Raw genomic sequence first — 57,671 nt, forward strand, 5'->3', positions numbered from 1 at the left:
AACATAAACATAAACATAAACATAAACATAAACATAAACATAAACATAAACATAAACATAAACATAAACATAAACATAAACATTAGTGCAGGACATGTGAGGTATAGCTATGTATTTAGAATGGAATGTCGCGGTGGATGAGGAGAATCTGATGCTGCGTACTTTTTTGCGAGGGAAATTTGTTTCGAAATTGTTGCTTACTTCGGTGAAATTTTCGGAGGATGGTAAGATTGAAGTGAACGGGAATGAGGAGAATGTGCTTTATCGTGTGAAAGCGGGGGATCGTGTTCGGATTACTTTTCCGAAAGAGCAGGAAAATGAGCGGTTGATTGCGGAATTTGGCGAGTTGCCGATTGTTTTTGAGGATGATTTTATTTTGGTGCTGGATAAGCCGGCGGGGATGACGAGTATTCCGTCGCAGTATCATCCGAGTGGGTCGGTCGCGAATCATTTGAAGGGTCACTATTTGCGGAATAATATTGATTCGGCGATTCATATTGTGACGCGATTGGATAAGGAGACGTCGGGCTTGATGTTGATTGCCAAGACGCGTTATGCGCACGGTCGGCTCAGTACGCTGCATCAGACGGGGCATGTGACGCGTAAATATCAGGCGCTTGTTTCGGGTAATATGGAGACGAGGTCGGGAAGTATTGTGGCGCCAATTGGTCGGAATCCGAATAGCCTCATTGAACGCGCAGTTGTTGCGGACGGAAAATATGCGAAGACAAACTATGACGTTTTGGCGAGCTATCCGACATTCGATCATGTGAAAATTCAACTGGAAACTGGTCGTACGCATCAAATTCGTGTTCATTTTGCGCACGTTGGGCATCCGCTGATTGGCGATAGCATGTATGGCGGTCCGACAGAATTGGTGCAGCGACATGCCCTACATTCCTGTCATCTCGAGTTAATCCACCCATTCACCGAAGAAAAGATGGCTTGGGATAGTGAACTGGCATCAGATTTGGCGGCAATTTTGATAGAGAATAAATAATAACGGTTTTAAAATGGCAAGCATTCGTGTAAAATGAAAATAAGCGCGTAATTTTAAGGAGGAAATGAACAGATGAATTTATCTTTAGAGGGAAAAAACTATGTCGTGATGGGCGTAGCAAATAAAAGAAGTATTGCATGGGCGATTGCTCGTTCATTGAATGAAGCAGGGGCTAATCTGATTTTTACATACGCAGATGATCGTTCGAAGCGTAGTATCGAGGAGCTTGTTGGTTCTTTGAATGAAAACAATCAAAATCCGCTTATCATTGAATGTGACGTGAATAAGGAAGAGGCGATTGTGGCGACTTTTGAAACGATTAAAGCAAAAGTTGGACAAATTTCTGGGATTGCGCATTGTATCGCGTTTGCTAATAAAGACTTTTTGGCGGGCGATTACTTGGAAGTGAACCGTGAAAGTTTCTTGCAAGCGCATGAAGTTAGCGCATACTCATTCACAGCAATTGCGCGTACGGCGAAACATTTGGAGATGTTAACGGACGATGCGAGTTTAGTAACATTGACATACCTTGGCGGCGAGCGTGTTGTGAAAAATTACAACATCATGGGCGTTGCAAAAGCAGCACTGGACGCAAGCGTGAAATATTTAGCGATGGATCTTGGGAAGCACGGCGTTCGTGTTAACGCGATTTCAGCGGGCCCAATCCGCACTGTTTCCGCGCGCGGCGTTGGAAGCTTCAGTGAATCGTTAGCGGTGGTAGAAGAAAAAGCACCATTAAAACGCGCAACACAAGCCGAAGAAGTTGGCGACACAGCCTTATTCCTATTCAGTGGTTTATCTCGTGGCGTGACTGGCGAAATGATTCATGTGGACAGTGGCTATCACATCATCGGATTCTAAAAAAAGATAGAGTTTTGGCCAGATAAATCGGCGACAAGCGTTCGCATTGTTGGGGCTGTTCGAAATGAAATGAGTTACAGCCCCAATATGCATGAGAGCAGAGCGAGCATGTAATCCTTCCCGGCTGTTCGAAATGAAATGAGTTACAGCCCCAATATGCATGAGAGCAGAGCGAGCATGTAATCCTTCCCGACTGTTCGAAATGAAATGAGTTACAGCCCCAATATGCCTATGAGCATCGCGAATAAGGCGGTCATTAAGAAACGACAACAGAAAAAAGCGCCCTGAAAAAATTTTCAAGGCGCTTTTTATTATGCTTTAGCTTGGACAGAAATAGTGTCGTCTTCCAGAATCGCAACGAGTGCCTTTGCTTCTGGTTGTTCAATCATAAAGTCAGCAATCGCGTCCTCTAGTTGCGCTTGAATCGTTCTGCGTAATGGTCTTGCTCCAAAATTAGGATCATAGCCAATCTCGGCAAGTTTTTCTTTCACCGCGGTATCTACTGTCAAATCGATTTCTTGTGGTGCTAGCATGTTGTTTAAATCAGCGAGCATCAAGTCCACGATAACAAGCAGATGTTCTTTATCCAAGCTTTGGAACGTCACGATTGCGTCTAACCGATTCAGAAACTCCGGTTTGAAGTAATCGCCCAGTTTATCAAGGATTTTGGATTCTTTTTTCACCGCTTCGGCAGCAGTTGTTGCAAACCCTACGGAAGCCTCAGATAGCGTCGCACCAGCATTACTTGTCATAATAATCACGGTATCTTTGAAACTCACCGTACGACCTTGACTATCCGTTAAGCGTCCATCCTCTAAAATTTGCAGAAACATGTGCTGCACATCAGGGTGGGCTTTTTCCATTTCGTCGAGTAAAATAATGCTGTACGGATTGCGGCGAACTTTTTCTGTTAATTGGCCAGCTTCTTCATGGCCAACGTAGCCAGGAGGGGAACCAATGAGTTTGGAAACGCTGTGTTTTTCCATGTATTCACTCATATCTAGGCGAATCATCGCATCTTCTGAGCCAAACATTTCAGAGGCAAGTGTCCGACCGAGTTCTGTTTTGCCGACGCCTGTTGGACCGACGAACAGGAAGGAACCGATAGGACGATCTTTTTGCTTCAATCCAACACGGCTACGACGAATCGCTTTCGCTACTTTGGTAACAGCCTCTTCTTGACCGATAACCTTGGATTTCAAATTCGCTTCGAGGTTCTTCATCTTAGATTGCTCATCTTCTTGTAAACGACCAACTGGGATACCAGTTTTTTCTTCGATCAGGGCTTGAATATCAGCCGCATGAATGGTTGGTATATCGGACGGAGTACCTTCTGCTTTGCGTTCTTTCAGCTTCGTAATCTCATCTCGAACCGACGCAGCTTCTTCATAATTTTCATTGCGAAGTGCGGCATCTTTTTGCTCTTCTAATTTAATAATGCGCTCATTAATCGTATTCGGATCGATGTGTTCCAATGTTAAATTATATTTAGAACCAATTTCGTCCATTAAATCGATCGCTTTGTCTGGCAAATGACGATCTTGAATATAGCGATCACTTAGTTTCGCCGCCGCCTCTATCGCATCTTGTGCATAGTGAACGTGATGGAATTCCTCATATTTTGATTGTAAACCAGCTAGAATCGTAAGCGTTTCTTCAATCGTTGGCTCATCGACTAGAACTGGCTGGAACCGACGCTCTAAAGCCGCATCTTTTTCGATTTTGCGGTATTCTTTTAGCGTTGTAGCGCCAATCATTTGAAGTTCTCCACGAGCAAGCGCTGGTTTCAAAATATTTCCGGCGTCCATCGAACCTTCCGCAGAGCCAGCTCCAACAATCGTATGCACTTCATCGATAAACAAAATCGTGTTTTCATCGGCTTGCAATTCGCTAATCAGTTGTTTCATACGCTCTTCGAATTGTCCGCGAATCCCAGTATTGGAAACGAGGGAAGCAACGTCAAGTAAAATTACTTCCTTGTTTTGGAGTTTTGCTGGAACATTTCCAGCGACAATCGCATTGGCTAAACCTTCGACGACCGCCGTTTTACCAACACCAGGTTCCCCGATAAGGACCGGATTATTTTTATTACGCCGATTTAAAATTTCAATCATGCGCTGAATTTCTTCATCACGGCCGATAACAGGATCTAGTTTTGCGTCCCGAGCCATTGCTGTTAAATTCGTACCATATTCATCTAGTAAACCACCACGTCCACCGCCAGCAGTTTGTGTTTTCACGGCCGTTTTGCGCTCAGGCTGTGCATCTTGTTGTCCACCAGCGATATTCGCAAAGAAATTATCCATTTGCGAGTAAAAATCATTTTGGCCGCGAGGTGTTCCGGCAGATGCTCTGAACTGCGCATAACAATCGGGACACAACGGCATCTCCATTTTCTGGCCATTCATGCTCATATATAGTTGAATTGTAGCTTCGTTTTGATTACAATTTTGACATTTCATTTGAAAACCTCCCATAAGTTTTGAGATTAGGTCTGACCTTGACTTTATTTGACCTTATGTCATTATTATACTCTGACCAATATTGACTTTCAAGAAAAATGCTCAAAAAAAGAATTCCGGTTATGGAATTCTCATGATTACTATATTAGTTTCTTCTGCATATCCTTATGCTCGATTCCTGCATCCATGAAGATGTCAGAACACACTTCGTAGCCTAGCTTTTCGTAGAAGGGAATGGCTGTTGTTTGCGCGCCAAGCTTCAATAGAGTGACATTTTGGATGCGTGCTTCTTGCTCGATAGCTTCAATAATACGGCGGCCGCTGCCTATTTTACGAGCAATTTTACGGGCGCAGATGCGTTCTACTTTTCCGTATGCTGGCAATGCGCGGAATCGTCCAGTCGCGAGAGCCGTACCGTCCTCGTCATAATCAACGAACATCACGGTAGAATCCAACGCGTCGAATTCGTCCCATTCTAACGCTGGGTCTACTTTCTGTTCGAGGACAAAAACCTCATTTCGAATGTCAAACGCATCTTGTTTCCCTTTTTTATCTGTTACTTGCTTTACTGCCATGCTTCTTAATCCTCCTTAAACGGTCATATCCTCTGTTTCAAATTGCTCTTTATCTAACATAAATTGTAGCGCTTCTTTGACGAATGGTTGCCAGTACTTCCAGCGATGTTTTCCTTCAAATTCTTGGAAATAATACTCAAAACCGCGCGCTTCTAAAATGCGATGAAGTGCCAAATTGGGCTCTAAGAAATTCGCTACATCATCATCGGTCGTAGGAACTTCTGTCTCTTCACTACCAATCACGTGGAAAATTTTAGTGAGTGCGGGATTAGCTTTATTCGCAAGCTCCATCAACTCGTCCGTCACAAGCGGGGAATGCAAAATCGCGTTGCCGAATGTATGTGGATATTTCAGAGCGGCTTTTAAGGATACGCTGGCACCAAGGGAATCGCCCATTAAGAAACGACTTGCTCCCATATGATATGTCGGGAAATTAGCCTCGATATAAGGCACGAGTTCATGCGCCAAAAAACGAATATAAGCCTCATTTTGCGCTCCATTAGGATGGTACTTCGCCCGCCGATCTTCCACCGATCTGTAAGGAATCCCCACAAAAATAGCTTCTTGAATCTGCTTGTTTTCCGCTAATTCATCAGCGAAACGCGCTAACTTACCAAATTGAAAATAGTCTTTGCCATCTTGTACTAAGAAAAAAGGGTACTTCGAAAGTGGCGAAAACGTTGGCGGTAAATAAATTAATAAGTCCAATTCCTCGTTTAAAACATTACTCCAAATCTTCTGTTCCAACATTTTTGCGTCTGCCATATGTGTAATCCCCCTTCTTTATTCATTGACCGAATTATTAGATAATAACTTGTGAATAAGACAATGCGGTCATATTTCGATAACGTATTTATATTCTACCACAAAATGAAATCAATAGGGAAGCTTTTGCTTAAATAATCAGTTTTTTTTCAAAAGGTTGCGTGTCTTTTTTCAAATAGCACAGAGTTATGATATAATGAACAAATCAAATAATAGAAGAAAAAGGGTGGGAATCGCATGAGTAGTAAGGATATTGATTGGAGCACACTTGGTTTTGAATATATTAAAACGGATTTGCGCTATGTATCTATTTGGGAAAATGGCAAGTGGGATGAAGGGACATTAACAGAAGATAATGTCGTTCATATCGCAGAGGGCTCCACGGCGATTCACTACGGACAACAGTGTTTTGAAGGCTTAAAGGCATACCGCTGTAAGGATGGTTCAATCAATTTATTCCGTCCAGATCAGAATGCGAAACGGATGAAGCGTAGTTGTGATCGTTTATTGATGCCAGAATTTCCTGAGGATCGCTTTATTGAGGCGTGTAAACAGGTTATTGCGGCAAACGAAGACTATATGCCACCATACGGTTCAGGCGGCACGATGTATTTACGCCCTTATTTAATTGGAATTGGCGATAATTTAGGCGTTCGGACGGCACCTAAGTTCATGTTCTCTGTATTTTGTTGCCCAGTTGGACCATATTTCAAAGGTGGTTTAAATCCAACAAACTTCATTATCTCTGAGTACGACCGCGCGGCGCCAAACGGTACCGGAGCTGCAAAAGTTGGTGGTAACTACGCAGCCAGTCTTTACCCAGGAAAAATAGCGAAAGATCGCGAGTTCAGCGATTGTATTTACCTTGATCCTGCGACACACAAAAAAATTGAAGAAGTAGGAGCGGCGAATTTCTTCGGTATTACAAAGGATAATCGCTTTGTGACACCATTCTCGCCATCTATTTTGCCAAGTATTACGAAATATTCATTGCTTTATTTGGCAGAACATCGCTTAGGTATGAAAGCGGAAGAAAGTGATGTCTACATTGATAAATTGGATGAATTTGCAGAGGCTGGGGCATGTGGAACAGCAGCAGTTATTTCTCCGATTGGTGGTATTCAAAACGGGGACGACTTCCATGTGTTCTATAGCGAGACGGAAGTCGGACCGGTGACGAAGAAATTATATGATGAACTTTGTGGTATTCAGTTTGGCGATGTGGAAGCGCCTGAAGGTTGGATTTATAAGGTGAAGTAAGTTAAAAAAGCGATATAAAATCTAACATAAGATTTTGTATCGCTTTTTTTTGATCAGTTTCCTGAAATATGTTTTTTTGGTAAGATGAAGTGAATCGCGTAGCTGAGTAGGCAGCAGGCGAACATGGCCCAGAATACCATGTGGAGACCGCTGTATAGGACATCTCGTAGTGGTTCAATTAGTGATGCGTCCACGTTTCCTGAGGTTTGTGGACTGATAAGTTGATTTAGATTGTCACGATTTACACCCGTTGTAGCGTTCTTAAATCCATTCGCCAAAACCGAGTTAAAAATGGTTCCAAATACCGCGACACCAATCGTTTGGCCGACTGTTCGGAATAGCGTGTTGGAAGCTGTCGCAATTCCGGTTTGATCTTTTCGCACGGCGTCTTGAACGGTAACCGTTGTGGTTGTGAAAATAATTCCAAACCCAAAGCCCATCAAGGCGCTGTCGAGATAGAAATAAAGATCTGGCGTCGTGCTTGGAAATAGCGCCAAGAAAAGTCCGCTGACTGTTGCGATAATAACGCCAAGCCCGACCGTGTGGCGATTCCCAAGCGACATTAGTAGCCGCCCGCCAATAAATGAACCGATAATCCAGCTTACCGATAGCGGCGCAATCATCAGACCGGCAATCATGGCTCCGTGCCCCATCATACCTTGTGCCCACATCGGAATGTACACGTTGATACCAATCAAGAACGCGCTCACGAGAAAGCCAATTAGGTTTCCAATCAGCACAACTGGATTTTTAAAAAGGACGAAAGGCATAATTGGGTCTTGCGCTCGTTTTTCGGCGTAGTAAAAACCGACAAATAATGCAATCGACACGATGAGTAATACGACAACGAGCGGTTCCAGCCAATTCAGTGTTTCGCCTGCGCTTTGCAAAGCGAATAATAGGCTCAAAAGTGCGACGGTGAATAGCGTTGTTCCTAAGTAATCGATTGGCAGTTTGACTCGAACAAGGTGTTCCTTCAAATACATCGAAATCAGGATAATCGTCGCGATTCCAACAGGCACATTGATGAAGAAAATCCAATGCCATGATAGTTGATCGACTAAAAAACCACCAAGTAATGGTCCGAAAACGCCAGCTATTCCCCATGCGGCCCCCATAAAACCAAGCACTTTTGCGCGTTTTTCGAAAGGATAAACATCGGCGATAATCGTCATCGTTGTTGGTAAAATTCCGCCAGCCCCGATACCCTGGATTGCTCTAAAGATAATTAACTGCTCCATCGTTTGCGCAAAACCACAAAGTGAGGAACCGATAATGAAAATAATGGTCGCGATGATAAATATTTTTTTGCGGCCGAATAAATCGGATAACTTTCCGTAAATGGGGACAGTAACGGCCGAAGTAAGCAAATAAATCGAGAAAATCCAGTTCATGAGCTCAATGCCCTCTAAGGCGCTGACAATCGTAGGCATTGCCGTACTAACTATCGTTCCCTCGATCGCAGCCATAAAAGTAGCCACAAAAACAGCAATCGTGACGGCTGTTCTTTTTGTATTCGTTGTTTCCATTTTGATAAAAACTCCTTTCGCACATCGTTAAAATTATAACATAACTCGAAATGAAAAAGCAGGATAGCCGTCATTATTTTGAAAAAGGGGTATAATGGAACGTGAGAAGAGAGTGTGAGGAGGAATAGAAGCATGGCGTTTGAACCAAATACGTTAGAGACGATGGCATTAATCAAGGAATTGACATCGATACCGAGCCCAACTGGGAACACAGAGCAGGTACTGGCCTTCGTCGGAAATTACTTAAAAGAGGCGGGAATTGCGAGCACGCGAAATAATAAAGGGGCGTTACTTGTTAGCATCCCCGGAAAAGATGACACGAAACAGCGGATGTTGACAGCGCACGTGGATACGCTCGGTGCAATGATTAAAGAGGTGAAGTCAGACGGTCGTTTGGCAATTAACCTCATTGGCGGGTACCGTTTTAACGCGATTGAAGGCGAGTATTGTACGATTGAAACGAGCGCCGGCAAGCGTTATACGGGGACTATTTTGATGCACCAGACGTCGGTTCATGTGTATCAAGATGCTGGAACGGCGGCACGTGACGCGAAAAATATCGAAATTCGCTTGGATGCTAAAGTGTTTAACCGTGAAGATGTAGCCCAACTTGGAATCGGTGTTGGCGATTTTGTTTCGCTTGATCCGCGCGTGGAAATTATCAACGAAGAGTTCATTAAATCGCGTCATCTGGACGACAAGGCGAGCGTGGCAATTTTGTTAACGCTTTTGAAAAAATTACAAGAAGACGGCGCAGAGTTACCATATACGACTAATTTCTTGATTTCAAATAACGAAGAAATAGGCTATGGCGGGAATTCGAATATCCCACCAGAAACCATCGAATACCTAGCAATCGACATGGGCGCGCTTGGAGATGGTCAAGCATCCGATGAGTACACCGTTTCAATTTGTGCCAAAGACGGTAGCGGTCCGTACCATTATGGCTTACGCAAAAATTTAATCAAGCTTTGCGAGGAGAATGGCATCGATTATAAAGTCGATATTTATCCATTTTACAGTTCCGACGCAAGCGCTGCAATCAAAGCCGGTTTTGATATCGTGCATGGCTTAATTGGACCAGGAATCGATGCCAGCCATGCCTACGAGCGGACACACCGAGATTCTTTATATCACACAGAGAAATTAGTGTACGCGTATTTATTTTCTGAAATGGTAAAATAGGAGGAGAAGGATATGTCAATTTTTGAATTAGAACAAGAAACACTTCACGGTGAAAAAGTATCATTGGATAAGTATAAAGGCGAGGTTGTCGTTGTCGTTAATACGGCGAGCAAATGTGGCTTTACCCCGCAATACGAGGAATTGGAAAAACTCTATCAAGAATACAAGGATAAAGGATTCACAGTATTAGGATTCCCATCGGACAGCTTTATGAACCAAGAACTCAATACATCCGGTGAAATCGAGGAATTTTGCAAAATTAATTACGGCGTGACCTTCCCACTTTTTGCAAAATCAAAAGTACGTGGCTCCGATATAAACCCCGTATTTGAAATCCTAACGAAGCAGAAAAAAGGCTTACTAGGCGGCGGAATCAAATGGAATTTCACGAAGTTCCTCCTAGACCGCGATGGCAACATAGTAGAACGCTACGCCCCAAAAGCCAGCCCACTTGAAATGAAAGAAAAAATCGAAGCACTTTTATAGTAAATTCCGAGTCGAATCTTCCATGGTTCGGCTTTTTTAGTTGTTTTTTTCTACTGGTTTATTTGTAAAGTGCTCCAAACTTAGCTTGTGATGGTGATTTATATTTGGTAAGATAGTAATGAGGCTATAGTTCTCGTATTGGAATGGAGGTATGATGATGACACTATTTGGATATCCAATCGAGACGGTGTATTTCACAGTGCTGGTGGTTGTCGGGATTATTATTTTAATCGATGTTTTGACAGCGCTTATATTTTCTGTTGGAATAATCAGTTTTGTGTTGGATTTACTACCGATTCCAGGTTCTGTTTTACTTTATTTTCTAGGATTTGCAGCGGCGACGGGATATTGTGGCGAAAGATACACGTCTTTTTCCAGCCTGAGCATTCTGATTGTGGCGGTTGTGGTGGGGATTGCTTTCTCATCAATTCTGTATTTCGGAATTCTTTTGCCACTTTCTAAAAAGAGCGATTCGATTGCGTATGAGACGAAGGATTTAGAAGGTAAAGTTGCAAAAGTGATTACACCTGTTCCAAAAGACGGTTTTGGCGAAGTGATTGTCGAAATGAATGCCGGCAATATTTCCAAAGCTGCCAAGAGTGATGAAAATGAGCCAATCGGACGGGATGAAACGGTGTTGATTATCGATGCCACGGATTCTTTCGTAACGGTTGTGCCGTATGAGCCATTTTTGAAGTAGAGAGAGCCTAGTTTTAAAAACAGAGACGACAAGGAGGAATTACTAAAAATGGATTTACTTACGAGTGGTGTGACAATGATCGTCATTATTGCGGTCGCGATTCTGGTATTGTTTTTGATTGTATTTATTACGAAATACAAGACAGTTGGGCCAGATGAGGCGTTGATTGTTTCAGGGAGTTATTTGGGAAGAAGGAACGTTTTTACAGATGAGGGCGGCAAACGGGTGAAAATTGTGCGTGGTGGCGGTACGTTTGTTATGCCGGTTTTTCAGCAGTCTTCCCCATTAAGTTTACTCTCGAGCAAGCTGGAAGTGCGGACGCCAGAAATCTATACAGAGCAAGGGGTTCCGGTAACGGCAGATGGAACGGCTATCATCAAAATTGGTGGTTCGATTTCGGAAATTGCGACAGCAGCCGAACAATTTCTAGGAAAAACAACGCAGGAGCGCGAAAACGAAGCGATTGAGGTTGTGGAAGGGCATCTGCGTGCGATTCTAGGTTCGATGACCGTGGAAGAAATATATAAAAACCGGGACAAATTTTCCCAAGAGGTGCAGGGCGTTGCGACGCAAGATTTGTCGAAAATGGGACTTATTATCGTCTCGTTTACGTTGAAAGAAGTGCGTGATAACAATGGTTATTTGGACGCATTAGGGAAACCGCGGATTGCGCAAGTGAAGCGTGACGCGGATGTTGCCGAAGCCGAAGCGACAAAAGAAACGCGGATGAAACGTGCGGAGGCGGAGAAAGAAGCGACGCGTGCGGAACTGGAGCGTAAGACAGAAATCGCGGAAGCCGAGAAGCAAAACCAATTGAAAGTTGCGGAATATCGTAGCGAACAAGAAACGGCGAAAGCGATTGCCGATCAGGCGTATGACTTGGAATCGGCACGTTCGAAACAAGAGGTTATCGAGCAACAAATGCAAGTTCAAATCATCGAGCGTGAGAAACAAATTGAGCTAGAAGACCGCGAAATTAAGCGTCGGGAACGTCAATATGACGCCGAAGTGAAGAAAAAAGCAGATGCGGATCGTTACTCGATTGAACAAGCCGCGGCTGCCCGTAAGAGTCAAGAGTACGCAGAGGCAGAGGCAAATCAATACAGAATCGAAACGCTGGCAAAAGCCGAAGCCGAGCAAGTACGTGTACAAGGTATTGCAAAAGCTGATTCAGAACGTGCGCAAGGTACAGCGGCGGCCGAAGTCATTAAACTGCAAGGTCTTGCCGAAGCCGAAGCGAAACGCAAAGTTGCGGAAGCGTATGAGTTGTACGGCCAAGCAGCGATGCTCGACATGATTGTGAGCATGCTTCCTGAGTACGCGAAACAAGTGGCAGCTCCGATGGGGAATATCGATTCGATTACAGTTGTGGACACTGGTAGCAGTGAAAGTGGCGGTGGCGCGAATAAAGTCAGCGGGTATGCAACGAACTTGATGGCGACAGCGCAAGAAAGTTTGAAAGCAACAACTGGCCTTGATATCCGCGAATTGTTGGAGAATTTCTCTGGCAAAGGGAACGTGAAAAGCAGTATTGAAGATTTGACAGATGCTGTGAAGTCGCAGAAACCTGTGGAAGTTGTTGAGGTGGAAACGACGAAGAAGAAGGTAGAAGAAGTTTAGGAAAGATAATGACCAGATGTGGGGATCAAATGGATCTCTGTGTCTGGTTTTTTTGGTACACAAAACGAGTTTTTGTTTAAAATTGAATTCTCATTGTGTTTATGATAGATTTAGAGTATCATGCATAAGAGAGGAACAATATGTTCAGGCTAAAAACATTTGTCATATCTATACTTATCATTATTTTACTGGGTCAAGTTATTTTTTCTAATGAAAGTTTTGCAACGGTTCACTCCAATAAAGAAATAAATCAATTAGACGAAGCTGGAAGTGTGAGTAAATATCACACAGAAGGTATTATGGGAAAAGGAATCAAAATTGCCATTTTAGATACGGGTGTCGATTTAAAGAATGAGGATATTACGTTTAAAAAAGGAATTAATTTCACATCGGGTGAAGCGACTGATTTTGCTGATAGAAATGGGCATGGAACGAAGATTGCGGGGATTATTGGCGCGCGTAAAAATGGTGAGGGACTTATTGGAATCGCGCCGGAATCGGACCTTTATATTTGTAAGGTCGCCAATGATAGTGGAAAAGTTAGCTTTGATGGGCTCATGAAAGGATTAGACTGGGCAGTGGAGCAAGAAGTGGATATTATCAATATTAGCTTGGAGTTTGGAGATGGGGATAAGGCATTAAAGAAGGCGATAGATAAAGCAATGAATCAGCATATTATCGTCATCGCATCGTCTGGAAATATTCGAGCGGAAGGTGATACGTTTAAAGCTTATCCGGGTGCATATCCTGAGGTGATTTCTGTTGGAATGCTGAATCTGCAGGGGGAAATATACGCGGCTGAATTTAAGGAAAAGAAAGTGGATATGTATGCGCCAGGGGAGGATTTGACTAGTACTTACTTCCATAATAAGTTGACGCTCGATACAGGTGTTTCCTATGCTACGGCTTATGCTTCTGGTTTTGCCGCATTGGTTATGGAAGGAAAGCGAGCGGATGGAGATGTGGTTAATCGGGATAGTATTATTAAAACGATGAAAGCGGATTTAAATCAAGGAATTGATGGTGCGCCATGGTATATTTATACTGGTCTTGTTCTTAATATAGCTACGTTCGTCGGACTAATTTTACTAGGAATTTATAGTGTGATTTATTATCGTAAAACGTTACCGAGAGGGTGGCCAGTACGAATGATTTGGTCTATTTTGATTATCATCCTATTGGCGAATATCATCGGAAGGTTAACGGTGTATTTTTTAAGTAAATAGGATTTTTCCCAGATGCGGTGTTCGCTATGTCTGGGCTTTTTTGTCTGCCAAAACGAGTGAAGAAAAATCTGAATTATAGGACGATGTTACAAGTTGTTATCGTTAACGTCAAATTTAGGTTGATTTAAACAGCCCTGCTTGCTTATACTTTAGGTTGAGTAAGCGCTTTCCAATAAAAAGAAAAGGGGTTTGGCATTTGAAAAACATGTGGCGTAAGTATTTAGTCTCCATCATGATTGTGTTGTTTGCTGTACAAAGTTTTAGTTTTGGGATTCAAGGATTTGCGGAAGAGACGGTAGCACCGAAAGCGGACGTGACGCAGCAGGCAGCCTCAGCTAGTACCGTGAATGACAGTGTTTTATCGGATAATAGGGAGAGTAAGACGAAGGTTATTGTGCACTACAACCCGAAAGATCAAGCGAGTAAGCCTTGGCAAATGTGGGTGTGGAACAATGACGGTGTTGCCGGGCATGAGGTTGTTTTCGAGGACACGAATGCTTACGGTGACTATTCGAAAGTCGCAGTCATGGACGTGGATGGCGTGCAATCAGAGCTCGGTTTTCTTATTAAAAACGGTTCTGGTTGGGGCGGCGACCGTGATATTAGTAGCGACCGTTATATTTCCACAAAAGAGGGAATTACAGAGGTTTGGCTGAATTATGGCGAGGAAGAAATTGCGACAAAACCGGCAAATTTAGCGGATTTACCGAGCCATGAGAATTTGGAAGTGACATTTTATTATCATCGCGACGATCAGGATTATAGCAATTGGTTTGTTCACTCGTGGGCGGATGGTGCGACGGGAACGCAGACGGTTCATTTTTCGGATGGACAAACGGATGGTGATTGGCAGTCTGTGAAGGCGACGTTTAACGCTTCCGGTGGGGCGAGTCTATCGAATCTGGGCTTTACTGTTGCGAATAATGCGAACGGGAACTGGGAAAAGGACGGGACGCAGGACGATCGTTTTGTTTACCTGTTTACGGATGATGGCAAAGCGGAGGTTTGGATTGTAAGTGGGGATGCTACTGGGTATCGGAATCCGAATTTTGCGGATGCGACGAAGCAGATAAAGACGGCGAGTTTGACTGGTTTTAAAGAGGTGAGGGTGACGCTGAATCGGGACGCGACGGTGCTTGATTTGATGGCGGACGTGACGCTTACCGAGGATGGGAACGCGGTTGCGATTTCAAATATGAGACGAGACGCGACGAATCCGGCTGTTTTCTATATTGAAACGGCGCAAGATTTGCCGATTCAGGCGGCTTTGACGGTGAAGGCGGATGGATTTGGCGAGAAATTGGTGGATACGACGAGCATTGTTCGAAATCCGGAATTTGATGCGAAATACGCGTATACGGGGACGGAGCCGCTTGGTGCGACGTATAATGCGGAACAAAGTGTGTGGCGACTGTGGGCACCGACGGCAGCGAGCGTGAAGTTGACGACGTATCAGGATAATTTACCGAACAGTCCTGTGGCACAAAGCTATGAAATGACGCCAAAAGCGCAAGGTATCTGGGAATTCAACGCAAAAATTCCTTCTGGAACGGCGTACACGTATGATCTCGTTTTTGCGGATGGGAAGAAAACGGTGTCTCAAGATCCGTATGCAAAAGCTGCGACGGCGAATGGGAATCGTTCGGTTATTTTGGATCCTGCCGTGATGGTTCCTGCAAATTGGGAGACGAACCGGATGCCAGCGTTTACGAACCCGACGGATGCGATTATTTATGAAATGCATATTCGGGACTTCTCGATTGCGAATAAGGATACGGTGAATAAAGGGAAATACTTAGGCGTGATTCAGCCTGGAACAAAGACGGCAACTGGGGACGTAACGGGAATCGATTATTTGAAAAAACTCGGCATTACGCACGTGCAAATTTTGCCAATGTTTGATTATGCGTCTTTAAATGAAGAAAACCATGAAAGCGCTTCGGAGCAGTTGGGCGCGTTGCCTTATAACTGGGGCTACGATCCGAAAAACTATAATGTTCCAGAGGGAAGCTACAGCACCAATCCGTACAATCCTGTAACGCGAATTCAAGAGGCGAAACAGATGGTGCAAGGGCTTCATAGCAACGGTTTACGTGTGATTATGGATGTTGTGTATAATCACGTATTTGACGCAGGGGCTCATTCTTTTGAGAAGACGGTGCCTGGTTATTATTTCCGATATGGTGATGACGGCAAGCTTTCTAATGGAACGGGTGTTGGAAATGATACGGCGTCCGAACGCGCGATGATGCGTAAATATATGGTTGATAGTGTTGCTTATTGGGCGAAGGAATATCATATGGATGGCTTCCGCTTTGATTTAATGGGCATTCATGATGTGGATACGATGAACGCAATTAAGGCCGAACTGAACAAAATTGACCCATCGATTATCGTGCTTGGCGAAGGCTGGGATTTGGGGACGCCGCTTGCAAGTGACGCGAAGGCCAATCAAAAAAATGCCTCCAAAATGCCAGAAATCGCGCATTTCAACGATTCGATTCGCGATGCTATCAAAGGCAGCACGTGGGGTGGGCAAGAGTCAGAGCCTGGTTTTGTGAATGGAGCGGCAGGAAAAGAATCGCTTATTGCGAAAAACTTATTAGCTGGGAGTCTCCGAGATCAAGGACAAGGTATTTATGATTTTGCGAAGCCGATCCAAGTGATTCAGTACGCCGAGGCGCACGATAACCTGACACTTTGGGATAAGCTATCGTATTCAAATCCAAGTGATTCCGAGCAAGATAAAAAGAAAATGCAAAAAATGGCGACGAGTATGGTGCTACTTTCGCAAGGTGTGCCGTTTATTCATGCCGGACAAGAATTTTTCAGGACGAAGGATCGGGATGAGAACAGTTACCAATCTAGTGATGCCATTAACAAACTCGATTGGGATCGTTATGCGGAAAATATCGATTCGGTGCGAGATATCGAAGCCGTTATGCAACTCCGTAATTCTGAACCGCTTTTCCGATTGACGAATTATGCGGATATTAATCAAAAAATGAAGATTATCAAGCAAGATGAGAATATGGTGGCGTATGAGCTAAAAGATGGCGCTACTTCCTATGTGGTCCTTTTTAACGCGAATAAAGCGGAAAAAGAAGTTGCGATTCCAGCGAATAAATATTGGGCGAGAATCGGCGAAACAACGACGGATTTAACAGCGGAGACAAGCACGGTGAAAGTCGGCGCACTATCGACACTTGTGTTGAAAAACGGTGAGGCAACGTTTGATATCGAGGCATCAGCAGGAGCTGGCGGAACTATAACGCCGAGCGGCAAACAGGCATATGCGGTTGGTGAAAAACCGAGTTACAAGGTAGTAGCGGATACCGGATATCGCGTGCAACAAGTGCTAGTGGATGGCAAAGCAGTGACGCTTTCAGGAGAGAGCTATACATTCGAAGCGTTAGCGGCGGGACATACGATAGAGGCGACTTTTGAAGTGATACCGAAGCATAATGAGATTGAGAGTTTAGACAAAATTTCGCTGCCAGTAACAGAACTAATAGCACAACCTGGGCAAAGCGCGAAGGAATTCTACCTCTTACAAAAATTAGCGGCACGTGGCTATTATCAACTGGATGGCGATACGCAACAACATGCTTTGGACGTCGCGTTGACGGTTACGAATCTGGATTGGGAAGCACCAAAAGTTGGCGTTTATGGAGGCATAATCCAGTTTGCTAGCGAAATGCAGAGTAGAGCAGCAGGAACAACAAAGCCGGTTCAGATCACATTAACTACAGCCGCGCCAGCACCAGGCGAAACTGATGTAGTCAAACCACCTGGAAAAGTGGACGGCGGTACACCAATGACACCACCGAAGAAAGATACAAATCAGCAGGTAAATAAGATCGAAGCCAAGCCAGCACAAGAAGTGGTGAAAAAAGAATTACCGGCGACAGGGGACAGCGATGTTTCACTGTGGATTCTTTTGCTAGGTAGCGCTTTTATTATTGGTAGTGTAATATTCATGACCGCCACACGTAGAAAACAGCATCACTAAAATTTGAAATGGAGCTAGGCAAAGTCAGTTTGTACGCCGTTGTCTAGCTCCATTTTCTACATATATTTTTCACCAAAAACTATCTCAAAAACGTCTGGATATGATATACTAAAGAAATGTGAGTATGTCTAGGAGGAATTTTAAAATGGTGCAGGATTTGAAAAAAGAGGTTGCTTCGCGCAAAACTTTTGCAATTATATCTCACCCCGATGCGGGGAAAACAACGATTACGGAGCAATTACTGCTTTTTGGTGGCGCGATACGTTCGGCAGGAACAGTAAAAGGGAAGAAGTCGGGCAAGTTTGCGACAAGTGACTGGATGGAAATTGAGAAACAGCGTGGGATTTCGGTAACGAGTTCTGTGATGCAATTTGATTATGATGGTTCGCGAATTAATATTTTGGATACACCGGGTCACTCGGATTTCAGTGAGGATACGTACAGGACGTTGATGGCGGTCGATAGTGCCGTGATGGTAATCGATAGCGCGAAAGGAATCGAGGCGCAGACCTTGAAACTATTCAAAGTTTGTCGCATGCGCGGTATTCCGATTTTTACCTTTATTAATAAAATGGATCGCCAAGGAAAGGCACCACTTGAGTTGCTTGCTGAATTGGAAGAAGTTTTGGGGATCGAATCGTATCCGATGAACTGGCCAATCGGGATGGGAAAAGAGCTTGGTGGTTTGTACGATCGTTATCACCGCCAAGTCGAACAATATCGTGTGGACGGGGAGGAACGCTTCCTACCACTTGGTGAAAATGGTGATTTAGCAGAACCACATGCCATTCAAAATTCAAGCTATTATGAGCAGGCGCTTGATGAAATTATGTTGTTAGATGAGGCCGGCAATGATTTCAGCGCTGAGCGAATCGCAGCTGGTGAATTGACACCCGTATTTTTCGGTAGTGCCTTAACGAATTTTGGCGTGGAAACATTCTTGAAAACGTATGTAAACTTTGCACCAGCACCACAACCGCGTCAATCGAATGAAGGTGAAGTAGATCCTTACATGGACAAATTCTCTGGATTTATCTTCAAAATTCAAGCAAACATGAATCCAGCCCATCGTGATAGAATAGCGTTTGTGCGCATTTGTTCGGGTGAATTTGAACGTGGTATGTCTGTGAATTTAACGCGGACTGGAAAACCAATCAAGCTTGGTAATTCGACGCAATTCATGGCGGATGATCGCGAAACCGTGAATAGTGCTGTGGCGGGAGACATTATCGGTTTGTATGACACGGGGAATTATCAAATTGGAGACACAATTACAAATGTTAGCAAGACACTTCAATATGAGAAATTACCGCAATTTACACCGGAGTTATTTATGAAAGTCTCCGCAAAAAACGTGATGAAACAAAAACATTTCCACAAAGGCGTCGAGCAGCTTGTACAAGAAGGCGCGATTCAACTTTTCAAAACGTGGCGTATGGAAGACTATATCATTGGCGCGGTTGGTCAACTACAATTTGAGGTATTTGAGCACCGGATGAACAACGAGTATAATTCCGAAATCCGCATGGAGCCAATCGGTTCTAAAATCGCGCGCTGGATTAAAGAAGAAGACGTGGACGAAAAACTTTCTTCTGCACGTAGTATGCTTGTAAAAGACCGTTTTGATAAACCACTGTTCTTATTTGAAAATCAGTTTGCTTTGAACTGGTTTCATGATAAGAATCCAGATATCGAATTAACATCTCTACTATAAGAACACGAAGAGCCCGATTTTTGGGTTCTTTTTTTGTTTTAATAGAAACAAATAAGGGAAAAAGAAAGTCAGATTCAGAAGGGGTGAAATGAATGAAAAAAACGATGTATTTTTTGATGGGCTTGCTACTGTTCGGTGTTTCTTTATTAGGACTAGGAGGACACGAGGCAAAAGCTGCGACGGATTATAGTTCGCAATTTTTTACACAGGTGGAATTACAAAATAAAAATAATGTTGCATCTACGGATTTTAAAGAAAATGATCGTGTGAAAGTCGTGTATAATTGGGATTTGACGCAAGCGGTACATAGCGGTGAAACGATGACAATACCGCTGCCTGCACAGCTCGAATATGTTAGTTTTGCACCGTTTTTATTGAAAGATAATGATGGAAATACAGTAGCGGCGGCTGTCGTTGATTCGATTAATAATAAAATAATCCTGACTTTTAGCACATTTGTCGATACGCACACAGATATTAAAGGTTCGATGTTTTTTTACGCGGATTTTAATAAAGACAACATTGTAACGGATCAAACGAACTCGATTGCTTTTCCTGTTGGTGGTGATTATACAACGCTCGGTGTGATGATTCATAAAGTGACAAGTGGTGGTGGCGGAACAGGTACGCCGACTGTTGTTTTTAAACAAGGCCGAATCGACGCTAAGGATAGTAGTCTGATTAATTGGACAGTCACGCTGAATAATGCACTGGTGGATATCGATAATGCGTATTATACGGACATTATGGGAGCTGGGCAGACGCTGATTGGACCTGTGAAATTGAAATACCGTGATGCTTATAAAAAAGAACTTTATACACGAAATGAGAGTGTCACGCTGAATGCTAATCGTAGTTTTCGCTTAGAGTTGGGCAATCTCCAAGATACTTCGGTCGTCATCACCTACCAGACAAAAATGGCGGGTGGTCAGTTTAGCTATAAAAATACAGCTAAAATCGGCGGTACAAACATCGATGAGCAAACGCGAAACGCGACTGTTAATGACTATTCAGGTGGAGGAGAAGGGGAGGGCAATAATCCGCCACCAGTTGACCCACCAACACCGCCAGAGCCACCAGTAAACCCGCCAGTAACGCCAGACCCAGAAACTGATCCAATCGTTGTGACACCAACAACGCCAGAAGTAAGCACGATGATAGATGGTGATAACGAAATACAAATCTACGTCGTCAAAAAAGGAGATACCCTTCCAAGCATTGCGGAAAAGTTCGAAACAACGGCACAACAATTAAAAATATGGAACAACCTCCCAAGTGACGAAATCAAAGTCGGCCAAAAGCTAATCGTCAAAGTAACCCCGAGAAAAGTAACCGTGACAAGTCAAAATAATGTAAGTGCAACGCCAACAACAACTATGAAAACATTACCGCAAACAGGCGACACAACGAGTGGTGTAGCGGAATTAATTGGCTTACTACTAGCTTTAACATCGGCTGCCTTTTTAACCCGTAAAAAATAACAGAAACCTAGCAGCGAATCTGATTTTGATTCTCTGCTAGGTTTTTCATTTACCGATTTCAGCTTGAAGTTTCTGCGCGAGTTTTTCATAGTGTTGAAAGCTTTCTGTATTCTGTTTTGGAACAGCGAGCAAATCTTGCGTTTTCAAAACCTGTTTTTCAACACCATCTGCGAATTTTACAAAGGAACCTGCTGTTTCTTTCCCATAATCAAGCGAGAAATACTTCGATTGGCGATAGAAAGCTTGGAGATCTGGATCTGTGATTTCCTGCTTTTGATCCGCGAATATTTCATCATATTTGACTGAAATAAGTTTCCCTTTCTCTGTAACCACTTGAAGACGTGCAGTTAAGCCATTTCCTAGCGGTTCCGCGAGGCCATAATAATAAAATCCAAATGGCTTCTTAACCCAGTCTTTCATTTCCTCGGCCAGGGGCATCATACCGTTCCGCGCACTAGTAGAAGAACCTTTGACCGTTTCGAAATTGCCATCCAAACGGTTTTCTGCGAGCATTTGCCCCTCCAAAAACGTAATGCCATTCACCCAAGTCACAAGTGTATCATCCGTTCGCGTATTGCTAGCTTGGAAAAAAGCATAATCAGAAAGGCGCTTGGATGCATTGGCGTACTTTGGTTCATAGTAGGTTTCCGAAGCCATTTCGTTAAATTCTACATGAATTAGTTTGCCAGCATCGTTGGTCACTAATTCCAAAATGCCACGATTTCCACCATCAAATTCATTTTCATTCTTATAGTAATGTCCTCTAATCAAGCCGGTCGGTGGTTGAACAGACCAGAACATGCGAGCTTCTTTTTCCGCTGTTGTATATTTTGCCTCAGGATGCGTGCCGAATGTTGTCGTCGTTGCAGAAGTTACCACATCATAATTATAATCATGTCCTCGCGACTCCACAGCTACTTTTTTCGCTTTCGGTTCGTCAGGTTGGCTATTTTCATTGGAGCAAGCAACTAATGTGAGTGATGCGAGTACCAATATTATTTTCTTCAAGTTGAATTCCCCCTCTATGCTTTCTAGTATCTCAAAAGAAAATAAAGTACACATAAACAAAATATGAAAAAAAGATAAACAGTCGAGATAATCAGCAAGTGTTGTTGACAGTTCACCCAGTTCTGTGATATTATTTCCCTATCAATCAAATATCACTTTTGACATTCGTCAAGGGGGAGTAGCGTTAGCCTTATTTGGAGGCTAAGATAAAGTCGTCATTACATGGATGCGAGTCCATCGGTTTTATCAACATTTTTTGTATGAAAATGTCAGCGAGACCTTTGCCAAACTTCTGGCAGGGGTCTCGCTTTTTCGTGTTTAAAAAGAGGCGCTTTTGGACGGTTGAAAGATGAAGGAGGAATTTTATTTGGATACAGCAATGATTTTGGAGTATGGGTGGGTTTTACTTGTCCTGATTGGTTTGGAGGGGATTCTCGCCGCTGATAACGCGGTAGTTATGGCCGTTATGGTGAAACATTTACCTGACGAGCAACAGAAAAAAGCGTTATTTTATGGCTTAATTGGTGCATTCGTCTTCCGTTTTGCAGCCCTTTTCTTGATTTCCTTTTTGGCCGAAGTTTGGCAAGTACAGGCACTAGGCGCGGCGTACTTACTTTACATCTGCATTAGCCATATGTGGAAGCACGCAAAAGGCAAAGACGATGGGCACAAAGTCAAAGAAGGCAAAGGTTCAAGCTTTTGGATGACCGTTTTAAAAGTCGAAATTGCAGATATTGCGTTTGCGATTGACTCGATGTTGGCAGCAGTAGCACTTGCAATTACACTTCCAGCAACAGGCTGGGGAACGATTGGTGGACTAGACACAGGACAATTCAGCGTGATGTTCCTAGGCGGTTTGGTTGGATTAATCTGTATCCGTTTTGCCGCAACACAATTCGTAAAACTACTGAAAAAATATCCATCACTGGAAACAGCTGCATTCTTAATTGTCGGTTGGGTCGGCGTGAAGTTAGTCGTTTACACGTTAGCACATCCAGAATTAGGCGTTATTCCAGAACACTTCCCACATTCTACCGTTTGGAAATTAACATTCTGGGCAGTCATGATTGGAATTATTATTTGGGGATGGCTCGTCTCAGTACGCGCTGCAAAGAAAGAAGCCTAAGCGATATAAATCGGCGGCAAGCGTTCGGATTCAACCAATTCGGCGAGCTTCCGGCTCTCACGTACACGAGTACGCTCCGCTTCCGGATCCCACCGAATCGGTTGAATACAAACGCTTTCGCTCGATTTGTGGAAAGCCGAATGTACGTCTTACCCCTAGTAAGGGGTTAAGTGGACTTCGGCTTATTTTTCCATTACATATAGTAACAAAATAATAGCAAATAGACTAATAAATATGGTAAAGTGGAGAGTAAAGAAACGGTGGGGTGAAAATGGATATATCGATTTGGGGAGAATACATATGGGTATTCTTAATTTTGATTGTGTTAGAAGGCGTACTTTCAGCTGATAATGCGGTAGTTATGGCCGTCATTGTTAAAAAGTTGCCGCATGAACAGCAGCGTAAAGCCCTATTTTATGGGCTAGTTGGAGCCTTTGTTTTCCGGCTGATTGCAATGCTTATTATTTCATACTTAGTTAATTTTTGGGAAATTCAAGCGATTGGCGCGCTGTACTTACTTTACTTGGCGGTCAAGCATATTTGGGATAAGAGAAAAGGCAAGGACAAAGTGGAGAAACAGGAGGATGAGGCAAAACCAACGTCTTTCTGGGGAACGGTTGCTCGTGTGGAGTTAACTGATATCGCGTTTGCCTTAGATTCGATGTTAGCGGCTGCGGCCTTGGTTGTGTCATTGCCAGCAATTGGTACATTGGAGATTGGTGGTATGAATGCAGGTCAATTCACTGTCATGTTCCTAGGCGGTTTGGCAGGACTCGTCGTTATCCGTTTTGCAGCGACACAAGTTGTGAAATTGCTAGAGCGTTACCCTACGTTAGAAACAGCCGCCTTCTTAATTGTTGGTTGGGTTGGGGTGAAAATGGCCGTGCTTACAATGGCTAACCCGCAAGTAGGTATTTTACCGGAGAGTTTTCCAAATTCAGCAGCGTGGGAAATCACCTTCTGGGTTGTGATGATTGCTCTTGGTTTAGGTGGTTATATCATTGCTAGAAAAAAAGAGAAACAAAAGGGATAATTATATGATTGGCGCTCATTCATGGCGAGGACGGGCGCGTGCAAAGATATCTAGGCTAACGCCGATCCAAGTCATCATCACGTTCTATTTTCTATCGGTCACATTTGCAACAGCGCTCCTCAGCATGCCATTTACACATAAACCAGGCGTCAAAATTCCATTCATCGATACGCTATTTACAGCTGCGAGTTCGGTGAGTGTGACGGGGCTTGCATCTGTGGATATTGGTGCATCTTACAGCCGTGCAGGAATTTGGGTTTTGATGGGGATTTTCCAAGTCGGTGGACTCGGTGTCATGATGCTGAGCACGTTCTTCTACCTAGTGTTGAAGCGACGCGTTGGCTTGCGTCAGCGCCAGTTAATCATGACGGATACGAATCAGTTTACGATGAGCGGCATGGTGAGGATGTTACGCGAGATTCTCATCTTGATTTTTGGGATTCAAATTATTGGTGGACTGATTCTGGGGATTTATTTCATTCCGTTTTATGATGGCGATGTCGGCGAGGCGATGTTCCAAGGGTTATATAACTCGGTTTCTGCGGTGACGAATGCCGGCGTGGATATTACGGGTTACTCGCTGACTCCGTTCGTGAATGACTATTTCGTCCAATTCATCATAATTCTGCTCATCATTGCCGGCGGAATCGGTTTCCCCGTGTTAATTGAAACGCGCCGCTTCCTATTCGAAAAAAACACCTTGATACCATTCCGATTTTCCCTATTCGTAAAAGTGACGACGGTAACATATTTGGCGTTACTAGTAGTTGGCGGATTGTTAATTTGGGCAATGGAGAGCCAGCATTATTTTAACGGAAAGTCGATTGATGAAGGATTCTTTAACTCGATGTTCCTGTCCGCAACATCAAGAAGTGCAGGCTTGTCAACGATTGATACAGCTGGATTGACAGACCCGACGCTGCTCGTTGTTTCAGGACTGATGTTCATTGGAGCATCCCCGAGTTCGGTAGGAGGTGGGATTCGGACGACGACATTCGCGATTACGATTTTATTCTTGTATTCCGTGATTCGCGGACGCAACCATATTTACATTTTTGGCCGTGAACTGTACCAAGAAGACGTCCGTAAAGCGCTTGCCGTCGCGATTTTTGCAACACTCCTATGCATTGGTGCGATTACAGTATTAGGCTTCACAGAACAAGCCGAGCTAATGGCGATTATTTTCGAAGTGTTTTCAGCGTTCGGAACATGTGGATTGTCGATGGGTCTCACAGGAGATTTGAGTAATATCGGTAAAATGATTATCATCCTACTCATGTTTATCGGACGAGTCGGGATCATGTACATGATGTTATCCTTCCGTAGCAAAGATGGTAAGAAAAACGCGATTAGACTGCCAAAGGAGAAAATTATTACGGGGTGAAATGGGTCGCGTGACTTACACCATGACTCCTATTTTGATTCTTGAATCACAAAATATAATATAAAAAGGACTCGGCGTTGAATCTGAGTCCTTTTTACATGCCGTGCCCAAATCCCACACAAATATAGCTTTTTTTCATTCAATTTTAATCTTAATATGATAAAGTTATGAAAAACATGTAAGGAAGTGGCTCTTTTTGCAGCGAAGATTATCTTGGTTATTTATGGGTATTGCTTTAGCGATGATTCTTATTCTATTCTTCTCCTCCTCGCAAACCTACGAGCAGCAATCAATGACGTCTGGTTTGGATAGATTGCTAGCCAATAAACCATTTGAAAAACAATTATCAGCAATATCTTTTCACTATGCTGGTTCAGAAATTAGTATCCAAGCGAAAGGTTATAGCTCATTTATTGAATTCTTCATCCGAAAAGGCGCGCATTTCTTTTCCTATGCGTTAATGGGATTCAGTTTGTTTATGGGATTCATCGCTTTTATCAAAAGAAGATGGTTAGTCACGGCTCTCAGTGCTGGAATTCCGTTAGCCTACGCGGCGTTTGACGAGTTTCATCAAATGCTCACAGGTGGCAGAACACCTCTTGTCCAAGACGTAATGTTAGATTTTGCGGGAGCATTGTTCGGTATACTTCTGGCTTATTTCCTATCGAAATGGCTTATAAAAAAAGATAAAGCGTTAATCACTTTGTGATCGACGCTTTATTTTTTTGTTTGAAAGTACTCACATGCGCGGTATGACTCAATTTTTCATAAAAAAGCTGGCGGTCTTTGGAGAAAAAGTTGATACAAATATGGATGAAAAACATAAATCCGGCAACAAATCCAATTCCAATCACGGTTAAGAATAGGACTGGTGACAAATGATCAACAAAAAACGGATTTTGCGGAAAGAGAATGATTGCCAATGTTACATAATAAAGGAGACCGTTTCGAATCATCAGTTGTCTGAGTTTCAGGCGTTCGGAGTTGGTGGATTTGATGCGAATTTGCACAAGCATTTTTCCGAAGGTGCGGCCTTTTGTGAATCTCGGTAGGAGCATGAAGTATAGGAAGACAATCAAAACAAGCCACCAGAGCTGTGTAAAGCGGGGACCACCGTTTGTTGCTAGGTTTTTAAATGGAAGTAAGTGGATTGCGCCGAGGATTGCTGTGATAACTTCGAGCAGGAACCAGTCGATGAGAAAAGCGATAAGTCGGCGTAAATAGCTTACCTGTTTTCCTTGAATATATGTCATTTCGTCCATTTTTGTGCGTGACGGTAGAAGGCTTGTAAATAGTGGTGCAATTGCGAAACCAACGATGCCGCCGAGTGTGTTTAACATCAAATCATCTACATCAAATAGTCGATAAGCGTGTGGATAAATGCCGTAAATACCGGTTAATTGTGTTATTTCAAAGAATAAGGATAGTAAAAAGGAAAAGAGTGTCGTTTTCCAAAAAGGATAGCGGAAATAATAGCGTAAATAAATGCCAAATGGGATGACTAAAAGTACGTTAAACACTGGTTGCAAAACAACGGCTTGTGTCAGGGCTGCCAAATATGTACTTGGATCATTCCAAACGAGTACGGTATGTGTTAAAAAATCGTGAACAAACTTGAATGGCGTTAACTGTAGCGCAGAGCCCGTCATGTTTGCGACATCATCTGGGTCGGGTAATGGCAGTAAAATAAGTAGGAAAGCGCATAATAAGTAAAAGATAAACGTGTACAAAACCACATTACGCAAGAAGTTCAGGCCGCCGAATTTGCGGTATTGATAGATGGCAAATGGCAACGTTAAAATAAAGGCGAGTACTGGAAAAATCAGAACAGCGACCTCGATGGGAAACAAATAAGCGTGCATAGACAGGACCTCCTTTCATCTAGAGTACAATAAAAATGCAAAAAAGACGAGCCTGAAACACAGCTTTGTTAGTGAACGTGCGTTTTGGGAGGCGCATGTTCACTAAGTACCGCTATATTTTAGACTCGTTCTTTGATTTAAAAAGAGTATTAATATTTTGGCGATGGTACTCGGAAAAGTGCCATTAAGCCCGCTAGAATGATTAAAATTCCAGAAATAATCCAAATTTGACCCACTACAAAGAACATAACGATACCGATAAGCGTGAGTACTACACCCCAACCGCGCGGGCTTTTTTTGATAAGAAGAGTTGCGATTAAAGCTAGTGCGGATGCAATGACGGTTATCCAACCAAGTGTCGCAATGCTATCACCAACTGCTCCGTTTAGATACGTGAATGTTTGAATATAATCTGTTACGTCATTCCCGTACGCAATAATCCAAAATCCAGCTACTAAACCAACAATCGAACCAATTAAACCTAAAACTAATTCTGCTGTTCTTGACATGTTTTTATCCCCCTGTCTGATGGACTCTCTTGTTAGCAAAGCTTGAGCTAGCGAGTAGAAGTCCTCTAATGTCTCGTATAGTAAATATACGTACAGAGTATTTTACCCCAATTTGAAAAGAATAACCTTTATTTTGGAAGATTTATAGAAGAAAATAGTGATTATAACTAAATGTGAATGGTATTTGTTATCTGGATTAGAAAATGCTATGTTGGAAAGAGAAATGGGGGAGATACGAATGCAACTTTATGTGAATGAAATGGATTCGCCGCTGGGGAAGTTATACCTTGGTGTTTCAGAGGTAGCGGTGAAATATATTGCGTATGATGAGGCTTCATTTTTAGAAGTGGGAGCGGATTTTTCTGCGGAGGAAAATGAGATGATGTGGCGGCTGAAAGTGGAATTACAAGCATTTTTTGATGGGGAGATACGAGCTTTTACAGTTCCATTAGAAGTAGATGGAACGGATTTTCAGATGCGAGTTTGGTATGCGTTGCAGGAGATTCCGTATGGAGAAGTTGTTTCATACAAGGAAATTGCAGAAGCTGCTGGCAGTCCAAAAGCGGTGCGTGCTGTGGGTCAGGCTAATCGCGCGAATCCCATACCAATTATTATTCCATGTCATCGGGTGATTCAGGCTGGCGGGAAATTAGGCGGTTATAATGGGGATGATATTGATCGCAAAATCTGGTTATTGAATCGCGAAATGCCTTTTTAAACTTTATCATAAATTTCATGACTCGTTCATAGTTTTTTCTTATTTATCGGATAAGATAAGAATAAGTGAAAGGAGCTGGAATAGAATGAATAATGAGATTGAAACGGCACCGAAGAAGCAAGTGAACAAATGGAAATGGAGCACTATTATTGTAAGTATAATTTCAGTTGTAACGATATCATTTATGGGTTTTGCACTATTTAATCAAAATCAGGCAGGGATGAATGGGCCGGGTAATATGTCTGGTAATAATCAGTCGCAGATGGGTGGCACGGATGAATCGTACGGAACACCGCCAAGTGGTGGACCAAACAGTCAACAAGGCGGAACATCCGATTCTAGCGGAGATACAGATGCGAATTCAGGCGCATCATTGAATCCAGATACAGATTCTTCGACAAGTTCTTCGTCCGATTCTATATAAAAAGAAACCCACATTCAACGCGAAATGTGGGTTTTCTGTAATTAGCAATTACATGAGCCGCCAGAACAACATTCTCCATCTGAATCTGATTTATTCAGCATCGTTAGCGGATTTTCTTCGTTCCAAACTTTGGTTAAGACTTCTGTAAAACTCGCTGCTGGTTGGGCGCCGGAAACACCGTATTTTTCATTGATAACAAAGAAGGGAACGCCTTGAATTCCTAGGGAAGTACCAGTTTGTTCATCGTCACGAACATCCACTGCAAATGCATCGCTGGCTAGCATGTTAAGGACTTCGGTTTTGTCGAGTCCTGTGGATGCTGCGATCGTTGCCAGTGTTTCATGGTCGCCTAAATTCTTTGATTCAGTGAAATAAGCATGGAGCAGTGTCTCTTTTACTGTTTCTGCCGTTCCTTTGGTTTTCGCAAATTGGAGCAAGCGATGGGCATCGAATGTATTTGTTGGAATCATCGTATCGAAATGGTAATCAAGACCAACCGTTTTGGCTTGAGCGCTGACTTGATCGTTCATGCTTTTTGCTTTTTCCATAGTCATACCGTATTTTTCAGCTAGAATTTCATCCATTGTTTGGTTATATTGAACCGGCGCGTTGGGATCGAGTTCAAAACTGCGATATTCCACCTCTACATCCTTACCAAATTCCTTTAAACCGGCCTCAAAATTACGTTTTCCGATATAACAAAACGGACATGCGAAGTCCGACCAAATTTCTACTTTCATGTGTGTTCCTCCTAAAAGATAATTTGTGCATCTCTGATCAGTATAGCGTGTGCGGGTGCAAAATTCAATCAACTTGCTTACTATTTGTTAGTGAGGTGAGCAAAGCAGTTGAGAAAGGATAGGGAAATGGAGTATCTTTGTATGGTAGAGGAGTGAAACGGACATGGAGATTTTTCAAGTGAAGGATAGGTTGCCGGATAGTGAGGAGCCTGCGATTCTAGTGATTGGCAAGTTTGACGGGGTGCATAGGGGACATCAGTATTTGTTAAAACGCGCGAAATCATTTTGCAAAGCTGGTGAAAAACTGGCGATTGTGTGCTTTTCACCGCATCCGTTATGGGCACTAAAAAAAGATCCTATTTATAAGCGAGCGATTACGCCTGACGTGGAAAAATTTCGATGGTTGGCGCATTTTGGTGTAGATAGGGTGTACAATATTGGTTTTACAGAAAAGTATGCAGAAACGTCGGCGGAAACGTTCATTAGAGAGCATTTGAATGGCTTGAATCTAGCGCATATCGTTGTTGGCGAGAGCTTTAACTTTGGTAAAGGGCGGGATTCGGATGTCGATTTACTGATGGATTTGTGTGGCGAGCGCTCGGTTCCAGTGACAGAAATTCCGTTTGTGCGGGATGGCGCTGACCATAAAGTGAGTTCGACGGATATTCGTGCGGCTCTATATGACGGGGATTTTGCGGAGGCAGAGCGTTTACTGGGGCATCCTTATTTTATTGAAGGAGATGTTCGGACGGAAAATGGGACGTATTTGCTTACTGGTTTGGAGGAGTTTGTGATTCCGAAAGTCGGTAAATATCGAAGTTTTGTGGACGGAGACCGTGCAGAAGTTCACGTTTTAGAGAATGGGGAAATCAGGATACCGCAACCGGCAACGCATATACGACTGCAATTTGACACTATCTAAGGGGTAGTGTTTTTTTAGTGGGTTGATTTTCCATGGAAATAATGTTATACTACGTTAGTAAGTTTACTAATTTACTAAACTACTAAAGGAGAGATACCATGAAAATCCCAACAAATTTAAAACACAAACCGGTTATTGTAGCTGAAAACTATGAAGAAGTGGACGGTAAATATGCCTACAATTCGGATGCGAAAGGCTTATCGCTTGGCTTAGCGCAATGGAATGATCGCGGCAAAGTGGATATTTCAGCAAAAGTGTGGCGGCACACTGGCGACAAATGGTCTCGCCAATCGGAGGAATTACCGCTACATCGTGTGCTGGATTTGGCCATTTTGATTGGGCGGTCGAAGCTTTATTTTAAAGATGCTTATAAATATGAAGGTTTATATGATAAAGAAAATCCGCAAATTGATCGGATTGGTTTGCAGGGCGACGCGATGACGGTGGCGGTTTGTGAGGATAATCAGATGATTGGTGAGGATATTGAGCTGTTTCAACAGGCGCTTGCGGACAGTGATGAGCTTTTGAGTGAGCGGTTGCGGACGTTGAGTCGAATTCTAAAGGAAGCAGGCTATTAAGGAGGAGGTTTTTTGATGACATCAGAGAAAGAGACACGTAAGGAAAAGATTAATGCCTATAAGCAAATGAAGCATCGCGCGGGTGTGTATCGTTTTGTTAGCCAGGAAACGGGTATTTATGCATTGGCGGCGAGCATGGATTTGAAGGGTATTCAGAATAAGTATGCCTTTGCGAAAAAAATGAATATGCCGGGTGCGTTGCCGTGGACGATTGCTGATGAGGCGAAGAAACATGGAATGGACACGATTGCGCTTGAGGAGTTGGAACTCGTTGATATCAAGGACGAGATGACGAATCAGGATATTAAGGAAGAATTAGATGTTTTGCTAGAGCTTTGGCAGGAAAAATTAGCATCTGAGAACGAATAAGGGAAGTCGAAATAGGAGAGGATCGCCGAACGGGTTGATTTTCTTGCTATTTCGGCTTTTTTGTTTAGCTTTGCGGGCAATTCTGCTATACTTAATCAAAAGTGGCGTGAGGCTATCACGGGAGAGGTTGGTGAAGGATGAGGAAATATTATACCCATCAAATTGGGATGGCGCTAATGTTGATTTTTGGTGTGATAACGGGGCTTGGGGCTGTCAGGCGTCTGATGTATTTGCTGTTGCTAGATCAGGAACGGTCCAGTATTTATTGGATAGTGGAGCTGGGGCTTGCTGTTATCATGATTGTGACGGCCATTTTATCTTATTCCGGTCGCCGGCTGAAAGGGACGGAAGTGGCGGTTAGCTTGTTGTTTGTCACCTACTTCACCTACTTTGTGATTCGAGCGGTTATCGGGATGGAAGAGACTGTGAATATTCAGAATGCTAATATTTTATCGATGTTAGCTGGACTCGCGATGTTTGCATCCTTTATTCTGTTTTATACGACAGAAGATGGAGTAATTATTGTAAAACCGGAGCAGCGGATCGTGACAGTTAGCGGCTTTGTTCTCGTTTTATTAGGTGCTGGACTTGGTCTTGTGGTTGCTATTTTGAGATATCAGGCGTATGCAACGATGCAAGGATGGGATGGACAAGATTTTCGGAAAATGGTTTTTTATCCAGCGATGATTTCTATGGGTGAATATGTATTCGTGTCTTTGGCCTTTATTTTCGTGGCTTTTTTATTATTCCAAAAATGGCAACCACTGCTCGCGTACGTTGGAATGGGAATTGCGATGCGGGAATTGCTTTTTGGCTGGCTACAAATGCGGGCGTTACAAGCGGACGATGCAGAGTTAACAATGCTGGCACTATTGCCGTTATTTGTTGGTGTGACTGGATTTATTGGGTTCCTTTTATTTTTAGGAGGGGCTAAAAGAGGCGAACAGGAGGAACGGACTTGAAACGAAATAAATGGGTAATTGTGATGACGTGGATTTCAGTGTTGGCGCTTCTTCTCTGCGTGGCAGGCTTAATTGCTGTGGCGCAAGGTCATACGAAATCGGGAACGAGTACGACGGAAAAAACAGAAACAAAAACGGAAACGAAGAAATCTGATCGGTTTCAAGTGACGGGGCTCGGCGATTCATTGACGGCGGGCGTTGGTGATACGGACGGAAAAGGTTATGTTCGTCGTGTGGTTGATACATTAGAGAAGAATGGTACGAGCGTGACGCTGTCCAATTTGGCGATTAGTGGTGCGCGTAGTAACCAGTTGCTGAGCCAACTTGGCCAGAAAGAAATCGCGCAACAAGTGACGAACGCGGATGTGATTTTCATGACGATTGGTGGGAACGATTTGTTTCGCGGTGGCGCAGCGTTAGAGGATTTAAATGCGGCGGAGATTCAGAAAAACGAGACGGCATACTTGAAAAATTTGGAGCAGACGTATAAACGAATCCGAGAGCTGAATAAAGATGCTGTCGTGTATCATCTCGGTTTGTACAACCCGTTTGTAGATGTGAAAAATCGGGCGGAATTGGCAAGTATTGCGGCGAAATGGAATATGGATACACAGAATTTGGCGAGTAAATTTTCGCGTGTGGTGTATGTCCCAACGTATGATTATTTTATTTTGAATGGGAAGAATTATCTGTCGAGCGATCATTTTCATCCGAACGGAGCGGGTTATCAGTTGTTTGCGGATCGGGTATCGAGTGTCATGACAACGGACGGGGAGAGTGATGCGAAATGACGACGGCACTATTAGTACAGGATTTAAATAAAAAAATCGGCAAGCGGCAAATTATTAAGGATTTGAGTTTCGAGGTCAATGAGGGCGAAGTATTTGGTTTTCTGGGGCCTAATGGAGCGGGAAAAACGACGACAATTCGGATGCTGGTTGGTCTGATTAAACCGACGTCTGGCACGATTCTGATTGGCGGCAAGGATATTCAGAAAAACTTCACGGAAGCCATGAAAAGTCTGGGATGTATCGTTGAGAATCCGGAGTTTTATCCATTTTTGACTGGCTGGGAGAACCTTGCCTATTTTGCGCGGATGGATCGGTCGATTCGGCCGGAGCGGTTGCAGGAAGTGGCGGAACTCGTTGGAATGACCGCGCGTGTGCATGACCGGGTTTCGACGTATTCGCTTGGGATGCGTCAACGTTTAGGCATCGCACAGGCTTTGTTGTCGAGTCCGAAATTGCTGATTCTGGATGAGCCGACAAATGGTCTTGATCCATCGGGGATTCGCGAAATGCGGGACTTTATTCGTTATTTAGCGAAAACGGAAGGGATTAGCGTCCTGGTTTCTTCGCATTTACTTAGTGAGATTCAATTGTTGTGCGATCGTGTGGCAATTATGACGAATGGCGAAATTATTGCGACGGATGACGTGGATAAGCTACTTTCTGATCGGGAAAAAACGCGGTGGCGCTTCGAACCGATGGCAAAAGGTGCGTCGATTTTGGCGGAAATGACAGCTGTTACGGAGCAGGATGGTGCTTATTATACGAGTTTTGAGGCGGATAAATTGCCGGTTTGGAATAGTCGTGTCGTGCGTGCTGGCGTGCAAGTACTCGAGATGCAGAAGATTACGCCATCTTTGGAGGACTTATTTATTGAATTGACAGGAGGGCAAGGCATTGATTAACCTAGTTTATAATGAGCAGTTGAAGCTTTACAGAAAACGCCGACTCCTGATTATTTTATTTTTGGTTGCGATTATTGTGGGCATTTTTACATATGCGCAGTTTAGGCAGCATCAGGAGGATGAGCAGAAATCGGGGACGACGGATTGGCATGTGCAGGTGCAGCAACAGATTGTGGACATTGAGAACCGGCTGAGTTCGAATCGGATTCCGGATGAGTACAAGAAATATATGCGTGTGACGCTGGGGCAGTTGCAGTATTATCTGGATGAGGATGTAAATCCGAACGCGCCGGGAGCACCAACTTTTCTGAAATCATTCGTCGAAAATGGCATCGGATTACTGTTTCCGCTATTTGTCATGGTGATTGCGGCGGATCTGATTTCTTCGGAGTCGGGGAGCGGGACGATTAAATTCTTGCTGACGAGGCCGGTGAAACGATGGCGAATCTTGACGAGTAAATTCATTTCGATGATGCTGTCGGTGTCGATTATTTTGCTAGCATCGGCGATTATAGCATATGCGATATCGGGCGTCGTGTTTGGGTATGGTGGCTGGACGGCGCCGATTTTGACGGGATTCGATGTGAGTGGAGATGCAGTTGGAACAGCGGGCGTGTATTCGTTGCCAATGTGGCAGTACCTATTGATGGAATTCGGTTTGGCATGGCTGGTCGCGATGGTGATTGGCGTGCTGACGTTGATGTGCTCAGTATTGGTGAGAAGTACGGCGGCCGTAATGGGAATTATGCTGTCGGCGCTGATTACGGGATCGATTTTGAGCAACCTTGTGTCGTCTTGGCCAAGCGCGAAATATTTATTCATGGTTAATTTGCAGTTGACGAATTACTTGAACGGGACGAGTCCGCCAGTGGACGGCATGACGCTCGGATTTTCTGTCGTGACGTTGCTTGTTTGGATGGTCGCGGGCTTAATTACATCATACTGGGTGTTTATGAAACGCGATGTTTATTGAAAAAATGGCTCTGGGATGCGGATTGTATCTCGGAGTTTTTTTGTCGCTTACTTTTTATAAGCAAAGTTCTTTCTTTTTATATAGTTTAGTGTTAAACTGTTTTTAAAGATAAAGAGAGAGGGTGTGAGGATATGATTACAGGGATACATCATGTGTCGGCTTTTACGAAATCGGCGGTTGAAAATCGGACTTTTTATACGGAAGTGCTTGGTTTGAGGTTGGTGAAAAATACGGTGAACCAGAATAATACGCGAATGCGGCATTTATTTTATGGGGATTATCGAGGAAATCCGGGGACGTTGCTTACTTTTTTTGAAATTAAACGGCTTGGTCGGGCGAGACGGGAACAGGCTTTTTATGGGACGACGTATTTGGCGGTTCCGAACGGTGCGCTTGATTTCTGGGAGGAGCGGTTGACGCCGCACGTGACGGAGATGGAGCGGACGAACGCGGGCTTGGTTTTTGAGGATGCGGATAGTTTTCGGATAATGCTGGTTGAGGTGGATGAGGAGATTTTGCCGGAGAATGCGACGCAGCATACGGATATTCCAGCTGATAAACAGGTGATACGGATTCTCGGAATAGATTGGCATGTGCGGGATACGGAGCGTTTAGCTGATTTTATGAAGCAGTTTTTGCAGATGGAGCCAGGGCATTTGACGCATTTTATTCCAAGTGGATCGGATGCGAAAACAAGGATGGGCCGTGGCAGTATTGACCATGTGGCTTATCGGGTTGCGACGAAAGCAGATGTGGCAAAATGGCGTCAGTTGGCTGTGGATGCGGGGCTGGAAATAGTGGAATTCGTGGATCGGGCCTATTTTACGAGTTTGTATTTCCGCGAACCGAATGGGCTTTTGATTGAAATTGCGAGTGACACGCCAGGTTTTGCGATTGATGAAACGATGGAGACGCTGGGCGAAACGCTTGCCTTGCCGCCATTTTTAGAAGGAAAACGTGTAGACATTGAATCTAATTTAAAGGAGAATGACAAATGAAAGAATTAAAAGGAATCCACCATGTAACGGCGATGACGAGTAGTGCGGAGAAGAATTATGCGTTTTATACAGAGACGCTTGGGATGCGACTTGTGAAGAAAACAGTAAATCAGGATGACATTCAGACATATCACTTATTTTTTGCGGATGATGCGGGTTCTGCGGGAACGGATATGACGTTTTTCGATTTTCCGAATTTACCAAAAGGGCGTAAAGGAACGGATAGTATTTCGAAAACATCGTTCCGTGTACCGAGTGATGCGGCGCTCGATTATTGGGTGAAGCGTTTTGACGAATTGGGCGTGGATCATGACTCCATCAGCGAAAGTTTCGGCAAAAAAGTGTTGGCGTTCCGCGATTTTGATGAGCAGTCGTTGCAACTGATTTCGGATGAAAAAAATGAGGGTGTGGCGCCTGGAATTCCGTGGAAGAAAGGGCCAGTTCCAGCTGAGTTCGCGATTTACGGATTGGGTCCTGTGTATTTGACCGTGCAAAACAAGGAGAATATCGGCTTAGTGTTGACAGTCATTCTTGGGTTTAGAGAAGTGGCGACGAGTGGCGCGGAGCATTTATATGAGGTTGGCGAAGGTGGAAACGGAGCGCAAGTTATTGTTGAGGAGCGCAATGATATATTGCCTGCGATGCAAGGGTATGGAAATGTGCACCATGTTGCGTTTCGTGTCGAGGATCATGCGGAATTGGAGAAATGGATTGCGCGTGCGAATGAGTTTCAAGCACCGAATTCGGGTTATGTGGATCGATTCTATTTTGAATCGCTGTACATGCCGGTTTCGCAACAAATTTTGTTTGAATTCGCGACGGATGGACCTGGTTTTGCGCAAGATGAGCCGTATGAAACGATGGGTGAGAAGCTTTCGTTACCACCATTTTTAGAGGAAAAACGAGCAGCGATTGAGGCGGAAGTTCGCCCGTTGGATACGAAAAGGAGCTGATCGAGATGGAGCATATTTTTATACAAGGGAAAAAGAAGGATTTGATGCCACTTGTTTTGCTTCACGGGACGGGTGGCGATGAGCAGTCGTTGTTGCAGTTAGCGGAGATTATTGCGCCAGACGCGAGTGTGTTATCGTTTCGTGGGGACGTGTCGGAGAATGGGGCCAATCGGTTTTTCGCGCGGTATGCGGACGGCTCGTTTGATTTGGCGAGTTTGAAGGAGAAAACGGGAGAATTAGTGACGGAAATCAGGGTATTGGCTGGAAAATATGATTTTGATGCGGCAAATGTGGTTGCGGTTGGTTATTCGAACGGTGCCAACATTGCAGCGAATGCGATTTTGACGGATGCTGCGAGTTTCCAAAAGGCGATTTTGTTTCATGCGATGCCGTCTGGTGAGGAGATGCCTGATTTCACGTTGGATCGGGCGGCAGTTTTTGTGACGGCGGGCGTGAATGATCCGTTGGTGACGGCGGCAGGATCTCAGTCTTTGATTGATGCGCTGAGTCATCGAGGGGCTGCGGTCGCGTCACTTTGGACGCAAAATGGGCATAATTTGACGATGGTGGAAGTCGAAGCAGCGCGTGATTGGTATGTGGCGCAACATGATTAGGATGGATGCGAGCGAGTTATCACCGCAGGACAATTATAAGTTTTTGAGCGGGGCGATTATTCCGAGACCGATTGCTTTCGTGACGACGATATCGGAAAATGGTGTGTTGAATGCGGCGCCGTTTAGTTTTTTTAATGTGGTGTCGAGTCAGCCGACGATTGTGTCGATTGCGATTCAACGGGATAATGGGCAGATGAAGGATACGGCGCGGAATATTCTCGAAACTGGTGAGCTGGTGATTCATATTGTGGATGAGGATTTGACGGCGGAAATGAACAAGACGGCGGCGAGACTGACGCCAGAGGAAAACGAGTTAGATGCGACGAATTTGACGGTAGTCCCGAGTGAAAAAGTGGCGGTTCCGGCGATTAAAGAAGGTAAGATTCGGATGGAGGCAAACTTGTTTCAGCATATTCCCATTTCGAATGATGAGGGAAATCCCGTCACCGATTTGATCTTGGCTCGCGTGGTATTTTATCATGCGGATGCGTCCGTTTTTGATGTCGAGAAGCAGTACGTTTTGACGGATGAACTGAAGCCCGTGGCGCGTTTAGCAGGGAATAATTACGCAAAATTGGGCGAGACTTTTATAGTGGAACGGCCTAAATAAGCAACCTATTTGAAAAACGCAGCGCATCCACCTAGGCGCTGCGTTTTTTTTTCTGTTATAATGAAAATGAGTTAGCGAAAGGGGGCGTGGGCGATGATTCAGATTCGGGAAGCTTGTGAATATGATGCGAAACGATTTGCAAAAATGCAATTACAAATAGATGGTGAGACGGATTATATGCTCTACGGCGCTGGGGAGCGGGAGATTTCGACGAAGGATGCGCGAAAACGGATTGAGTATTTTGCGGATTTGCCATATTCGCTTATTTTAGTGGCGGAGGATATGGAAACGGAGGAGTTAATCGGATTTTTGATAGCAGATGGAAATCCACCGAATCGGATGCAGCATAGCGTATATATCGCAGTCGGTGTTGTGAAGTCGCACTGGGGACAAGGTGTAGCAACATGCTTATTTACGCATATGGAAACGTGGGCAAAAGCGCGTGGCGTGGTACGTCGGATCGAATTGGGCGTGTTGTGCGAGAACCAGACAGCCTTGCGTTTATATCAAAATCTTGGCTATGAAATCGAAGGCACACATCGTGATTCCTTCATGATTGGCACGGATTATTATGATACATATTGGATGTCTAAATTGATTTAATGACTTGCAAACCGTTTTTTACCATGTTACAATGTGACTAATTAAAATGATCGGAGGGTTGTCCAGATGTGGTATGTTAGACTTAGAATTCCAAATTCGCTAAACGTAACTAAATAGTGCGAGAATGAGTTCAGGACAAGCAGAGGGGTAATTCGAAATGTACCTATGAAGTATGCGCTGAACTCGACACGGGATTGGTCTGCCTTTCACGAAGGAACCCTAAAACTAAATATTTTCGCGTGCCTAGATTTTTTCTTAAGGTACGTGTCGATATTGACGGGGGAGCAGATGAATTGTCTGCTTCTTTTTGTTGTGCCTAGAACTTCCTATTTTGGGGCACTGGCCGTCTCTACACCCTCGCACGTGTAAAAATAAAAAAACACTGGAGGAATGACTCATGACTAGAACAGCAATATTAGTAGGAATTACAATGCAACAGGCAAACTTTGAATACTCGATGGCGGAACTTGCCAATTTGGCGGAGGCTAATGCAATTAAGCCAGTTGGTGAAATTACGCAAAAGTTGGATCGGAAAAATAAAGCAACCTATGTCGGCAACGGGAAAGTAGATGAAATAAAGAGTTTGGCGGATTATGAAGATGTTGATCTCGTTATTTTTAATGATGAGTTGGCGCCTTCGCAAATTCGAAACTTAGAGGAGTTGCTAGAAATTGAAGTGATGGACCGGACGCGACTTATTTTAGATATTTTTGCGGAACGGGCGAAAACGAGAGAGGCGCAGCTACAAGTGCAAGTTGCTCGTTTGAAATATGAACTGCCGCGTGTTGTGGGGCAAGGGGAAGGGATGGATCAGCAAAGCGGAAAAGGTGGACTGAAAAACCGTGGTGCTGGGGAAACAAAACTTGAGATGGATCGGCGTCGCATTAAAAATCAAATCAGTCAGCTGAATAAGGAGCTGGACGGCCTCGTGGCGGAGCGGCAAGTACAGCGTCGCCAGAGACAAAAAAATGAGATTCCTGTTGTGTCGCTTGTGGGTTACACCAATGCCGGCAAGTCGACCATCATGAATGCGATGGTCACAGTGCACAGCCAGACAGCAAACAAGCAAGTTTTTGAGAAAGATATGCTATTTGCGACGCTTGAAACGAGTGTTCGTGAAATTGTTTTGCCAGATAAAAAACAGTTTTTGCTTACGGATACGGTTGGTTTTGTCAGTAAATTGCCGCATAACTTGGTGAAAGCTTTCCGTTCGACGCTCGAGGAAGCAGCCGAAGCGGACGTGTTGATTCACGTTGTCGATGTATCGCATGAATATTTTGAGGCGATGATGAAAACGACGGAGGAAACACTAGCGGAACTGGATATTACGGATCGCCCCATCATCTTTGCTTATAATAAAGCGGATTTGGCGACGAATGTGATGTTCCCAAGACGTGAGGGCGATAGCTTATACTTGTCTGCGCGAGAGGACGCAGGACTTGAATTGCTCATCGATATGATTAAAGAGCAGGTGTTCAACGATTATAAGACGGTGACTTTTGTGATTCCGTTTGATCGTGGGGACGTGGTTTCTTATTTAAATGAACATGCGGATGTACTTGAAACGGCTTACGAAAATGAGGGAACGGTTCTGCGGGTGAATGCCCAAGAATCAGATCGGATGAAATATGCCGAATTTATTGGGGAGGATACTCAAAAAGAAGGCTAAGAAGCGATATCTTTGTTATAATAGGGAAAAAAGATGTGAAGGATAGAAGCTATGAAAAATAATTTTTTGAAGGTTACAGGTTTTGCCGCGCTAGCTTTTACAGGCTACGCGTATTGGTCAACGAAGCAACTTAGAACAACGGATTACAACATTGTTTCGGCTAAAATTGCACCGGAGTTGGATGGGTTTCGGATTTTGCAACTTTCAGATGTGCACGGCGATACGTTTGGTCGTTATAATCATCGTTTGATCAAGAAGGTTTGGTCGATTGATCCGGATATCATTGTCGTGACAGGCGATTTGCTTGATGGCGATGAGGGCATTAATACAGCGATAACGTTGATGCGTAAGCTTGCGCGGCATTACCCGATTTATTATGTTACGGGCAATCATGAGGCACGAAGCGCGAATTTGGAAGACCTTTTGCCGGAATTAGATAAAGCTGGGATTACCTATTTAAAAAATCAACATGTGTATATCGAGCGTGATGGCAAATCTTTCGCATTGGCTGGTATTGATGATCCGAGCATGCTGATTCAAAAACCTCACCAGCTTACTTTTGCAGAAGAAATAGCCTGTGAGGAAGAAATTGTTGCGGCTGAATTGAAGGAAGCGACGACTGGAATTCCAGATTCGATTTTCACGCTTTTACTATCCCATCGACCAGAGAAATGGCCACTATACCAACAAGCCCCAGTTGATCTCATTTGTTGTGGGCATGCCCATGGCGGACAAGTGCGATTGCCTTTCACAGAAGGTTTATATGCGCCCCACCAAGGTTTTATGCCAAAATGGACCGCGGGCTTGAAAGAGGCGAACGGTAAGGCGATGATTATCAGTCGCGGGGTTGGTAATGCTACACTTGTACCGCGCGTTTTTAATGAGCCGGATTTACCAATCATAATATTACGGCATAAATAACAAGAAGGGCTTGAAGCGCAGCTGGAAAACTGATGTTTCAAGCCCTTTTATGGATGGAGAGAAGTTCGTGATTTATATCGATACGAAAGACTGTTTGGATCAGACGGAGAATTTTGCGATAGAGGAGTTTGCGTTGCGTCATTTAGATGCGAATGAGATGTATGTGATGTTTTACAGGATGCATCCGACGGTCATTGTGGGGAAGAACCAGAATACGTTAGCCGAGATTAATCAAGCCTACATAGAAGCGCATGATATCCCAGTTTTGCGGAGGCTTTCAGGTGGTGGCGCGGTTTATAATGATCAGGGGAATATAAGTTTCAGTATCATTACGAAAGATGACGGAGCGAGTTTTAATAATTTTGAACGTTTCACAAAGCCAGTGATCGATGCGTTGATAGAGCTTGGTGTGGACGCAAAATTGAGTGGCCGTAATGATATTGAGATTGCAGGTCGAAAAATATCTGGAAATGCACAGTTCGCGACGGGTGGCAGATTGTACAGTCATGGAACATTACTATTTGATGTGAACCTAGCTAATGTTGAAAAAGCGCTACGTGTGAATCCGTTGAAATTACAAGCGAAAGGCGTAAAATCCGTTCGATCACGCGTCACGAATATACGCGAACATCTGCGTGAAGATATGGATATCCACACATTTCAACAAGTCTTGCTACAATCTATTTTCCAAACAACGGAGATACCTACCTATGTTTTTTCTGAGGAAGATTGGCTGCAGATTCGTACAATTCAAAAAGAGCGCTATCGAAATTGGGACTGGAACTATGGGAAATCCCCTAAATTCAACGTTAAAAATGAGCAGAAATTTTCTGGTGGACTGGTAGAAATGCAATTCCAAGTCGAGAAAGGACGTATTACAACCGCTCAAATTTTCGGAGATTTTTTTGCAACGGGAGATATTAAAGTAGTTGAAAATAAGTTGTTAGGAGTTACCTATACACGAGAAGCGCTAGATGCTTTTTTAGAAAAAATCGATGTACCGCTTTATTTTGGTAAAGTCACAAAAGAAGAGCTCCGAACAATTATTTTTCAGTGAAATTTAGAATCTAAGTCTCTGGTATGATGTATTGCACAGTAGTGATATGTTAGACTATATCTATAAACTAAAGAAGGCAGGGAATAAAATATGTGGAAAAAAATTAGTGTAATTGCAATGACAACGGTAATGGTAGGGACGCTCGCAGCTTGTGGAGATGATGATGCGAATGATAACAACAATTCGAACAACACGCAACAAACAACAGATTCAGGTACAAACAGTAACTCTAATTCGAACACATCGACAACAGATTTGAATAACAAGAAATTTTCGATGAGCTATACAGACGCCGTTGAAATTTTCAAGAATAAACATCCTGAAGCAGACGTGACATCGGTTGAATTATCGCAAGAGCTTGGAAAATTTGTTTATACCATTGATGGTGTAGATGATTCTAATGAGTTTGAAATGAAATTCGATGCGGATACGAAAGCAATTTTACAAGATAACAATGAAAAGCTTGACGCAGAAGATGCAAATGGCAACGAAAGAGCAAATGAAAAACTTGATTTAACAGGTATTAAAACACCGCAAGAAGCGATGACAGCAGCGCTGAAACAACAAGCTGGAACAGTGAAAGAATGGACGATTGAACGCGAATTAAACCAAACATATTACAGTGTTCAAATCATGAATGGTAACCAAGAGGTTGAAGTGAAATTGGATTCCAAAACGTTAGAAGTGCTATCCACCGAACAAGACGACTAAGGCTCAGCGAGCCAGCAAACGCTCATCTCCGTCGTTAAAAGCTCCGTTCCGGTGCTCTTCTACTCTTCGTTTCGCATAACTTCTCACATGGTCGGGGATAAGACTCCCTCCTTGTTTTCAGTTGATGTACAAATCGTACATTCCGCTCCGGTACTCGCTTTTGCCTAGGATCTAAGCATTTGCTGACTCGCTGAGGTTTGGCGGCACGGAAGTGTCGTGTAGGGCTACGCGAAGATAGCTTGGAGAGATATGATAAGTAAGAATCACGAACTATTTTTCTGGATAGGGCGTGATTTTTTTTTACCAGTTAGGTGGGAGCGCTTGTTTTCGAGTGATGGGAAAGGATTTATTAACTAGTCATTTTATTCGCGATTGGTGCGGGTTTCTTTTGTTTAAGCTACAGACTTTTTATAATCTGTGGCTTTTATTATTTGGCTTTACGTGATAAACTAGGATGAAAGAATGCGAAGGAATGAGTGTTGGTTTATGGCGGGGGAAAAGCTGATTCGGTTTTATCGGACGAAACTTAGTAATTATAACTTAATATATGGATTTATGACGCAGCGGATTTGGACTTTTTGCTTGCTGATGATTCTTTTGTTGGCTTTACCGACTGCTTTTGGCTTGGCTTTTGGTGTTGGTGGACTTTGGACGGGACTTATTGGATATGCGGTACTTTTTTTGTTTGTGTATTACCTGTTGATTGTTAGAAGAGCACAGAAGGAATTGTGGAAAAGGTATCGTATACGTGATTTTAAAAAATTGCACATGTTAAAGCTTTGTTTGCTTCGGAATTACTTGGCGCGTAATGGATTCGCTTCACCAGAAGAATTAAGTACACTGCAAAAAGTGTTGGAAGAGGACGATACGCTTTTAAGAAAGAATTTTACCATTAAAAATATGGCGATATTGCTAGTTGTGCTTATATTTGCAGCGCTTGGTGCTGTTTTTATTTTAGAGGCAAGTCCAGAGGGGCATCGTATTTTTCTAGCGGTTATACTGGCTTTATTTGTGCTTTTTTTAGCGTCAGTTTTGCGAATTATTGGGTATGTTATTTCGTATTTTTCAGATGCTAACAAGCGTAGTGCGCGGGCTTTGATTCAGGTTATGCAAGAACTGAGTGCGAGTTATATTATGGAGCAAAATACGGATTATCAGCCATATCGTGAAATGGAGTTAGTGATTGCGAATAGTGATATTTTAAAAGAAATCATTGATGGGAAAGCGATATTTTAAATCAATCAAGGGGAGTCAATGAATGAATAAACCTGGGAATGAAACACTGGAAAGTAAGGCGTATCGAATGATTAAGGAGAAGATTCAGCGCGGAGAATTTCAAGTGGGGCAACGTCTGATTGAGGCGGATGTTTCGCGAGAACTTGAATTGAGCAGGACTCCGGTTCGGAAGGCTTTTGCGATGCTGACAGTGGATGGATACTTGGAATTTGAGGATTATAAAGGGGTCATTGTAAAAAATTGTGCGATTACAAAAGAACGGTATATAGAAATGCTAGATATTATGGAGTTGCTCCTAATAGGCACCATCGATAAAATAGAGGCGAAATCACTTACATTTTCGAATCGTCGTGTGCGTGAGAAAGCTACTGATTTTTTGAAACTGGAAGAGGCAACAGAGCGACAATGCATGGAATATCAACGTTGGTTCTTAAATGAAATTTTGAGTTATGCCAAAAATGACTATTATTTGCAGGTTGTGAATCAATTTTATGACGATTTATTGGAGTTTGGTGAGCCAGATGTTTTTCAATCCGCGACCAAGCTCTTTGATAAAACCCTCGATAATTATGTAACTTGCGGTCGTTGTCTGGAATCACGTGATTACTCGGAAGCGCGGGCTATTGTGAAGCAAATTATTAATGACCGGATTCTATTTATTTTCAGATAAAAAAGGCAAAAGGAGTTCTTACATGAAGCGATATTTACGTCTATGTTTTGCTATTTTTTGTTGCTTGCTAATCGCGGCATGTGGTCAGAACGAAGCGAAGCCGTCAGAACTGGTACCTCAAAAGAAGCCAGCGCCTGTGACAAATGAGGTAAAACCACCAGTGCAACTCGGAACAGATATGAATCCAGAAACGCTGCAAATCCCTGTTTTGATGTACCATTCTATCAATACGAATGTGAAAAATAATCTGATTACTCCTCCGAATGAATTTGATACACAGATGAAATGGCTTTCGGATAATGGCTATTATACACTGACGCTTGCGGAACTGGCTCCTTTGCTCGAAATAGGTAAAAATGTCCCAGACAAGCCAGTCGTCATAACGTTTGACGATGGGTATCAAGATAATTATACGAATGCTTATCCGATTCTTAAAAAGTATGGCTTGAAAGCAACTATTTTCGTGATTACAGATAAAATTGCAAAAAATAATCATTTTGATGAGGCGGCTTTAAAAGAGATGAGTGCGTATGGCATTGAAATGGAGAGCCATACGGTCCACCATTACGAATTAAATAGGCTTTCCTACGAGGCACAGTTGAAAGAGTTGCAGTACTCTAAGGCTTTTCTAGAGCGTTTTACAGGCAAAAAGGTGAATAGTATTTGTTATCCGGTAGGTCGTTACAATGAAGACACAGTACGCGCAGCAGAGGCAACAGGGTACACGATGGGATTCACGACGGAAGTCGGAAAAGCGAATAAAAAGGACGGCATGTACACATTACCACGCGTCCGGATGGTTCCTGGAATGTCGATGGAATCAGCTGTAAAGTAAAAAATAGTCTGGGGCATAACCCAGATAAATCGGCGAGAAGCGCTCGCATTCAGGGGATTTGGCGGACTTCCGGTTCTCACATACACAAGTATGCTCCGCTTCCGGCTTCCACCAAATCCCCTGAATACAAACGCTTTCGCTCGATTTGTATAAAGCAGAATTTTCGTCCTACCCGAAGAAATGGGAGGGCGCTTTTGCTTTGTAGCTGCCTCTTTTTTACTTTACAGAGAAGTGCTCGTATAGCCAATGAAGGCCAAGCGTTTCAATTTCGTCTAACTGCTCCATAAACCCGTGATCAGCGCCGTCAAGCTCAATTATTTTTGTGCCATCTGGAAAAAGCTCGGTGCCTTGCTTCGTAATTTGTGCAAGCTTCCGTTCTAAATCGCCCTCTGTACCGTGAATCACAAGAACTGGACAGTGAACATTTTTCAGGGTAGCGGCTTGGTCCATATGATTAAAATCAGTCAACATTTGTTTATCCAACACGATTTCAGAACGCCAAGGATCATCGACGTAAAAAACCGTGCTACCATTGCATTCACATTGTGCGACCTGCTCTTTTGAAAAATTGTCTACGTGTTGATAAGCAATAGCACCGGTAACTGGTCCGGTTAACACCATGGTTTCAATGTCTGGTTCATAACAAGTTAAGGATAATCGTCCGCCAAGGCTGTGACCCCAGAAAGCGAATTTCTTCATTCCGATTTGGTAGCTATATCTTTTTGCTGCTTGTAAATCTGCCACTTGTTTCTCAAAATGGATAGCGGTATCATCACTTTCTCCGTAGCCACTGCAATCGTAGGTTAGGACATTATAGCCGTTTTGTTGTAATTTTAAGGCGAAGCGATCGAAACGCCCGCTCGATGATTTATTGGATAGGAAACCGTGTGTCATGATGACAATAGACTCTGAAGGAGCGGTATAAAAATGACCGACTAGTGTCAATCCGGCTTCATTTTTGAATGTGATTCGTTCCATTTTTAATCCTCCTTACAATACCCAAGTGAAATACTATGTTTTAACTGTAACGCCAAATGAGCAATTTTTCAAGTAATAATTCCTCGAGTTGGTGTGTTTTTGCTGTTTTTATGGTGTGGGAACAGGGTATAATGAAAAGGAGTATATTGAAGGAGAGTGTTACATAATGGGAAAAGCATTATTGATTGTGAATCCTTCCTCTGGCAAAGAGAAAGGTAAAGTATACAAGGATCGGGCGCATCAAGCCTTGCTAAAGCGTTTTGATGAGGTGGAGGTCAAAGTGACGCAAAAAGGTGGCGATGCAACGGAATTCGCGCATGAGGCGGCTAATAATGGCTATGAAGCGGTTATCGCGATGGGAGGAGACGGTACGCTGAATGAGGTCATTAATGGCATTGCTGAGAAGCCGCATCGACCAGCATTTGGCTTTATTCCACTGGGTACGGTGAACGATTTGGCAAGGTCGCTGGGCGTTCCATTACGAGCGGATCGTGCCATAAAAGCGCTTGAAACAGCACGGAAACGGCCGATGGATATCGGTAAAATTGGCGATACATACTTCATGAATGTGCTTGCGGCTGGGATGATTGCGGAGGCTGTCGATAAAGTCAGTGTGGAGCAAAAGACGAAATTTGGTTCTGTCGCCTATTTTGCGGAAGGGTTAAAAGCATTTGCGCGTCACGAATTGCTAGAATTTGAAGTGAAATATGATGACGGGGAATGGGATGGCAAAGCGGGGTTAGTTATCGCCAGCTTGACGAATTCAGTCGGAGGTATGGAGCAATGGGCGCCAGAAGCCGAGGTGGATGATGGCCTGATTCATGTGTTTATTTTAACGAAACTGGGCTTAATTGATGCTGCCAAAATTCTACCGCAAATCGCTTTAGGTACGCTGAAAAAAGCAGATGGCGTGATGTATTTTTCCACGACAAAACTAGACATTTCTTGCACAGATCCTGATGTGAAGGTCAATGTTGACGGCGATCCTGGAGATACGTTCCCTATCCAAATTGAAGTTTTGCGGGAACACTTGGATGTATTAGTGCCTAGTTAATGTCGTTAGCGATTCAAATATCTGGAATACTTAGATTCGGAGCATTCCAGATGTTTGAATCAGCCGGTTAGTTCGGTGATTTTATGAAGAATGGCTTGTTCTAGCAGTGGATGATAGTGAAAGGATTCGCAAAGTATGGTGTCGCAGTCTGGATATAATTTCTGTAAATGTAGCCGTTCTTGATCAATCGCAACGACGTGAGCGCCCGTGAATAGGAAATAAGGGAGAATATAGATTTTCTCGAATTTAGTGACCAGCTTTTCTAGTGTTTTTGGATAGCATGGTTCGCCTTTGATTTCACTATGGAAAACAGGTAAGTGTAGCTGTGATTCTAGCAATTGAGACACATTATAAAGTCGGTTTGCTGGTTCATTATCGCGCTCATTACCAAGCCCTACAAGCAGGACGGCCTCTGAATTCGTGAAATTGATATTGGTCTCTAATATTATTTCCTTGGCTAATGCGATTATCTCTGGATCGAAGCCAAATGTTTTGGTCATTCTAATCGTTATTTCAGGGTGTTTCGTGGTAAGGGAGTCGAGAATTTTAGGGATTTCATATTTGATGTTTATCGCTGAAAATAGGAATACTGGAACGACGATGAGTTCATCTGCACCAGCTGCGATAGCCTTCTCACAGGCGATTTCGATAGTAGGATAGCTCATGCTTAGAAAACCTAATTCTTGGATTGTTTCGGGTCTTTTCTTTCTAATTTCGGCGATAAATGTACGAAATTCTGCATTGCCCTCGGCGAGTTGTGTGCCGTTACCGATATAAATTATTGCGCGCAAAATGATTAACTCCCTCCAAAATGGTGTATAGCATTGCTGTATACTCTACATTTTAACCTGCATAGAGGTGTAAGCCAAGTTGTTTTTGTAAAAAAACATTTTAAATGTCACCAAATTGTGACGGATGCCATGATGTGACAAGGGTTGAGAATTCGTAATAAACGGATTGTAAATAGATAGGTGGAAGAAATAGGAGAGAACAAGGAGGAGCAATGTATGGGTGAGTCGCTAGATGTTGTCTACAAAGGGCTGGCGAATCTGAAAAATGGTTTTAAACCGGTACCGGGAAAGCTTTATGTAACGCAAGAGTATTTGATTCACAAGCCAAATGATTATTTTGCGGAAGATGTTATGATTCCTTTTGAAGATGTGACACGGATTGAGGGCGTGATGACGAAGATTTTAGGACGGGATATGTTATCTAATTTACTTGAGGTGGAGACAAAAGAGGGGCATATATTCCAGTTTGTGATTAATAAGCAGAAGAAATGGTTGGCGGTTTTAGAAGAAGTACTCACAGAACGCGAGGAAGCAGAAAAATTGATTTGGCCTAAATAAGAGGATAAGACCAAGCGCCCGAAATAGTGGTGTTTGGTCTTATTTGTGATTAACCGTTGATCTGATTGAAATTCGCGACGGCACCAATGAGGTTCGCATCATTTCCGAATTTGCAGGAAACGAGTGTTGGTGCTACTTTGGCGATTGTGATTTTCTGTAGTAAATCATCGAGTTGTGTTTGGATGGCAGGGAGGAAATCGGGACGCTCGCTGACACCGCCGCCAATCACGATGAGCTCTGGGTCGTATACATATTGCAAGTTAAAAATACCTTTTGCGAGATTACGGAACATGCTGTCTATTTCTTGGGTAGCGATGGGGTCACCGGATTCTTTTAATTGGAAGGCTTCGATACCGCTTAAAGAGGCTAAACCTTTTCGTTTTGCGATACGTGTAGCGGCATTGACAGCGGTTCCTGTGTCGCTTAGATTTTCTAGCTTGTCATTCATAATCATATAACCAAATTCGCCACCATGAAGATTGGCACCGGCGTGGATTTTCCCATTTTTGATGACGGCGCCACCAATTCCTGTACCGATGATAAGGAAAAGAATATCGCTGGCTTTTTTTGCTACGCCAAGCCATGTTTCGGCAAGTGCTGCACAATTCGCATCATTTTCGAGTGTGATGGGTAGCTCTAATTTTTCTTCTAGTAGTTGTCGGAACGGAAAATTGTGAATGTATGGAATTGCGCTGGCGCCACCGATAATACCGCTTTCATTATTCACGGCTCCGGGACAGCTGAAGGCGATACCTTTCAATGGATGTGTCTGGTATGTATTTTTAGTGGTCTGTAGTTGGCTTATGAGTATATCCAGTGTGTCTGGTGTCTTGAATTTGCCCTTGGATAGAATTGTTCCGTCTTGCTCCATTAAAGCGTATTTGACGGCGGTACCGCCCATATCGAATGCTAACAATGTCATATTTTTCGAACTCCTTTGTTCTGAATTAACTCAAGCATACGTGTATTGTTCTGAAAAAACAAGCGGGAATAAAAAGAAAGATGGAAAATTATATTACAAAGTGTTACAATTATGTCGTACTTATTATAACAAGGAGGAAATAAAATGCATGTGAGCAGAACAGAGCGGGCGCAAAAGAAACGCAAAACGCGGCGTCTAGGAATTATTTTTACAGTCATTGCTTGCTTTTTATTTGGGGGATTAGGGAGTGCTTATTTGTTTATGCAGGCACATTCTAAGGTAACAGCAGACGAAATGAGTATGAACGAGGAGTCGACGGCAAATGTGAAGGCGAACATTGTGATTGATCCACATGCCTCGCTCAAAACGAAAATTGATTTAATTCTAAAGAAACATCAATTTAACGGGGCGGCATATGTCGTCAAGGATAACAAAACCATTATAAATCAGGGCTATGGCATGGCTAATAAAACGACTGGGGAAGTCAATACAAGTCAAAGCTTATTTTTTATAGGGTCGATGGAAAAAGCGGTGGTCGCAACAGCAATCATGCAATTACAGGAAAAAGGATTGCTGAACGTCGAAGATCCAATAGCGAAGTATTTTCCTGAGTTTCCAAATGGACAAACCATCAAAATTAAGAATTTCCTAGGGCATACTTCGGGCTTAGAGGGCCGTAAAAAAGGTAACAACAAAGTGACATCGCAGCAGATTTTGGAGCAGATTGAGGCGGTGGGTATTAAGCGCCAACCGGGTACGTGGGACTATCAAGATGATAATTATGCCGTGATGGGTAGATTGGTTGAAAAGCTGTCGCATCAGTCTCTAGAGGCCTATTTGAAGCAGCATGTTTTGGCACCGTCTGGCATGAAAGCAACCAGTTTTGGTGATTCTTTTTTCACGCATCCTAATGAATCGGTGAGCTATAAATCAACGAATGGAGTGCTGACGAAAACGAGCTTTGTGCAGGATACATCGCAACTGTTCGGTGCTGGGAATATGTATATGCCACCGCGAGATATTTATCTATTTAATAAGGCGTTAACAGATGGTAAACTGGTGAATCAGGCAAGCTTGGCACGTATGCTTCAGGCTGGCGCTGGGAATTACGGTTATGGCTTTTATACGCGGCCGAATTTTTATATTTCTCGTGGTGTGCTCTATAACTATGAGACGATAAATAGTTTTTCGAAAGATTACCGGGATGCTGTCATTGTTTTTTCTAATATTCGGATGGAAAAAGATAATGGTGCACTTGTGAAAGAAATTTATAGCGCGATGCAGTAAAAAATAGATGCGATTTGCCAATTTCATGCTATAATATACAAAAGCGAAAAAACTTCAGGAGGAATTTTTTAGTGGAAATTAGGATTCAGAAAAAGCTTGCGACTGGGCAAGTTAGATTTGAAAGTGATTTCGGCACGTGTGAAGGAATTTGGAATGATGACGAGCCCGAGTCGAATCGCAAATATACGGTAGATATCGAAATACCCCAACATTTGACGGCGGCACAATTGGCGGAGAGTGACGAGAAGCATTGTATTTTAGAAAAGACGGAAGATGCGCGTGTTCATGTTATTGGACAGCTAGAAGACTATGAGGAGGACGGTTTTGCCGTTTTGCGATTAGAGGATAGTATCATTTGTTTTAACACACAATACGATGAACAAATCGAAGCCTTACACGGGAAATTTATTGAGTTTGAAGTGGAACGGATTCATTTAAGTAAAGTAGGTATTTAAAAAAGTAGCGTTTGGGAATTTTGCCCAAACGCTACTTTTTTAACTTTTTTCCGCAAAGACTTTTAGCATCTGTTCTAAATCTTCTTCATTGCGAACGAATAGGAGTAAACGTTGACGACCGGTTTCAATCACAAGTACGCCGTCTTCAGATAGGTTAATGCGCTCCATTTTTTTGTATTCAAAGAAGAGGAGGGCGTAGAAGAAACCATGTTCCTTGAAGATAACGCGCCCTTTTCTGATGAAACAAATATAGAAGAAGAGAATGCCCAGAATGGCTAGTAAGACTGACGTGGAAGTTGGCCCGTGACGTAAAAACGCGTTCGAGATAAACAGCATCGCAATTAAGCCAACGAATATGTATCCATCCCATTTCCCTCGCGAACGAAGCGGGACACTAAGAACGGTTTTACCTTTCCAAAAATGAAGAATGACGCCATCATAAACGGAAAATAAAAACGCGCCGATAATCATGACAATTAAGAAAATATTTGTTGCATCCATGCTCATTATTTTACACCTGCATTCATTAAATTCTGCTCTCATTGTATCATTTCCTACCTAAAAAAGGAACCGAATCACATCGCTAGTTCGCTTATTTTTGAAGATACTAACGGGAAAATGACAGTGGGGCAATTTCACAAGATAGATTCATCATTCCAAAAGAGGTTTTTGAAGCTAAAAATGCTAACACCGCACAAACTCAATTATTTGATGATGGAGAAATCAAAAAAGGAAAGCAATACATGTTACAGACATGGATTTTTAATAAAGAGGGTGCAGAAAGTAATAGCGATGTGTTCTCCAAAGAAGCAATAGGAGCTAGAGAACAAACCGTCATGCTATATGTTGTTTTCAAATAGAATAGATGCTTGAATAAACTCAAGATAAAGCAAAATCGCCTCACCCATTTTTTTCGGGTAAGGCGAAAGTTTATGCTCTATTCAAGAACCAGGAACAGCGAAGATTCCAAGTACATAACCAACAATACCTAGACCGAATAACATGAAGATAATCCACAGTGCATTGATTTTTTTCTTCAACAACCACATACAAGCAAATGTTAGTCCTAATGCAAGGATACCAGGCATTAAGCTATCTAAAATATCTTGTACAGTAGTCGTTGTTGTTTTACCTTCTTGGTTCGTTGTAGTAGAGACAACAACTGGAATATCAATATTCGTCCATTTATTTACCAGTCCACCCATTACGAACAGCCCAAGGATTGAGGCACCTTCTGTTAGTTTCTGGATAACACCACCGGCCATATCGGAAACAACATCGGTTCCTTTACGATATCCGTAGAAAACGCCCCAATAACGGAATCCAAGACGAACGGCGTTAAAGAGTACGAAGAATAGAAGTGGTCCAAAAATACTACCGGTTGATGCGAATGAAGCACCGAGGGCTGCGAATACTGGACGAATCGTTCCCCAGAAAATTGGATCCCCAACACCGGCAAGTGGCCCCATCAGACCTACTTTAATACCATTGATGGCTGCTTGATCAATTGGCGCACCATTTGCTTTTTGTTCCTCCATTGCAGCGGTTACCCCTAAAATTGGAGCTCCCATATAAGGATGCGTATTGAAAAATTCGAGATGTCGCTTAATGGCTTCGGTACGTTCTTCTCCTTCATATAAGCGGTTGATGATTGGGACAACGGTAAAGCAGAATCCCAAAGCTTGCATACGTTCAAAGTTCCAGGAACCTTGGAATAGGTTGGAACGAATAAATACGGACATTAAATCACGTTTTGTTAGCTTTTTCTCGCCAACAGTTACTTTTGCTGTTTCGCTACTCATAATTTGGTTACCTCCCTTTTTTAGTCGTCTAGGTCGTCGTCCAGGTCATTCGCTGGTCGAGACCCACCGCCGCCGCCATTTTTTGCATCGTATTGGGCAAGTGCTTCTTTTAGATAATATTTAGGGCTCAATTGGATGTAGACAATAGCTGCTACAAGTCCAAGAACACCGAGTGCTACTAAGTTGAACGTCGTGAAGGCTGCGACTACGAAACCGAGGAAGAAGAACGGCATTAAGTATTTCGCTTCCATCATGTTGATAACCATCGCGTACCCGACAACAACGATAAAGCCACCGGAAACGTTTAGACCGTTAACGAGCCAATCTGGAATCGCGTTCAACATATCTGTTACAACGCTTGTACCCATTGAAAGGGCAACGATTAGAACGGGAATGGCGATACGCATCGCCTGGAGCAGCAGGGCCGTGACGTGGAGCATATCTATTCCCCTCAGATTCCCTGTTTCGGCCATTTTATCAGCTGAATGTTGGAAACCGACTGTAATTGTACGAACTAGAATCGTTAAAACTTGACCAGCAGCAGCAAGTGGAATCGCAAGTGAGATACCAACGCTGATGTCTTGTCCCCCTGAAATAACTAAGATTGTAGAAATTAATGATGCCAAGGCTGTATCAGGTGCAACGGCTGCCCCGATGTTCATCCAACCAAGCGCGATCATTTCCAGTGAACCACCTATAATAATACCGGTTGTCATGTCGCCAAGTACAAGACCTGTAAGCGTACAAGCAATCAACGGACGGTGAGATTGCCACTCATCCAAGATACTCCCCATACCACAGATACAAGCTACAAGGAAGACGAGAACTATTTGTATCGGATCCATATAAAATTCCCTCCCAATTTTGCTTTACTAGAATAAATTAATAATGTCAAAAAACGCGATACGATTCTTTTATAGGCCTTCTTTATCAAGCAGTTGAATCATCATTACTTTGTTATCCGCTGCAACTTTACGGATTTCAAGCTCGATGCCTTTTTCGTGGAGTGCTCTAAAAGCAGTCACATCTTTTTCGTCTACCGAAACGGCATTGGTGATTTGCGTTTTACCTTCGCGAAACGCCATTCCACCGATATTCACGCTCTTAATCGGAACGCCAGCTTCAACGAAACGCAATACGTCGGTTGGGTTCGTGAAAAGTAGCATAACAGGAGTTGTTTCATATTTAGGATTGTTGTAGGCACGGATCCCTTTTTCAACATCTACTACGTTTGATACAACGCCTGGTGGTGCGACTTGTTTTAGTAGGGTGCTGCGAATTTCGTCTTTTGCAACTTCATCATTACACACAATAATACGCTCTACCTGTGTTTCTTTTGTCCAAACAGTGGCTACTTGACCGTGAATAAGGCGGTCATCAATTCTTGCTAAACGGATCTCCATTATAAATCATCCTCCTCGACATTTTTAAGTGATTGTTTAAGTGATTTAACGCCTTCACGACCAGCTGTAAGGGCAATATCTCGTAAATCTTCTAAACCGCTCACGGCACGCATGGATAGGGTTTCAAGCAACATCGGAATGTTGATTCCTGTCACGACATCCATTTTTTCTTTCGGTAAAGCAATTTGGCTCGCCGCATTATAGGGGCTGCCGCCAAATAAATCAACCATAAAAAGAACACCCTCGGAAGCATCAATAGCATCCAATTTTTCAGTGAACTTTTGAATTAATGTATCGGTGTTTTCCCCTGGAACGAAGGTGATGAACTCCACGTTTTCCTGCTTACCAATAATCATTTCTGTTGATTTAAGCAGTTCGCGGGCTGCTTCGCCATGTGTCCCGATAATGATACCTACTGGCATATTAATTCCTCCTTTTTCTGTTTGTTAGGATGTTGTTATCACCTCATGTATTTGCAAGGAGCGTGCCAATGTTTTGTATTCGTCGCGCTTGTTGCTTCGTGCGCCTAAATGGGGGCTAACTCATCCTTTTAAGTTATGTATGCTAGTAGATTGATACGGTAGGGATGCTGAATGATATACTATTGCGTACTAGAATATCAATCCGTACATACAGTGTTTATTACCCTAATACTATCGCTTAAAAACAATAAACTGCGAAAAAACTTCATAAACAGGAGTTTTTTCGCAGTAGTAGTTATTTTATTCGGTTGTTTGGTGCGTTTTGGTCAAGATATCATAAATATAGTATTGTTCATCATTTGTGAGAGTTAGCTTCATCGGTTGGAAGCAGGTGAGACTCGCTTCTTGGATGGCTTGGAAAATCGCTGTGTCGATGATTGCTTTACTTGACTCATGGTAGGTGAGGCTATCTTTTAAAACCATGCGTTCAACGGCGCACCCAACATGGATAAGCAGATTGATTTTAAGTGTGTTTTCCATGGTGTATTGTAGCTGCGTTTCGAGCATACTTGCGAATTTCAACAGGCTTGGCAGAATTTTTTTAGGATTGAGATACGTTAGAAATTCGCTGAGGCTGTCTTCAATGACTTCGCGGGCAATCCAGTTTGTCTCGCTTTTCTTGATGAAAATGTCGCGCTGTTTGACGAGTTGGATGATTTGCTCCTCTCCGTCCTTGGCAAAAAGTCGCTCGATTGGTAGGAACGGGATTTGGACTTTCGGATCATGGATACCAACAATCATCAGGATGTCGTTTTCTTCTTGTAATTGATCGATTTTTTGATTGGCTTCGTGAACGCCGATCGGAATGACTTTTATATTATCGGTGGTGATTGTTTCTAGAATGTGCTCGATGAAGGTTTGGAGTTTTTCGGCAGTGCCTTCGCCGGTTGCGCAAATGGTGACGATTGCGTGTGGTTTATCGCTTAATGTAGCTGTAGCCTCGGAATCGTAACCGCCGTAACCACGAAAATCTTTTAGCGAATCGTAAATGCTGTCTAAATCCATGTCGAGAATATTGGATTTGCGGACGGCTTCGATGACGGTAGCGGTGGAAACCATGTCGATTGTGCGAACCGGAATACCTGTGCGTTCGGAAATCACGGAGCCAAAACTAGTGAGTGAACCCATGTCAACAAGAAGCAAGACGCCGCGTCCCATATCGAGTTCCCGCGCGCGCTGGGTAATTTTGTCGAGAACGACTTTGGGGCTGAGATCAAGTGGCATATCGATACTGTCCACGAGGCCTTCGCCGAGAAGCTTCTTCGCGACATTAACCATACTTGTCGCGCTACTATTTCCATGTGTCGCAACAAGGACGGCAACACGATTTTCCTCTTGTTCTTTCAGCAACGAACTGATTAGCAAGGTTAAATAAAGGACTTCCATATTAGGCACGCGAATCTGAAATTCAGCTTCGATTTCTTTCTTCATTTCGCGCGCGATGGCATAGCTTTCCGGCTTATCATTGACGACATTTTCGATATTGGTGTATTTCAGCGGTTTGTTACTACGCGCTCGCTTGAGGAAAGAGGTGAGGTGTAGACTAAAAGCGAGCAGGAAACGCTCATTCAACTTTTTCCCGAGTTGTTGCTCAATCTTCACTTGGATATCTTCGGTGAAATTCAGAATATCTTCATTGACGATTTTCAAGATATTTTCGCGATCGTGAATCGTATTTTTGAATTTATTATAGAAGCTATTGAGGTGCACATCGATGTCCATCGTGATAAATTTCTTGATATCCTCGTCCTCCACGCCTTGATCCATAAGGATGGACGCTTTGTCTTCAATGATTTTATACAAGTTGAAATCAGGCTCGTACTCGTCGGAATTGATGAGTTGTTTGCCGCGTTCTGGCATGATCACCGTATATGGATCGAGATAT

The 57,671-nt window shown here is 43.3% G+C and carries 57 protein-coding genes and 1 riboswitch (1 of these 58 running past the window's edge); of the genes, 40 read left to right on the top strand and 17 right to left on the bottom strand.

Annotation, left to right across the window (positions count from 1 at the left end; genetic code table 11):
- Nucleotides 1-109 precede the first annotated feature (109 nt).
- Nucleotides 110-1,000, top strand: coding sequence for an RluA family pseudouridine synthase (locus HCJ66_RS08145; protein ID WP_187132677.1), 891 nt, complete (start codon nucleotides 110-112; stop codon nucleotides 998-1,000).
- Nucleotides 1,001-1,072: 72 nt separating this feature from the next.
- Complete coding sequence (gene fabI, locus HCJ66_RS08150; RefSeq protein ID WP_181674983.1) at nucleotides 1,073-1,861, top strand: enoyl-ACP reductase FabI; 789 nt, start codon at nucleotides 1,073-1,075, stop codon at nucleotides 1,859-1,861.
- 311 nt (nucleotides 1,862-2,172) lie between these two features.
- Here the strand turns inward: fabI and HCJ66_RS08155 are convergent, their stop codons facing one another.
- The 3 genes from HCJ66_RS08155 to HCJ66_RS08165 all read right to left on the bottom strand — a co-directional run bounded on the left by HCJ66_RS08155 (nucleotide 2,173) and on the right by HCJ66_RS08165 (nucleotide 5,663).
- Nucleotides 2,173-4,323 carry an ATP-dependent Clp protease ATP-binding subunit gene (locus HCJ66_RS08155; protein WP_187132678.1) on the bottom strand — a complete coding sequence of 717 codons (2,151 nt, stop codon included), beginning with the start codon at nucleotides 4,321-4,323 and terminating at the stop codon, nucleotides 2,173-2,175.
- Between the two features lie 140 nt (nucleotides 4,324-4,463).
- Complete coding sequence (locus HCJ66_RS08160; RefSeq protein ID WP_187132679.1) at nucleotides 4,464-4,898, bottom strand: GNAT family N-acetyltransferase; 435 nt, start codon at nucleotides 4,896-4,898, stop codon at nucleotides 4,464-4,466.
- A gap of 15 nt (nucleotides 4,899-4,913) precedes the next feature.
- Nucleotides 4,914-5,663, bottom strand: a complete 750-nt coding sequence (locus HCJ66_RS08165) for an alpha/beta hydrolase (protein ID WP_187132680.1) — start codon at nucleotides 5,661-5,663, stop codon at nucleotides 4,914-4,916.
- 237 nt (nucleotides 5,664-5,900) lie between these two features.
- Between HCJ66_RS08165 and HCJ66_RS08170 the strand changes: the two genes are divergently transcribed.
- Nucleotides 5,901-6,923: a branched-chain amino acid aminotransferase gene (locus HCJ66_RS08170; protein ID WP_187132681.1), complete on the top strand. Its 1,023-nt coding sequence runs from the start codon at nucleotides 5,901-5,903 to the stop codon at nucleotides 6,921-6,923.
- Nucleotides 6,924-6,976: 53 nt separating this feature from the next.
- On the opposite strand, the gene HCJ66_RS08175 is transcribed toward HCJ66_RS08170, so the two are convergent.
- On the bottom strand, nucleotides 6,977-8,452 hold the full coding sequence (locus HCJ66_RS08175; RefSeq protein WP_187132682.1) for an LM6179_1298 family efflux MFS transporter: 1,476 nt from the start codon (nucleotides 8,450-8,452) through the stop codon (nucleotides 6,977-6,979).
- 132 nt (nucleotides 8,453-8,584) lie between these two features.
- Between HCJ66_RS08175 and HCJ66_RS08180 the strand changes: the two genes are divergently transcribed.
- The 8 genes from HCJ66_RS08180 to HCJ66_RS08215 all read left to right on the top strand — a co-directional run bounded on the left by HCJ66_RS08180 (nucleotide 8,585) and on the right by HCJ66_RS08215 (nucleotide 20,876).
- Nucleotides 8,585-9,637: a M42 family metallopeptidase gene (locus HCJ66_RS08180; protein ID WP_187132683.1), complete on the top strand. Its 1,053-nt coding sequence runs from the start codon at nucleotides 8,585-8,587 to the stop codon at nucleotides 9,635-9,637.
- A 12-nt stretch (nucleotides 9,638-9,649) separates the two neighbouring features.
- The gene (locus HCJ66_RS08185; RefSeq protein WP_187132684.1) at nucleotides 9,650-10,123 is read left to right on the top strand and encodes a glutathione peroxidase; all 474 of its coding nucleotides are present in this window, start codon (nucleotides 9,650-9,652) and stop codon (nucleotides 10,121-10,123) included.
- A gap of 157 nt (nucleotides 10,124-10,280) precedes the next feature.
- A complete protein-coding gene (locus HCJ66_RS08190) occupies nucleotides 10,281-10,823 on the top strand; it encodes an NfeD family membrane protein (protein ID WP_187132685.1) in 543 nt (180 codons plus the stop codon).
- 75 nt (nucleotides 10,824-10,898) lie between these two features.
- Nucleotides 10,899-12,443, top strand: coding sequence for a flotillin lipid rafts scaffold protein FloT (gene floT / locus HCJ66_RS08195; RefSeq protein WP_425489637.1), 1,545 nt, complete (start codon nucleotides 10,899-10,901; stop codon nucleotides 12,441-12,443).
- 140 nt (nucleotides 12,444-12,583) lie between these two features.
- The gene (locus HCJ66_RS08200; RefSeq protein ID WP_187132687.1) at nucleotides 12,584-13,669 is read left to right on the top strand and encodes a S8 family serine peptidase; all 1,086 of its coding nucleotides are present in this window, start codon (nucleotides 12,584-12,586) and stop codon (nucleotides 13,667-13,669) included.
- 205 nt (nucleotides 13,670-13,874) lie between these two features.
- Entirely contained in the window at nucleotides 13,875-17,681 is a 3,807-nt protein-coding gene (gene pulA, locus HCJ66_RS08205) for a type I pullulanase (protein WP_246438618.1), read from the top strand.
- A 145-nt stretch (nucleotides 17,682-17,826) separates the two neighbouring features.
- Nucleotides 17,827-19,395, top strand: coding sequence for a peptide chain release factor 3 (locus HCJ66_RS08210; protein WP_187132689.1), 1,569 nt, complete (start codon nucleotides 17,827-17,829; stop codon nucleotides 19,393-19,395).
- 92 nt (nucleotides 19,396-19,487) lie between these two features.
- Nucleotides 19,488-20,876, top strand: a complete 1,389-nt coding sequence (locus HCJ66_RS08215) for a collagen binding domain-containing protein (RefSeq protein ID WP_187132690.1) — start codon at nucleotides 19,488-19,490, stop codon at nucleotides 20,874-20,876.
- A 45-nt stretch (nucleotides 20,877-20,921) separates the two neighbouring features.
- Here the strand turns inward: HCJ66_RS08215 and HCJ66_RS08220 are convergent, their stop codons facing one another.
- Nucleotides 20,922-21,884 carry a hypothetical protein gene (locus tag HCJ66_RS08220; RefSeq protein WP_222717446.1) on the bottom strand — a complete coding sequence of 321 codons (963 nt, stop codon included), beginning with the start codon at nucleotides 21,882-21,884 and terminating at the stop codon, nucleotides 20,922-20,924.
- A gap of 161 nt (nucleotides 21,885-22,045) precedes the next feature.
- A riboswitch (yybP-ykoY riboswitch) is annotated at nucleotides 22,046-22,155 on the top strand.
- 96 nt (nucleotides 22,156-22,251) lie between these two features.
- On the opposite strand from HCJ66_RS08220, the gene HCJ66_RS08225 reads away from it, so the two are divergent.
- The 4 genes from HCJ66_RS08225 to HCJ66_RS08240 all read left to right on the top strand — a co-directional run bounded on the left by HCJ66_RS08225 (nucleotide 22,252) and on the right by HCJ66_RS08240 (nucleotide 26,136).
- Entirely contained in the window at nucleotides 22,252-23,010 is a 759-nt protein-coding gene (locus tag HCJ66_RS08225; protein WP_187132691.1) for a TerC family protein, read from the top strand.
- A gap of 271 nt (nucleotides 23,011-23,281) precedes the next feature.
- The gene (locus tag HCJ66_RS08230; protein ID WP_187132692.1) at nucleotides 23,282-24,043 is read left to right on the top strand and encodes a TerC family protein; all 762 of its coding nucleotides are present in this window, start codon (nucleotides 23,282-23,284) and stop codon (nucleotides 24,041-24,043) included.
- A 46-nt stretch (nucleotides 24,044-24,089) separates the two neighbouring features.
- On the top strand, nucleotides 24,090-25,427 hold the full coding sequence (locus HCJ66_RS08235; protein WP_187132775.1) for a potassium transporter TrkG: 1,338 nt from the start codon (nucleotides 24,090-24,092) through the stop codon (nucleotides 25,425-25,427).
- 196 nt (nucleotides 25,428-25,623) lie between these two features.
- Nucleotides 25,624-26,136 (top strand): VanZ family protein, encoded by a 513-nt coding sequence (locus HCJ66_RS08240; RefSeq protein ID WP_246438613.1) that lies wholly within the window; start codon nucleotides 25,624-25,626, stop codon nucleotides 26,134-26,136.
- Here HCJ66_RS08240 and HCJ66_RS08245 read toward each other — a convergent pair.
- A complete protein-coding gene (locus tag HCJ66_RS08245) occupies nucleotides 26,126-27,289 on the bottom strand; it encodes a VanZ family protein (RefSeq protein ID WP_187132693.1) in 1,164 nt (387 codons plus the stop codon). The two genes, HCJ66_RS08240 and HCJ66_RS08245, sit on opposite strands and share 11 nt — an antisense overlap.
- A 149-nt stretch (nucleotides 27,290-27,438) precedes the next feature.
- Nucleotides 27,439-27,798, bottom strand: a complete 360-nt coding sequence (locus tag HCJ66_RS08250) for a DUF4064 domain-containing protein (RefSeq protein ID WP_181675003.1) — start codon at nucleotides 27,796-27,798, stop codon at nucleotides 27,439-27,441.
- A 238-nt stretch (nucleotides 27,799-28,036) separates the two neighbouring features.
- Between HCJ66_RS08250 and HCJ66_RS08255 the strand changes: the two genes are divergently transcribed.
- Entirely contained in the window at nucleotides 28,037-28,516 is a 480-nt protein-coding gene (locus tag HCJ66_RS08255) for a methylated-DNA--[protein]-cysteine S-methyltransferase (protein WP_246438615.1), read from the top strand.
- Between the two features lie 85 nt (nucleotides 28,517-28,601).
- Nucleotides 28,602-28,940: a hypothetical protein gene (locus HCJ66_RS08260; RefSeq protein WP_187132694.1), complete on the top strand. Its 339-nt coding sequence runs from the start codon at nucleotides 28,602-28,604 to the stop codon at nucleotides 28,938-28,940.
- 41 nt (nucleotides 28,941-28,981) lie between these two features.
- Here the strand turns inward: HCJ66_RS08260 and HCJ66_RS08265 are convergent, their stop codons facing one another.
- On the bottom strand, nucleotides 28,982-29,680 hold the full coding sequence (locus HCJ66_RS08265; protein ID WP_187132695.1) for a DsbA family oxidoreductase: 699 nt from the start codon (nucleotides 29,678-29,680) through the stop codon (nucleotides 28,982-28,984).
- 163 nt (nucleotides 29,681-29,843) lie between these two features.
- On the opposite strand from HCJ66_RS08265, the gene HCJ66_RS08270 reads away from it, so the two are divergent.
- From HCJ66_RS08270 to HCJ66_RS08360, 19 genes are all read left to right on the top strand, one after another.
- The gene (locus tag HCJ66_RS08270; RefSeq protein WP_187132696.1) at nucleotides 29,844-30,602 is read left to right on the top strand and encodes an adenylyltransferase/cytidyltransferase family protein; all 759 of its coding nucleotides are present in this window, start codon (nucleotides 29,844-29,846) and stop codon (nucleotides 30,600-30,602) included.
- 98 nt (nucleotides 30,603-30,700) lie between these two features.
- Nucleotides 30,701-31,180, top strand: coding sequence for a DUF6530 family protein (locus HCJ66_RS08275; RefSeq protein ID WP_187132697.1), 480 nt, complete (start codon nucleotides 30,701-30,703; stop codon nucleotides 31,178-31,180).
- Nucleotides 31,181-31,195: 15 nt separating this feature from the next.
- Nucleotides 31,196-31,549: a GIY-YIG nuclease family protein gene (locus HCJ66_RS08280; RefSeq protein WP_187132698.1), complete on the top strand. Its 354-nt coding sequence runs from the start codon at nucleotides 31,196-31,198 to the stop codon at nucleotides 31,547-31,549.
- A gap of 137 nt (nucleotides 31,550-31,686) precedes the next feature.
- Nucleotides 31,687-32,511, top strand: a complete 825-nt coding sequence (locus tag HCJ66_RS08285; protein WP_187132699.1) for a hypothetical protein — start codon at nucleotides 31,687-31,689, stop codon at nucleotides 32,509-32,511.
- Nucleotides 32,508-33,302, top strand: coding sequence for an SGNH/GDSL hydrolase family protein (locus HCJ66_RS08290; RefSeq protein ID WP_187132700.1), 795 nt, complete (start codon nucleotides 32,508-32,510; stop codon nucleotides 33,300-33,302). The genes HCJ66_RS08285 and HCJ66_RS08290 overlap by 4 nt, the downstream gene beginning before the upstream one ends.
- Entirely contained in the window at nucleotides 33,299-34,204 is a 906-nt protein-coding gene (locus HCJ66_RS08295) for an ABC transporter ATP-binding protein (protein WP_187132701.1), read from the top strand. The genes HCJ66_RS08290 and HCJ66_RS08295 overlap by 4 nt, the downstream gene beginning before the upstream one ends.
- Nucleotides 34,197-35,177, top strand: coding sequence for an ABC transporter permease (locus tag HCJ66_RS08300; protein ID WP_181675012.1), 981 nt, complete (start codon nucleotides 34,197-34,199; stop codon nucleotides 35,175-35,177). Before HCJ66_RS08295 ends, HCJ66_RS08300 begins: the two co-directional genes overlap by 8 nt.
- Before the next feature lie 131 nt (nucleotides 35,178-35,308).
- Nucleotides 35,309-36,175 carry a VOC family protein gene (locus HCJ66_RS08305; RefSeq protein ID WP_187132702.1) on the top strand — a complete coding sequence of 289 codons (867 nt, stop codon included), beginning with the start codon at nucleotides 35,309-35,311 and terminating at the stop codon, nucleotides 36,173-36,175.
- The gene (locus HCJ66_RS08310) at nucleotides 36,172-37,128 is read left to right on the top strand and encodes a ring-cleaving dioxygenase (RefSeq protein ID WP_187132703.1); all 957 of its coding nucleotides are present in this window, start codon (nucleotides 36,172-36,174) and stop codon (nucleotides 37,126-37,128) included. Before HCJ66_RS08305 ends, HCJ66_RS08310 begins: the two co-directional genes overlap by 4 nt.
- Nucleotides 37,129-37,133: 5 nt before the next feature.
- A complete protein-coding gene (locus tag HCJ66_RS08315; protein ID WP_187132704.1) occupies nucleotides 37,134-37,742 on the top strand; it encodes an alpha/beta hydrolase in 609 nt (202 codons plus the stop codon).
- Nucleotides 37,735-38,352 (top strand): flavin reductase family protein, encoded by a 618-nt coding sequence (locus HCJ66_RS08320; RefSeq protein ID WP_187132705.1) that lies wholly within the window; start codon nucleotides 37,735-37,737, stop codon nucleotides 38,350-38,352. Before HCJ66_RS08315 ends, HCJ66_RS08320 begins: the two co-directional genes overlap by 8 nt.
- Before the next feature lie 93 nt (nucleotides 38,353-38,445).
- Nucleotides 38,446-38,955, top strand: coding sequence for a GNAT family N-acetyltransferase (locus tag HCJ66_RS08325; protein WP_187132706.1), 510 nt, complete (start codon nucleotides 38,446-38,448; stop codon nucleotides 38,953-38,955).
- A gap of 397 nt (nucleotides 38,956-39,352) precedes the next feature.
- Entirely contained in the window at nucleotides 39,353-40,624 is a 1,272-nt protein-coding gene (hflX, locus tag HCJ66_RS08330; RefSeq protein WP_187132707.1) for a GTPase HflX, read from the top strand.
- A 51-nt stretch (nucleotides 40,625-40,675) separates the two neighbouring features.
- Nucleotides 40,676-41,545, top strand: a complete 870-nt coding sequence (locus tag HCJ66_RS08335) for a metallophosphoesterase (RefSeq protein WP_187132708.1) — start codon at nucleotides 40,676-40,678, stop codon at nucleotides 41,543-41,545.
- A gap of 67 nt (nucleotides 41,546-41,612) precedes the next feature.
- Complete coding sequence (gene lplA, locus HCJ66_RS08340; protein ID WP_187132709.1) at nucleotides 41,613-42,602, top strand: lipoate--protein ligase; 990 nt, start codon at nucleotides 41,613-41,615, stop codon at nucleotides 42,600-42,602.
- Between the two features lie 90 nt (nucleotides 42,603-42,692).
- The gene (locus HCJ66_RS08345) at nucleotides 42,693-43,313 is read left to right on the top strand and encodes a PepSY domain-containing protein (protein ID WP_187132710.1); all 621 of its coding nucleotides are present in this window, start codon (nucleotides 42,693-42,695) and stop codon (nucleotides 43,311-43,313) included.
- Between the two features lie 486 nt (nucleotides 43,314-43,799).
- On the top strand, nucleotides 43,800-44,549 hold the full coding sequence (locus tag HCJ66_RS08350; protein ID WP_187132711.1) for a hypothetical protein: 750 nt from the start codon (nucleotides 43,800-43,802) through the stop codon (nucleotides 44,547-44,549).
- A 22-nt stretch (nucleotides 44,550-44,571) separates the two neighbouring features.
- Nucleotides 44,572-45,219: a GntR family transcriptional regulator gene (locus HCJ66_RS08355; RefSeq protein ID WP_187132712.1), complete on the top strand. Its 648-nt coding sequence runs from the start codon at nucleotides 44,572-44,574 to the stop codon at nucleotides 45,217-45,219.
- 22 nt (nucleotides 45,220-45,241) lie between these two features.
- Complete coding sequence (locus HCJ66_RS08360; RefSeq protein ID WP_187132713.1) at nucleotides 45,242-46,054, top strand: polysaccharide deacetylase family protein; 813 nt, start codon at nucleotides 45,242-45,244, stop codon at nucleotides 46,052-46,054.
- A 216-nt stretch (nucleotides 46,055-46,270) separates the two neighbouring features.
- On the opposite strand, the gene HCJ66_RS08365 is transcribed toward HCJ66_RS08360, so the two are convergent.
- Nucleotides 46,271-47,032: an alpha/beta hydrolase gene (locus HCJ66_RS08365; RefSeq protein WP_187132714.1), complete on the bottom strand. Its 762-nt coding sequence runs from the start codon at nucleotides 47,030-47,032 to the stop codon at nucleotides 46,271-46,273.
- Between the two features lie 166 nt (nucleotides 47,033-47,198).
- Between HCJ66_RS08365 and HCJ66_RS08370 the strand changes: the two genes are divergently transcribed.
- Complete coding sequence (locus HCJ66_RS08370) at nucleotides 47,199-48,086, top strand: diacylglycerol/lipid kinase family protein (protein WP_187132715.1); 888 nt, start codon at nucleotides 47,199-47,201, stop codon at nucleotides 48,084-48,086.
- 59 nt (nucleotides 48,087-48,145) lie between these two features.
- On the opposite strand, the gene HCJ66_RS08375 is transcribed toward HCJ66_RS08370, so the two are convergent.
- A complete protein-coding gene (locus HCJ66_RS08375; protein ID WP_187132716.1) occupies nucleotides 48,146-48,877 on the bottom strand; it encodes a sirohydrochlorin chelatase in 732 nt (243 codons plus the stop codon).
- Nucleotides 48,878-49,093: 216 nt separating this feature from the next.
- On the opposite strand from HCJ66_RS08375, the gene HCJ66_RS08380 reads away from it, so the two are divergent.
- Nucleotides 49,094-49,435 carry a GRAM domain-containing protein gene (locus tag HCJ66_RS08380; protein WP_187132717.1) on the top strand — a complete coding sequence of 114 codons (342 nt, stop codon included), beginning with the start codon at nucleotides 49,094-49,096 and terminating at the stop codon, nucleotides 49,433-49,435.
- Between the two features lie 49 nt (nucleotides 49,436-49,484).
- Here HCJ66_RS08380 and HCJ66_RS08385 read toward each other — a convergent pair whose 3' ends face one another.
- Entirely contained in the window at nucleotides 49,485-50,357 is an 873-nt protein-coding gene (locus tag HCJ66_RS08385; RefSeq protein WP_187132718.1) for an ROK family protein, read from the bottom strand.
- Between the two features lie 144 nt (nucleotides 50,358-50,501).
- Here HCJ66_RS08385 and HCJ66_RS08390 point away from each other — a divergent pair, with 144 nt between their 5' ends.
- Complete coding sequence (locus tag HCJ66_RS08390; protein ID WP_187132719.1) at nucleotides 50,502-51,644, top strand: serine hydrolase domain-containing protein; 1,143 nt, start codon at nucleotides 50,502-50,504, stop codon at nucleotides 51,642-51,644.
- Between the two features lie 71 nt (nucleotides 51,645-51,715).
- Nucleotides 51,716-52,099, top strand: a complete 384-nt coding sequence (locus HCJ66_RS08395; RefSeq protein WP_187132720.1) for a hypothetical protein — start codon at nucleotides 51,716-51,718, stop codon at nucleotides 52,097-52,099.
- Between the two features lie 39 nt (nucleotides 52,100-52,138).
- Here HCJ66_RS08395 and HCJ66_RS08400 read toward each other — a convergent pair whose 3' ends face one another.
- From HCJ66_RS08400 to HCJ66_RS08425, 6 genes are all read right to left on the bottom strand, one after another.
- A complete protein-coding gene (locus HCJ66_RS08400; RefSeq protein WP_181675032.1) occupies nucleotides 52,139-52,606 on the bottom strand; it encodes a DUF986 family protein in 468 nt (155 codons plus the stop codon).
- Nucleotides 52,607-53,040: 434 nt separating this feature from the next.
- Entirely contained in the window at nucleotides 53,041-53,901 is an 861-nt protein-coding gene (locus HCJ66_RS08405; RefSeq protein WP_187132721.1) for a PTS mannose transporter subunit IID, read from the bottom strand.
- A 20-nt stretch (nucleotides 53,902-53,921) separates the two neighbouring features.
- Entirely contained in the window at nucleotides 53,922-54,746 is an 825-nt protein-coding gene (locus tag HCJ66_RS08410) for a PTS mannose/fructose/sorbose transporter subunit IIC (protein WP_187132722.1), read from the bottom strand.
- Between the two features lie 69 nt (nucleotides 54,747-54,815).
- Nucleotides 54,816-55,304, bottom strand: a complete 489-nt coding sequence (locus tag HCJ66_RS08415) for a mannose/fructose/sorbose PTS transporter subunit IIB (RefSeq protein ID WP_187132723.1) — start codon at nucleotides 55,302-55,304, stop codon at nucleotides 54,816-54,818.
- Complete coding sequence (locus tag HCJ66_RS08420) at nucleotides 55,304-55,726, bottom strand: mannose/fructose/sorbose PTS transporter subunit IIA (RefSeq protein ID WP_187132724.1); 423 nt, start codon at nucleotides 55,724-55,726, stop codon at nucleotides 55,304-55,306. Before HCJ66_RS08420 ends, HCJ66_RS08415 begins: the two co-directional genes overlap by 1 nt.
- A gap of 300 nt (nucleotides 55,727-56,026) precedes the next feature.
- Nucleotides 56,027-57,671 carry the 3' portion of a sigma-54-dependent transcriptional regulator gene (locus HCJ66_RS08425; RefSeq protein ID WP_187132725.1) on the bottom strand. The gene runs 1,166 nt beyond the window's last position, so only the last 1,645 of its 2,811 coding nucleotides appear in the window; its start codon lies off the right edge, out of view; its stop codon occupies nucleotides 56,027-56,029.

This window comes from Paenilisteria portnoyi (genome assembly GCF_014322795.1).
Taxonomy (GTDB): Bacteria; Bacillota; Bacilli; order Lactobacillales; family Listeriaceae; genus Listeria_A; species Listeria_A portnoyi.

Excerpts from the sequence above, each read along its gene's own strand:
- HCJ66_RS08145 (WP_187132677.1), top strand. The coding sequence starts at position 110 with ATGTATTTAGAATGGAATGTCGCGGTGGATGAGGAGAATCTGATGCTG.
- fabI (WP_181674983.1), top strand. The coding sequence starts at position 1,073 with ATGAATTTATCTTTAGAGGGAAAAAACTATGTCGTGATGGGCGTAGCA.
- HCJ66_RS08155 (WP_187132678.1), bottom strand. The coding sequence starts at position 4,323 with ATGAAATGTCAAAATTGTAATCAAAACGAAGCTACAATTCAACTATAT.
- HCJ66_RS08160 (WP_187132679.1), bottom strand. The coding sequence starts at position 4,898 with ATGGCAGTAAAGCAAGTAACAGATAAAAAAGGGAAACAAGATGCGTTT.
- HCJ66_RS08165 (WP_187132680.1), bottom strand. The coding sequence starts at position 5,663 with ATGGCAGACGCAAAAATGTTGGAACAGAAGATTTGGAGTAATGTTTTA.
- HCJ66_RS08170 (WP_187132681.1), top strand. The coding sequence starts at position 5,901 with ATGAGTAGTAAGGATATTGATTGGAGCACACTTGGTTTTGAATATATT.
- HCJ66_RS08175 (WP_187132682.1), bottom strand. The coding sequence starts at position 8,452 with ATGGAAACAACGAATACAAAAAGAACAGCCGTCACGATTGCTGTTTTT.
- HCJ66_RS08180 (WP_187132683.1), top strand. The coding sequence starts at position 8,585 with ATGGCGTTTGAACCAAATACGTTAGAGACGATGGCATTAATCAAGGAA.
- HCJ66_RS08185 (WP_187132684.1), top strand. The coding sequence starts at position 9,650 with ATGTCAATTTTTGAATTAGAACAAGAAACACTTCACGGTGAAAAAGTA.
- HCJ66_RS08190 (WP_187132685.1), top strand. The coding sequence starts at position 10,281 with ATGACACTATTTGGATATCCAATCGAGACGGTGTATTTCACAGTGCTG.
- floT (WP_425489637.1), top strand. The coding sequence starts at position 10,899 with ATGATCGTCATTATTGCGGTCGCGATTCTGGTATTGTTTTTGATTGTA.
- HCJ66_RS08200 (WP_187132687.1), top strand. The coding sequence starts at position 12,584 with ATGTTCAGGCTAAAAACATTTGTCATATCTATACTTATCATTATTTTA.
- pulA (WP_246438618.1), top strand. The coding sequence starts at position 13,875 with ATGTGGCGTAAGTATTTAGTCTCCATCATGATTGTGTTGTTTGCTGTA.
- HCJ66_RS08210 (WP_187132689.1), top strand. The coding sequence starts at position 17,827 with ATGGTGCAGGATTTGAAAAAAGAGGTTGCTTCGCGCAAAACTTTTGCA.
- HCJ66_RS08215 (WP_187132690.1), top strand. The coding sequence starts at position 19,488 with ATGAAAAAAACGATGTATTTTTTGATGGGCTTGCTACTGTTCGGTGTT.
- HCJ66_RS08230 (WP_187132692.1), top strand. The coding sequence starts at position 23,282 with ATGGATATATCGATTTGGGGAGAATACATATGGGTATTCTTAATTTTG.
- HCJ66_RS08245 (WP_187132693.1), bottom strand. The coding sequence starts at position 27,289 with ATGCACGCTTATTTGTTTCCCATCGAGGTCGCTGTTCTGATTTTTCCA.
- HCJ66_RS08250 (WP_181675003.1), bottom strand. The coding sequence starts at position 27,798 with ATGTCAAGAACAGCAGAATTAGTTTTAGGTTTAATTGGTTCGATTGTT.
- HCJ66_RS08255 (WP_246438615.1), top strand. The coding sequence starts at position 28,037 with ATGCAACTTTATGTGAATGAAATGGATTCGCCGCTGGGGAAGTTATAC.
- HCJ66_RS08260 (WP_187132694.1), top strand. The coding sequence starts at position 28,602 with ATGAATAATGAGATTGAAACGGCACCGAAGAAGCAAGTGAACAAATGG.
- HCJ66_RS08265 (WP_187132695.1), bottom strand. The coding sequence starts at position 29,680 with ATGAAAGTAGAAATTTGGTCGGACTTCGCATGTCCGTTTTGTTATATC.
- HCJ66_RS08270 (WP_187132696.1), top strand. The coding sequence starts at position 29,844 with ATGGAGATTTTTCAAGTGAAGGATAGGTTGCCGGATAGTGAGGAGCCT.
- HCJ66_RS08275 (WP_187132697.1), top strand. The coding sequence starts at position 30,701 with ATGAAAATCCCAACAAATTTAAAACACAAACCGGTTATTGTAGCTGAA.
- HCJ66_RS08280 (WP_187132698.1), top strand. The coding sequence starts at position 31,196 with ATGACATCAGAGAAAGAGACACGTAAGGAAAAGATTAATGCCTATAAG.
- HCJ66_RS08285 (WP_187132699.1), top strand. The coding sequence starts at position 31,687 with ATGAGGAAATATTATACCCATCAAATTGGGATGGCGCTAATGTTGATT.
- HCJ66_RS08295 (WP_187132701.1), top strand. The coding sequence starts at position 33,299 with ATGACGACGGCACTATTAGTACAGGATTTAAATAAAAAAATCGGCAAG.
- HCJ66_RS08305 (WP_187132702.1), top strand. The coding sequence starts at position 35,309 with ATGATTACAGGGATACATCATGTGTCGGCTTTTACGAAATCGGCGGTT.
- HCJ66_RS08310 (WP_187132703.1), top strand. The coding sequence starts at position 36,172 with ATGAAAGAATTAAAAGGAATCCACCATGTAACGGCGATGACGAGTAGT.
- HCJ66_RS08315 (WP_187132704.1), top strand. The coding sequence starts at position 37,134 with ATGGAGCATATTTTTATACAAGGGAAAAAGAAGGATTTGATGCCACTT.
- HCJ66_RS08320 (WP_187132705.1), top strand. The coding sequence starts at position 37,735 with ATGATTAGGATGGATGCGAGCGAGTTATCACCGCAGGACAATTATAAG.
- HCJ66_RS08325 (WP_187132706.1), top strand. The coding sequence starts at position 38,446 with ATGATTCAGATTCGGGAAGCTTGTGAATATGATGCGAAACGATTTGCA.
- hflX (WP_187132707.1), top strand. The coding sequence starts at position 39,353 with ATGACTAGAACAGCAATATTAGTAGGAATTACAATGCAACAGGCAAAC.
- HCJ66_RS08335 (WP_187132708.1), top strand. The coding sequence starts at position 40,676 with ATGAAAAATAATTTTTTGAAGGTTACAGGTTTTGCCGCGCTAGCTTTT.
- HCJ66_RS08345 (WP_187132710.1), top strand. The coding sequence starts at position 42,693 with ATGTGGAAAAAAATTAGTGTAATTGCAATGACAACGGTAATGGTAGGG.
- HCJ66_RS08350 (WP_187132711.1), top strand. The coding sequence starts at position 43,800 with ATGGCGGGGGAAAAGCTGATTCGGTTTTATCGGACGAAACTTAGTAAT.
- HCJ66_RS08355 (WP_187132712.1), top strand. The coding sequence starts at position 44,572 with ATGAATAAACCTGGGAATGAAACACTGGAAAGTAAGGCGTATCGAATG.
- HCJ66_RS08360 (WP_187132713.1), top strand. The coding sequence starts at position 45,242 with ATGAAGCGATATTTACGTCTATGTTTTGCTATTTTTTGTTGCTTGCTA.
- HCJ66_RS08365 (WP_187132714.1), bottom strand. The coding sequence starts at position 47,032 with ATGGAACGAATCACATTCAAAAATGAAGCCGGATTGACACTAGTCGGT.
- HCJ66_RS08370 (WP_187132715.1), top strand. The coding sequence starts at position 47,199 with ATGGGAAAAGCATTATTGATTGTGAATCCTTCCTCTGGCAAAGAGAAA.
- HCJ66_RS08380 (WP_187132717.1), top strand. The coding sequence starts at position 49,094 with ATGGGTGAGTCGCTAGATGTTGTCTACAAAGGGCTGGCGAATCTGAAA.
- HCJ66_RS08385 (WP_187132718.1), bottom strand. The coding sequence starts at position 50,357 with ATGACATTGTTAGCATTCGATATGGGCGGTACCGCCGTCAAATACGCT.
- HCJ66_RS08390 (WP_187132719.1), top strand. The coding sequence starts at position 50,502 with ATGCATGTGAGCAGAACAGAGCGGGCGCAAAAGAAACGCAAAACGCGG.
- HCJ66_RS08400 (WP_181675032.1), bottom strand. The coding sequence starts at position 52,606 with ATGAGCATGGATGCAACAAATATTTTCTTAATTGTCATGATTATCGGC.
- HCJ66_RS08405 (WP_187132721.1), bottom strand. The coding sequence starts at position 53,901 with ATGAGTAGCGAAACAGCAAAAGTAACTGTTGGCGAGAAAAAGCTAACA.
- HCJ66_RS08410 (WP_187132722.1), bottom strand. The coding sequence starts at position 54,746 with ATGGATCCGATACAAATAGTTCTCGTCTTCCTTGTAGCTTGTATCTGT.
- HCJ66_RS08415 (WP_187132723.1), bottom strand. The coding sequence starts at position 55,304 with ATGGAGATCCGTTTAGCAAGAATTGATGACCGCCTTATTCACGGTCAA.
- HCJ66_RS08420 (WP_187132724.1), bottom strand. The coding sequence starts at position 55,726 with ATGCCAGTAGGTATCATTATCGGGACACATGGCGAAGCAGCCCGCGAA.